58 protein-coding genes and 1 pseudogene (1 of these 59 only partly in view) are annotated in these 53,862 nt (G+C 70.6%); 26 read left to right on the forward strand and 33 right to left on the reverse strand.

What is annotated here, in order from left to right; translation table 11 throughout:
* Nucleotides 1-177: 177 nt before the first annotated feature.
* The 4 genes from gcvH (at nt 178) to ABS78_RS17335 (ending at nt 4,121) form a co-directional block, all read left to right on the forward strand.
* Nucleotides 178-543 (forward strand): glycine cleavage system protein GcvH, encoded by a 366-nt coding sequence (gene gcvH / locus ABS78_RS17320; protein ID WP_293382148.1) that lies wholly within the window; start codon nt 178-180, stop codon nt 541-543.
* 140 nt (nt 544-683) lie between these two features.
* Nucleotides 684-2,027 carry an aminomethyl-transferring glycine dehydrogenase subunit GcvPA gene (gcvPA, locus tag ABS78_RS17325; RefSeq protein ID WP_293382151.1) on the forward strand — a complete coding sequence of 448 codons (1,344 nt, stop codon included), beginning with the start codon at nt 684-686 and terminating at the stop codon, nt 2,025-2,027.
* The gene (gene gcvPB / locus ABS78_RS17330) at nt 2,024-3,604 is read left to right on the forward strand and encodes an aminomethyl-transferring glycine dehydrogenase subunit GcvPB (RefSeq protein ID WP_293382154.1); all 1,581 of its coding nucleotides are present in this window, start codon (nt 2,024-2,026) and stop codon (nt 3,602-3,604) included. The genes gcvPA and gcvPB overlap by 4 nt, the downstream gene beginning before the upstream one ends.
* 130 nt (nt 3,605-3,734) lie before the next feature.
* Complete coding sequence (locus tag ABS78_RS17335) at nt 3,735-4,121, forward strand: PGPGW domain-containing protein (RefSeq protein WP_293382157.1); 387 nt, start codon at nt 3,735-3,737, stop codon at nt 4,119-4,121.
* Between the two features lie 325 nt (nt 4,122-4,446).
* Here ABS78_RS17335 and ABS78_RS17340 read toward each other — a convergent pair whose 3' ends face one another.
* The 9 genes and pseudogenes from ABS78_RS17340 to ABS78_RS17380 all read right to left on the reverse strand — a co-directional run bounded on the left by ABS78_RS17340 (nt 4,447) and on the right by ABS78_RS17380 (nt 12,453).
* Entirely contained in the window at nt 4,447-4,950 is a 504-nt protein-coding gene (locus ABS78_RS17340; RefSeq protein ID WP_293382160.1) for a F0F1 ATP synthase subunit B, read from the reverse strand.
* The gene (locus ABS78_RS17345; RefSeq protein ID WP_293382163.1) at nt 4,950-5,525 is read right to left on the reverse strand and encodes a hypothetical protein; all 576 of its coding nucleotides are present in this window, start codon (nt 5,523-5,525) and stop codon (nt 4,950-4,952) included. The genes ABS78_RS17340 and ABS78_RS17345 overlap by 1 nt, the downstream gene beginning before the upstream one ends.
* A gap of 69 nt (nt 5,526-5,594) precedes the next feature.
* The gene (locus ABS78_RS17350) at nt 5,595-5,819 is read right to left on the reverse strand and encodes a F0F1 ATP synthase subunit C (RefSeq protein WP_293382167.1); all 225 of its coding nucleotides are present in this window, start codon (nt 5,817-5,819) and stop codon (nt 5,595-5,597) included.
* A 52-nt stretch (nt 5,820-5,871) separates the two neighbouring features.
* Nucleotides 5,872-6,657, reverse strand: a complete 786-nt coding sequence (locus ABS78_RS17355; protein ID WP_293382170.1) for a F0F1 ATP synthase subunit A — start codon at nt 6,655-6,657, stop codon at nt 5,872-5,874.
* A 15-nt stretch (nt 6,658-6,672) separates the two neighbouring features.
* Complete coding sequence (locus tag ABS78_RS17360) at nt 6,673-7,023, reverse strand: AtpZ/AtpI family protein (RefSeq protein ID WP_293382173.1); 351 nt, start codon at nt 7,021-7,023, stop codon at nt 6,673-6,675.
* Nucleotides 7,024-7,186: 163 nt separating this feature from the next.
* A pseudogene (locus tag ABS78_RS17365) lies at nt 7,187-10,526 on the reverse strand (AAA family ATPase).
* 5 nt (nt 10,527-10,531) lie between these two features.
* A complete protein-coding gene (locus tag ABS78_RS17370) occupies nt 10,532-11,164 on the reverse strand; it encodes a DsbA family protein (RefSeq protein WP_293382176.1) in 633 nt (210 codons plus the stop codon).
* 1 nt (nt 11,165) lies between these two features.
* On the reverse strand, nt 11,166-11,789 hold the full coding sequence (locus tag ABS78_RS17375; RefSeq protein ID WP_293382179.1) for a DsbA family protein: 624 nt from the start codon (nt 11,787-11,789) through the stop codon (nt 11,166-11,168).
* 115 nt (nt 11,790-11,904) lie between these two features.
* Nucleotides 11,905-12,453 carry a DciA family protein gene (locus tag ABS78_RS17380; RefSeq protein WP_293382182.1) on the reverse strand — a complete coding sequence of 183 codons (549 nt, stop codon included), beginning with the start codon at nt 12,451-12,453 and terminating at the stop codon, nt 11,905-11,907.
* Nucleotides 12,454-12,500: 47 nt separating this feature from the next.
* Here ABS78_RS17380 and mutY point away from each other — a divergent pair, with 47 nt between their 5' ends.
* Complete coding sequence (mutY, locus tag ABS78_RS17385) at nt 12,501-13,559, forward strand: A/G-specific adenine glycosylase (protein WP_293382185.1); 1,059 nt, start codon at nt 12,501-12,503, stop codon at nt 13,557-13,559.
* Between the two features lie 13 nt (nt 13,560-13,572).
* On the opposite strand, the gene ABS78_RS17390 is transcribed toward mutY, so the two are convergent.
* The 7 genes from ABS78_RS17390 to ABS78_RS17420 all read right to left on the reverse strand — a co-directional run bounded on the left by ABS78_RS17390 (nt 13,573) and on the right by ABS78_RS17420 (nt 21,530).
* Nucleotides 13,573-14,100 carry an SMI1/KNR4 family protein gene (locus tag ABS78_RS17390; protein ID WP_293382188.1) on the reverse strand — a complete coding sequence of 176 codons (528 nt, stop codon included), beginning with the start codon at nt 14,098-14,100 and terminating at the stop codon, nt 13,573-13,575.
* A complete protein-coding gene (locus ABS78_RS17395; protein WP_293382191.1) occupies nt 14,097-15,038 on the reverse strand; it encodes a DNA/RNA non-specific endonuclease in 942 nt (313 codons plus the stop codon). Before ABS78_RS17395 ends, ABS78_RS17390 begins: the two co-directional genes overlap by 4 nt.
* A 188-nt stretch (nt 15,039-15,226) precedes the next feature.
* Complete coding sequence (locus tag ABS78_RS17400) at nt 15,227-16,387, reverse strand: MFS transporter (RefSeq protein WP_293382194.1); 1,161 nt, start codon at nt 16,385-16,387, stop codon at nt 15,227-15,229.
* Nucleotides 16,388-16,512: 125 nt separating this feature from the next.
* Entirely contained in the window at nt 16,513-17,592 is a 1,080-nt protein-coding gene (locus ABS78_RS17405) for a site-specific DNA-methyltransferase (protein WP_293382197.1), read from the reverse strand.
* Between the two features lie 84 nt (nt 17,593-17,676).
* Nucleotides 17,677-19,995: an ATP-binding protein gene (locus ABS78_RS17410; protein WP_293382200.1), complete on the reverse strand. Its 2,319-nt coding sequence runs from the start codon at nt 19,993-19,995 to the stop codon at nt 17,677-17,679.
* A 173-nt stretch (nt 19,996-20,168) separates the two neighbouring features.
* On the reverse strand, nt 20,169-20,828 hold the full coding sequence (locus ABS78_RS17415; RefSeq protein WP_293382203.1) for a ribonuclease HII: 660 nt from the start codon (nt 20,826-20,828) through the stop codon (nt 20,169-20,171).
* A gap of 111 nt (nt 20,829-20,939) precedes the next feature.
* Entirely contained in the window at nt 20,940-21,530 is a 591-nt protein-coding gene (locus tag ABS78_RS17420) for a DNA-3-methyladenine glycosylase I (protein WP_293382206.1), read from the reverse strand.
* Between the two features lie 362 nt (nt 21,531-21,892).
* Here ABS78_RS17420 and ABS78_RS17425 point away from each other — a divergent pair, with 362 nt between their 5' ends.
* Nucleotides 21,893-22,357 carry a hypothetical protein gene (locus tag ABS78_RS17425; RefSeq protein ID WP_293382209.1) on the forward strand — a complete coding sequence of 155 codons (465 nt, stop codon included), beginning with the start codon at nt 21,893-21,895 and terminating at the stop codon, nt 22,355-22,357.
* Here the strand turns inward: ABS78_RS17425 and ABS78_RS17430 are convergent.
* Nucleotides 22,349-23,200, reverse strand: a complete 852-nt coding sequence (locus ABS78_RS17430) for a folate-binding protein YgfZ (RefSeq protein WP_293382212.1) — start codon at nt 23,198-23,200, stop codon at nt 22,349-22,351. The two genes, ABS78_RS17425 and ABS78_RS17430, sit on opposite strands and share 9 nt — an antisense overlap.
* A gap of 60 nt (nt 23,201-23,260) precedes the next feature.
* Here ABS78_RS17430 and ABS78_RS17435 point away from each other — a divergent pair, with 60 nt between their 5' ends.
* From ABS78_RS17435 to ABS78_RS17460, 6 genes are all read left to right on the forward strand, one after another.
* The gene (locus ABS78_RS17435; RefSeq protein ID WP_293382215.1) at nt 23,261-24,244 is read left to right on the forward strand and encodes a glycosyltransferase family 9 protein; all 984 of its coding nucleotides are present in this window, start codon (nt 23,261-23,263) and stop codon (nt 24,242-24,244) included.
* A complete protein-coding gene (locus ABS78_RS17440; RefSeq protein WP_293382218.1) occupies nt 24,234-25,580 on the forward strand; it encodes a dihydroorotase in 1,347 nt (448 codons plus the stop codon). The genes ABS78_RS17435 and ABS78_RS17440 overlap by 11 nt, the downstream gene beginning before the upstream one ends.
* A gap of 133 nt (nt 25,581-25,713) precedes the next feature.
* Nucleotides 25,714-26,064 carry a YciI family protein gene (locus ABS78_RS17445; RefSeq protein WP_293382221.1) on the forward strand — a complete coding sequence of 117 codons (351 nt, stop codon included), beginning with the start codon at nt 25,714-25,716 and terminating at the stop codon, nt 26,062-26,064.
* Nucleotides 26,065-26,076: 12 nt separating this feature from the next.
* The gene (locus ABS78_RS17450) at nt 26,077-26,445 is read left to right on the forward strand and encodes a sigma factor (protein WP_293382224.1); all 369 of its coding nucleotides are present in this window, start codon (nt 26,077-26,079) and stop codon (nt 26,443-26,445) included.
* 8 nt (nt 26,446-26,453) lie between these two features.
* Nucleotides 26,454-27,287 carry a DUF6596 domain-containing protein gene (locus ABS78_RS17455; RefSeq protein ID WP_293382227.1) on the forward strand — a complete coding sequence of 278 codons (834 nt, stop codon included), beginning with the start codon at nt 26,454-26,456 and terminating at the stop codon, nt 27,285-27,287.
* Nucleotides 27,288-27,391: 104 nt separating this feature from the next.
* Nucleotides 27,392-28,645: a DUF1254 domain-containing protein gene (locus ABS78_RS17460; protein WP_293382230.1), complete on the forward strand. Its 1,254-nt coding sequence runs from the start codon at nt 27,392-27,394 to the stop codon at nt 28,643-28,645.
* Between the two features lie 28 nt (nt 28,646-28,673).
* Here the strand turns inward: ABS78_RS17460 and ABS78_RS17465 are convergent, their stop codons facing one another.
* Nucleotides 28,674-29,237 carry a VOC family protein gene (locus ABS78_RS17465; RefSeq protein WP_293382233.1) on the reverse strand — a complete coding sequence of 188 codons (564 nt, stop codon included), beginning with the start codon at nt 29,235-29,237 and terminating at the stop codon, nt 28,674-28,676.
* A gap of 183 nt (nt 29,238-29,420) precedes the next feature.
* Here ABS78_RS17465 and ABS78_RS17470 point away from each other — a divergent pair, with 183 nt between their 5' ends.
* Entirely contained in the window at nt 29,421-29,834 is a 414-nt protein-coding gene (locus ABS78_RS17470; RefSeq protein ID WP_293382236.1) for a hypothetical protein, read from the forward strand.
* 39 nt (nt 29,835-29,873) lie between these two features.
* Here ABS78_RS17470 and argF read toward each other — a convergent pair whose 3' ends face one another.
* The 3 genes from argF to ABS78_RS17485 form a co-directional block, all read right to left on the reverse strand.
* Nucleotides 29,874-30,818 (reverse strand): ornithine carbamoyltransferase, encoded by a 945-nt coding sequence (argF, locus tag ABS78_RS17475; protein ID WP_293382239.1) that lies wholly within the window; start codon nt 30,816-30,818, stop codon nt 29,874-29,876.
* Nucleotides 30,815-32,002 carry an aspartate aminotransferase family protein gene (locus tag ABS78_RS17480; protein ID WP_293382411.1) on the reverse strand — a complete coding sequence of 396 codons (1,188 nt, stop codon included), beginning with the start codon at nt 32,000-32,002 and terminating at the stop codon, nt 30,815-30,817. The genes argF and ABS78_RS17480 overlap by 4 nt, the downstream gene beginning before the upstream one ends.
* Nucleotides 32,003-32,178: 176 nt before the next feature.
* Nucleotides 32,179-32,997, reverse strand: a complete 819-nt coding sequence (locus ABS78_RS17485; RefSeq protein WP_293382242.1) for an ABC transporter permease — start codon at nt 32,995-32,997, stop codon at nt 32,179-32,181.
* Between the two features lie 245 nt (nt 32,998-33,242).
* On the opposite strand from ABS78_RS17485, the gene ABS78_RS17490 reads away from it, so the two are divergent.
* The 4 genes from ABS78_RS17490 (at nt 33,243) to ABS78_RS17505 (ending at nt 36,640) form a co-directional block, all read left to right on the forward strand.
* The gene (locus tag ABS78_RS17490) at nt 33,243-33,749 is read left to right on the forward strand and encodes a GcrA family cell cycle regulator (protein WP_293382245.1); all 507 of its coding nucleotides are present in this window, start codon (nt 33,243-33,245) and stop codon (nt 33,747-33,749) included.
* Between the two features lie 211 nt (nt 33,750-33,960).
* Nucleotides 33,961-34,881, forward strand: a complete 921-nt coding sequence (locus tag ABS78_RS17495; RefSeq protein WP_293382248.1) for a metallophosphoesterase — start codon at nt 33,961-33,963, stop codon at nt 34,879-34,881.
* 12 nt (nt 34,882-34,893) lie between these two features.
* Nucleotides 34,894-36,366, forward strand: coding sequence for an exodeoxyribonuclease VII large subunit (gene xseA, locus ABS78_RS17500; RefSeq protein WP_293382251.1), 1,473 nt, complete (start codon nt 34,894-34,896; stop codon nt 36,364-36,366).
* 58 nt (nt 36,367-36,424) lie between these two features.
* On the forward strand, nt 36,425-36,640 hold the full coding sequence (locus ABS78_RS17505; RefSeq protein WP_293382254.1) for a DUF2093 domain-containing protein: 216 nt from the start codon (nt 36,425-36,427) through the stop codon (nt 36,638-36,640).
* A 71-nt stretch (nt 36,641-36,711) separates the two neighbouring features.
* Here ABS78_RS17505 and ABS78_RS17510 read toward each other — a convergent pair whose 3' ends face one another.
* Nucleotides 36,712-37,623, reverse strand: a complete 912-nt coding sequence (locus ABS78_RS17510) for a lysophospholipid acyltransferase family protein (RefSeq protein WP_363083505.1) — start codon at nt 37,621-37,623, stop codon at nt 36,712-36,714.
* A gap of 103 nt (nt 37,624-37,726) precedes the next feature.
* On the opposite strand from ABS78_RS17510, the gene ABS78_RS17515 reads away from it, so the two are divergent.
* Together ABS78_RS17515 and hisN are read left to right on the forward strand one after the other, a co-directional pair.
* On the forward strand, nt 37,727-38,119 hold the full coding sequence (locus ABS78_RS17515; RefSeq protein ID WP_293382257.1) for a helix-turn-helix transcriptional regulator: 393 nt from the start codon (nt 37,727-37,729) through the stop codon (nt 38,117-38,119).
* Between the two features lie 80 nt (nt 38,120-38,199).
* On the forward strand, nt 38,200-39,024 hold the full coding sequence (hisN, locus tag ABS78_RS17520; RefSeq protein ID WP_293382260.1) for a histidinol-phosphatase: 825 nt from the start codon (nt 38,200-38,202) through the stop codon (nt 39,022-39,024).
* Between the two features lie 37 nt (nt 39,025-39,061).
* Here hisN and ABS78_RS17525 read toward each other — a convergent pair whose 3' ends face one another.
* From ABS78_RS17525 to ABS78_RS17540, 4 genes are all read right to left on the reverse strand, one after another.
* Nucleotides 39,062-40,624 (reverse strand): alpha/beta hydrolase, encoded by a 1,563-nt coding sequence (locus ABS78_RS17525; protein WP_293382263.1) that lies wholly within the window; start codon nt 40,622-40,624, stop codon nt 39,062-39,064.
* A 6-nt stretch (nt 40,625-40,630) separates the two neighbouring features.
* Nucleotides 40,631-40,939, reverse strand: coding sequence for an SCP2 sterol-binding domain-containing protein (locus tag ABS78_RS17530; protein WP_293382266.1), 309 nt, complete (start codon nt 40,937-40,939; stop codon nt 40,631-40,633).
* A gap of 75 nt (nt 40,940-41,014) precedes the next feature.
* A complete protein-coding gene (locus ABS78_RS17535) occupies nt 41,015-41,863 on the reverse strand; it encodes a methyltransferase (RefSeq protein WP_293382269.1) in 849 nt (282 codons plus the stop codon).
* Between the two features lie 96 nt (nt 41,864-41,959).
* Entirely contained in the window at nt 41,960-42,811 is an 852-nt protein-coding gene (locus ABS78_RS17540; RefSeq protein WP_293382272.1) for a methyltransferase domain-containing protein, read from the reverse strand.
* Between the two features lie 237 nt (nt 42,812-43,048).
* Between ABS78_RS17540 and ABS78_RS17545 the strand changes: the two genes are divergently transcribed.
* Nucleotides 43,049-43,501, forward strand: coding sequence for an Hsp20 family protein (locus tag ABS78_RS17545; RefSeq protein ID WP_293382275.1), 453 nt, complete (start codon nt 43,049-43,051; stop codon nt 43,499-43,501).
* Between the two features lie 122 nt (nt 43,502-43,623).
* Here ABS78_RS17545 and ABS78_RS17550 read toward each other — a convergent pair whose 3' ends face one another.
* The gene (locus ABS78_RS17550) at nt 43,624-44,889 is read right to left on the reverse strand and encodes a pentapeptide repeat-containing protein (protein ID WP_293382278.1); all 1,266 of its coding nucleotides are present in this window, start codon (nt 44,887-44,889) and stop codon (nt 43,624-43,626) included.
* A 100-nt stretch (nt 44,890-44,989) separates the two neighbouring features.
* Complete coding sequence (locus tag ABS78_RS17555) at nt 44,990-45,424, reverse strand: deaminase (protein ID WP_293382281.1); 435 nt, start codon at nt 45,422-45,424, stop codon at nt 44,990-44,992.
* Nucleotides 45,425-45,536: 112 nt separating this feature from the next.
* Here ABS78_RS17555 and ABS78_RS17560 point away from each other — a divergent pair, with 112 nt between their 5' ends.
* The gene (locus ABS78_RS17560; RefSeq protein WP_293382284.1) at nt 45,537-46,817 is read left to right on the forward strand and encodes a serine hydrolase domain-containing protein; all 1,281 of its coding nucleotides are present in this window, start codon (nt 45,537-45,539) and stop codon (nt 46,815-46,817) included.
* Nucleotides 46,818-46,827: 10 nt separating this feature from the next.
* Here the strand turns inward: ABS78_RS17560 and gpmA are convergent, their stop codons facing one another.
* Complete coding sequence (gene gpmA, locus ABS78_RS17565) at nt 46,828-47,538, reverse strand: 2,3-diphosphoglycerate-dependent phosphoglycerate mutase (protein WP_293382287.1); 711 nt, start codon at nt 47,536-47,538, stop codon at nt 46,828-46,830.
* A 96-nt stretch (nt 47,539-47,634) separates the two neighbouring features.
* On the opposite strand from gpmA, the gene ABS78_RS17570 reads away from it, so the two are divergent.
* The 4 genes from ABS78_RS17570 to ABS78_RS17585 all read left to right on the forward strand — a co-directional run bounded on the left by ABS78_RS17570 (nt 47,635) and on the right by ABS78_RS17585 (nt 51,083).
* Nucleotides 47,635-47,880, forward strand: a complete 246-nt coding sequence (locus ABS78_RS17570) for a hypothetical protein (RefSeq protein WP_293382290.1) — start codon at nt 47,635-47,637, stop codon at nt 47,878-47,880.
* 28 nt (nt 47,881-47,908) lie between these two features.
* Nucleotides 47,909-48,874 (forward strand): KpsF/GutQ family sugar-phosphate isomerase, encoded by a 966-nt coding sequence (locus ABS78_RS17575; RefSeq protein ID WP_293382293.1) that lies wholly within the window; start codon nt 47,909-47,911, stop codon nt 48,872-48,874.
* 255 nt (nt 48,875-49,129) lie between these two features.
* Nucleotides 49,130-50,632 carry a phosphomannomutase/phosphoglucomutase gene (locus ABS78_RS17580; protein WP_293382296.1) on the forward strand — a complete coding sequence of 501 codons (1,503 nt, stop codon included), beginning with the start codon at nt 49,130-49,132 and terminating at the stop codon, nt 50,630-50,632.
* A gap of 121 nt (nt 50,633-50,753) precedes the next feature.
* Nucleotides 50,754-51,083, forward strand: coding sequence for a hypothetical protein (locus ABS78_RS17585; protein WP_293382299.1), 330 nt, complete (start codon nt 50,754-50,756; stop codon nt 51,081-51,083).
* Between the two features lie 64 nt (nt 51,084-51,147).
* Here ABS78_RS17585 and ABS78_RS17590 read toward each other — a convergent pair whose 3' ends face one another.
* Nucleotides 51,148-51,534 carry a type II toxin-antitoxin system VapC family toxin gene (locus ABS78_RS17590; RefSeq protein ID WP_293382302.1) on the reverse strand — a complete coding sequence of 129 codons (387 nt, stop codon included), beginning with the start codon at nt 51,532-51,534 and terminating at the stop codon, nt 51,148-51,150.
* A complete protein-coding gene (locus ABS78_RS17595; protein WP_293382305.1) occupies nt 51,531-51,788 on the reverse strand; it encodes a type II toxin-antitoxin system VapB family antitoxin in 258 nt (85 codons plus the stop codon). The genes ABS78_RS17590 and ABS78_RS17595 overlap by 4 nt, the downstream gene beginning before the upstream one ends.
* 133 nt (nt 51,789-51,921) lie before the next feature.
* Here ABS78_RS17595 and ABS78_RS17600 point away from each other — a divergent pair, with 133 nt between their 5' ends.
* Nucleotides 51,922-53,223, forward strand: coding sequence for a UDP-glucose/GDP-mannose dehydrogenase family protein (locus tag ABS78_RS17600; protein ID WP_293382308.1), 1,302 nt, complete (start codon nt 51,922-51,924; stop codon nt 53,221-53,223).
* A gap of 79 nt (nt 53,224-53,302) precedes the next feature.
* Here ABS78_RS17600 and ABS78_RS17605 read toward each other — a convergent pair whose 3' ends face one another.
* Together ABS78_RS17605 and glmM are read right to left on the reverse strand one after the other, a co-directional pair.
* Nucleotides 53,303-53,464, reverse strand: a complete 162-nt coding sequence (locus ABS78_RS17605) for a hypothetical protein (RefSeq protein ID WP_293382311.1) — start codon at nt 53,462-53,464, stop codon at nt 53,303-53,305.
* Between the two features lie 242 nt (nt 53,465-53,706).
* Nucleotides 53,707-53,862, reverse strand: the final stretch of a protein-coding gene (gene glmM / locus ABS78_RS17610; protein ID WP_293382314.1) for a phosphoglucosamine mutase. It continues 1,197 nt past the right edge of the window; the window shows 156 of its 1,353 coding nt (coding positions 1,198-1,353); its start codon lies off the right edge, out of view; it ends in the stop codon at nt 53,707-53,709.

Genomic DNA, 53,862 nt, shown 5'->3' on the forward strand with positions numbered 1-53,862 from the left:
AACGACGAGTTCATGGCCGCCGCGGGTCAGGCGCAGGGTCCCCCTCCCCCGGACGGGGGAGGAGGCGCGCATGACCTGGCCCCGCCGCAGGCGCGCCCCTTCCGTGTCTTCTGTGTTTTCCGTGGTTTCAAACGACGGCGCCTGCGGCGCCATGACCCGCCTCTAGGAGAGAACCCCATGCGCTTCACCAAGGATCACGAGTGGGTCGTCCTCGAGGGCGACACGGCCACCATCGGCATCACCGCCTACGCCGCCGAGCAGCTGGGCGACGTGGTGTTCGTGGAGACGCCCGAGGTGGGCAAGACCTTCCAGGCGGGCGACGCCTTCGCGGTGGTCGAGAGCGTCAAGGCGGCGTCCGACGTCTACGCCCCCATCGCCGGCGAGGTGGTCGAGGCCAACCCCGAGCTGACCGAGGCCCCCGAGACCGTCAACGCCTCGCCGGAATCCGGCGGCTGGTTCGCCAAGGTCCGTGTCGCCGACCCGGCCCAGTACGAGGGCCTCATGGACCGCGACGCCTACGAAGCCTTCCTGGCGACCCTCTAGGCCCCGCGCGACGCGCAGATGAATCGAACCACGGAAAACACAGAAAGCACAGAAGCCCGCCGGGCCACGGCCCCTTCCGTGTCTTCTGTGTTTTCTGTGGTTCCAGATGACAGCGCCTGCGGCGCGCACAGAGTGACCCGATGAGATACCTCCCCCTCACGCCCGACGACCGCGCCCAGATGCTCGGCGTCATCGGCGCGCCCGACATCGACGCCCTGTTCGCCGACGTGCCCCGGGCCGCGCGCCTGGCCGGGCCGGTGGACCTGCCCGCCCACGCCGGCGAGATGGAGGTCGAGCGCGCGCTGTCGGCCCTGGCGGCGCTCAATCGCCCGGCCGGCGCGGGGCCGTTCTTCTGCGGCGCGGGCGCCTATCGCCACCATGTGCCGGCGACGGTGGACCACATCATCCAGCGGTCCGAGTTCCTGACCAGCTACACGCCCTATCAGCCCGAGATCGCCCAGGGCACGCTCCAGGTGCTGTTCGAGTTCCAGACCCAGGTGGCCGCCCTGACCGGCCTCGATGTGGCCAACGCCTCGATGTACGACGGCTCCACGGCCTGCGCCGAGGCGGTGATGATGGCCAAGCGCGTCACCCGGCGCGGCAAGGCGATCCTCTCGGGCGGCCTGCATCCCCACTACGCCGCCGTCACCCGCACCCTGGCCGAGGCCGAGGGCATGCAGACGGTGCGCCAGCCGGCCGCCGTCGACGCCGAGGCCGCGGTCGTCGACGCCATCGACGACCAGACCGCCTGCGTCGTGGTCCAGACCCCCAACGTGTTCGGCGTCGTCACCGACGTGAGCCGGATCGCCGAGGCGGCCCACGCCAAGGGCGCGCTGCTGATCGTCGTGACCACCGAGGCGGTGGCGTTCGGCCTGCTGAAGTCGCCCGGCGAGATGGGCGCCGACATCGCCGTGGCCGAGGGCCAGTCGATCGGCAATGCGCTCAACTTCGGCGGCCCCTACGTCGGCCTCTTCGCCTGCCGCGAAAAGTTCGTCCGCAACATGCCCGGCCGCCTCTGCGGCGAGACCGTCGACGCCGACGGCCGGCGCGGCTACGTGCTCACCCTCTCGACGCGCGAGCAGCACATCCGCCGCGAGAAGGCCACCTCCAACATCTGCACCAACTCGGGCCTCTGCGCCCTGGCCTTCTCGATCCACATGTCGCTGCTGGGCGGAAAGGGGCTGGGCCGGCTCGCCCGGGTGAACCACGCCCGCGCCCGCGAGCTGGCCGCCGCCGTGGCCGGGGCGGGGGTCGAGGTGCTGACGCCGCGCTACTTCAACGAGATCGCCGTGCGGGTGACGGGTTCGGCCGCCGCCCTTGTGGACGCCCTGGCCGCCGACGGCATCCTGGCCGGCGTGCCCTATTCGCGCCTCGACCCGCACGCGGGCCTGGACGACGTGCTCCTGCTCGCCGCCACCGAGACCACCACCTCCGAAGACATCGCGGCGCTGACGGCCGCCCTTTCCGCGAAGGCCGCCCGATGAGCATGAACACCGTGGGCCGTCCCACCCGTCCCGAAGGCGCCGCCGGGCCCGCCGGCTTCGCCTCGCTCACCGGCGGCCGAGGCCTCCTCCAGGACGAGCCGCTGATCTTCGAGCTGGGCGGCTGGGACAAGACCGGCGTCGACCTGCCCGAGCCCGAGGCCGATGCGTCGGACCTCGCCGGCCTCGTCCGCGAAGACCTGCCGCTGCCGGGCCTCTCCGAGCCCGAGGCCGTGCGCCACTACGTGCGCCTGAGCCAGAAGAACCACGCCATCGACCTGGCGCTCTATCCGCTCGGCTCGTGCACCATGAAGCACAACCCGCGCCTCAACGAGAAGGCCGCCCGCCTGGCCGGGTTCGCCGACCTGCACCCGCTCCAGCCGGCGTCCACGATCCAGGGCGCGCTGGCGCTCATGGACCGCCTGGCCCACTGGCTGAAGACGCTGACGGGGATGCCGGCCGTCGCCCTCTCGCCCAAGGCCGGCGCCCACGGCGAGCTCTGCGGCCTGCTCTGCATCAAGGCCGCCCACGAGGCCGCCGGCCAGGGCCACCGCCGCAAGGTCCTAGTGCCCACCTCGGCCCACGGCACCAACCCGGCCACCGCCGCCTTCGTCGGCTACGCCGTCACCGAGATCGCCCAGACCGACGACGGCCGCGTCGACCTCGCCGACCTCGAGGCCAAGCTCGGCCCGGACGTCGCCGCCATCATGGTGACGAACCCCAACACCTGCGGCCTCTTCGAACGCGATGTCCTTGAAATCGCTCGCCTGACCCACGCCGCCGGCGCCTACTTCTACTGCGACGGAGCCAACTTCAACGCCATCGTCGGCCGCGTCCGCCCGGGCGACCTGGGCGTCGACGCCATGCACATCAACCTGCACAAGACCTTCTCGACGCCCCACGGCGGCGGCGGGCCGGGCGCGGGGCCCGTGGTCCTCTCCGAGGCCCTCGCCCCCTTCGCCCCGGCCCCCTGGGTCCTCTCCGCCGCCGACGGCTTCCAGCTCCTCGAGGAGCCCACCGGCGACGCCGCCCAGGCCTTCGGCCGCCTCTGCGCCTTCCACGGGCAAATGGGCATGTTCGTCCGCGCCTACGCCTACATGCTGAGCCACGGCTCGGACGGCCTGCGTCAGGTCGCCGAGGACGCGGTGCTCAACGCCAACTACGTCAAGGCCCGCCTCTCCGACGTCATGTCGCCCGCCTTCCCCGACGGCCCCTGCATGCACGAAGCCCTGTTCGACGACGCCTGGCTGGAGGGCACGGGCGTGACCACCCTCGACGTCGCCAAGGCCATGATCGACGAGGGCTTCCACCCGATGACCATGTACTTCCCGCTGGTCGTCCACGGCGCAATGCTCATCGAACCCACGGAAACCGAGTCGAAGGCCGAGCTGGACCGCTTCTGCGAAACTCTGCGCGCACTGGCCGCGGCGGCGCGGCAAGGCCAGGCCGAGCGGTTCAAGGGCGCCCCCTTCCTGGCCCCGCTTCGTCGCCTGGACGAAACCCTCGCCGCGCGCAGGCCTAAGCTCGCGTGGCGCCCGGAGCCCGCCACTGTGGCGCCGGCGCCATCTGCGGCTGAATAGACGCGCGTGAGGAAAAATTAACGGGTAGGCGTCTTTACGGGACTCTCCCACGTACGCATATGGGAGGGGCGATGGCGGGACCTCCCCGCTCCGCCACGCGCCCCCCAGGACTACCCAAGTGACTTTCGCCATGCCCCCTTTGCGCGTGTACCGCGCCGCAGACGATCTCGCGCGCGAGATCGCCGGCCGCATCAAGCGGTTCGGCATGGTGATGCTTGGCTTCGCCATCATCATCGCGGGCATCGCCATCGCGCCCCTGCCGGGCCCCGGCGGGATCCCGGTGATCGTGGTCGGGCTGATGGTCGTCCTCAAGAACTCGTTCAAGGCGCGCCGCCAGTTCGTGCGCCTGCATCGGGCGCACCCCAAGGTGCTGTCGCCCATCCGGCGGCTGCTGCGCCGCGATCCCGAGTTCCTGCTGCTGTTCTACCAGCAGACCCTGCGCGTCGAGCGGGTGATGATTCCGCGTCGCATGCGCTTCGTGAAGCCGCTCCGCCGGAAGTTCCGGCGGCGGCGGTAAGCACCGCTGCGGAGCGACGTCGTTTCGAGACGCACAGTCGCGCAGAGCGATGGGTCTCCCAGCGTCAAGCCACAGAGTGCGCGCGGTCGCCGCGCGCCTTGACCGCCGGATCTCATCGGGATGGACAGCGGGGCGTCCACGAACCCCACAACCGACGGGACAATCCGTTAGCCGGCGCTCTCCCCAGGCGGAGCGCCGCGGCCTGTGCGTGCGGTTGTGGGATTCGTGGACAGGTCGCGGGTGTCCGGCGTTCCCCAACGCCAGTCACCCGACCTCGGGCCACGGTCTCCGGGGTGCGGAGAAGCAGGCGGCCCGATCTCTTGGACTACTGCAGCTTCCCCGCCATCTGACCAATCGCCTGGTCGATCAAGGGGTCGCTCTTGGCGCCTGACAGGCGCTGGGACAGCACCTGCTCAGCCATCTGCGCGGCCAGTTCGGCGGCGGCGGCGCGGACTTCCGATTCCGCCTGGGCCTCGGCCACCTGGATGCGTTGTTCGGTCAGCTTCTGGCGCCGGGCCAGGCTTTCCTCCAGTTTCGCCTTCGCGTCGGCCTCGTAGAGACGGACCTGCTCCTGAGCGGCGGCGAGCATGTCCTTGGCCTGGCGTTCGGCAGTCTCGCGTTCAGCCTGCAATTCGGCGAGCAGCTTCTGGGCCTCTTCCCGGATGCGGGCCGCCTCGTCGAGGTCGGACTGGATCTTGGCGGCCTGGGCGTCCAGCGCCCCCGCGATCGCCCGCGGCGCCTTGGCCACGAAGATCACGATCGCCAGGAAGATCACCAGGCCGGCAGCCACCCAGAATTCGGCGTGGGCGGGATTCAGGAAGGCAGGCATCAGGCGTTCCCCTGCACAGCGCGGGCCTCGGTGGCCGTCACCGGCTTGCCGGTGAGCTTCTCCACCATGGTGCTCGCCACGTCGGCGGCGATCCCCTTCACGTTCGACATGGCGCCGTCGCGCATTGAACGGATACGGGTCTCGGCGGCCTCGATCTGCTTGGCCAGTTCGGCGTCCTGGGCGGCCTGGCTGCCGGCAAGTTGCTCGGCGGCGGCGGCCTGTGCGTCCGCCACGAGGCGGCGCGCCTCGCCACGGGCGCGATCGATCTCGACCTTCATGGCTTCGGCCTTGGCGTCGGCCTCGGCTTGCACGCGGCGAGCATCGTCCAGCGCGCCGGCGATGGTCTCAGCGCGTGCGTCCGCCACCTTCCGGAACCGCGGCACGAACACCCGCGCGAACAGGACATAGAGGATCGCGAACAGGACCAGCAGCCAGACGATCTGGCCGCCCCAGTACTGGAACTCGAACTGCGGCAGGCCGCCGCTCTCGGCGTGATGGCCGGGAACCTCGGTCGAGCCGACGGGCGCGTGGCCGTGCGCGTCGGCGCTCGGCGCGGATGTATTGTCAGGGGCCATCAGGCGCGACAGTCCTTGGCGACCGGCTCAAGGGCGGACCGGAAGGCCCGCCCGTAGCCGGCGCGGGCTTTAGCTGAAGAGGATGAGCAGGCCGAGCACGAAGGCCAGAATGCCCAGCGCTTCGGTCAGAGCCGCGCCCAGGATGAGGTTGGTGAACTGGCCGCCGGCGGCCGACGGGTTGCGCGTCGCGCCTTGCAGGAACCCGCTGAAGAGGGTGCCGACGCCGATGCCCGCACCGATCATGCCGAGGGTCGCCAGACCCGCGCCGATGAACTTAGCCGCTTCCGCTTCCATGATGATGTCGTCCCGATACGAAGTTTGAGGGTTGGGGTTGAGTGGCCGGCCGTCAGTGATGATGGCCGAGATTGACCACGTCGTTCAGATAGACGCAGGCCAGAACCGCAAAGACGAAGGCCTGGAGGAAGGCCACCAGGAACTCAAGCGCCGTCAGAGCCACGACGCCGCCCAGCGACAGCATGGCGCCGGGAATGCCCAGCAGGCCCAGACCGCCGCCGGCCGCGAGCGCGCCCAGGGAGACGACGAAGCCTGCGAACACCTTCATCGCCACGTGGCCGCCCAGCATGTTGCCGAACAGACGCAGCGCCAGGGTCACCGGCCGCAGCATGAACGAGATGAACTCGATCGGCGTGACCAAGATCAGCATGTACCAGGGCACGCCGGCCGGGACGAAGAGCTTGTACATATTCGCGCCGTTGCGGGCGAAGCCGACGATCAGCACCAGCAGGATGGTCATCGCCGCGAGCGTCGCGGTCACCGCGAGCTGGGACGTCGCCGTGAACACCAGGAACATCCCCAGGATGTTCATGGTCAGGACGAACAGGAACAGCGTGAAGATGAACGGAAAGAACTTTCGGCCCTCGTGGCCGATGATCGAGGTGGTCAGGTTGTCGATGTAGTTGAACGCCGCCTCGCCCACCATTTGGAGGCGGCCGGGCACAACCTCGCCCTTGGCGGTGGCCAGGGCGAAGAATCCGGCGATCGCGGCCGCGGCCAAGGTCATGGCCAGGGTCGAGTTGGTGAACGCCATGTCGATGACGCCCACGCCGGGGATCGTGAAGTCGGGGAGGTCCACGATCTTGCGGACCTCGAACTGTTCCATCGGACCGGCCATGCCGCCCTGAACTCCTCAATCTTCCTCGTCGTCCGGAGGCAGGTCCCGTGGCGGGCCCAACTCCCGTTCGAACTCGGCCTGCATCCGACGCGCGGACCGAACCGTCATCCAAATCGAGACCGCGAAGCCCACAAGGACCCCCACGATCATGCCCCAAGGCGCGGTTCGGGCCAGCGCGTCCACGGCGGCCCCGAAACCCAGCCCCACAAACAGCCCGCCCAGCAGGACGCCGAGCAGCCTGTAACCGTACCCCGCCGCCTTGACCCCGTAGTCCTGGGGAGTCTGGGCCGTGCGCGCTTCGAGCGCTTCCGCCCGGACGCTCAACTGGCGAAGCGCCTCCTCGCGCGTCTCTTTTCGATCCGCCATGACAGGAAGGCCTCTGGTCCGAAAGACCGCCAGGGCGGCTTTCAGGTCGCGCGGAACCTATAGAGGCGGGTGCAGTGCGTCAAGGTTCGTTGGACGCCTATTATATCGTTGTTTTGCTTGATGTTTTCAGGCGCCCTTGCGAGGGAGGCATCCTGACGCGGCGTTACTGCGCCGCCATCGCCTCGGCCTGTCGCAGGTCCACCGACACCAGCTGCGAAACGCCCCGCTCGGCCATGGTTACGCCGAAGAGCCTGTCGGTCCGCGCCATGGTCACGGGATTGTGGGTGATGACGATGAAGCGGGTCTCGGTGCGCCGGCACATCTCGTCCAGCAGGTTGCAGAAGCGGTCGACGTTGGCGTCGTCCAGCGGCGCGTCCACCTCGTCCAGAACGCAGATCGGCGCCGGATTGGCCAGGAACACGGCGAAGATCAGGGCCGCCGCGGTCAGCGCCTGCTCGCCGCCGCTCATCAGGCTCATGGTCGCCATGCGCTTGCCGGGCGGACAGGCGTAGATCTCGAGCCCCGCCTCCAGCGGATCGTCCGATTCCACCAGCCGCAGCTCGGCCTGGCCGCCCTGGAACAGGGTCTCGAACAAGGTCTTGAAGTGATCGTTGATCACGCCGAACGCCGCCGTCAGGCGCTCACGACCCTCGTGGTTCAACTCGTCGATGCCCTGGCGCAGACGCGCGATGGCGCCGGTCAGGTCGGCCCGCTCGACGTTCATCGTTTCGAGACGTCCGGCCAGTTCCTGCGCCTCCTCTTCGGCGCGCAGGTTCACCGGCCCGATTCCCTCGCGCTGGCGTTCCAGGGCGAACAGGTGCGCCTCCATCCCCTCGGCGTCGGCGGGGATGGCCACAGCCTCGTCGGCCAGCTTGCGGGCCAAGGCTTCGGGCTCCATGCGCGCGGCCTCCCGGAGGTTGGCCGCCACCTCCTCCAGTCGCTGTTTCGCCGCCTCGTCATGCGCCGTCAGGCTGGCGCGGACTTCGCGCGCTTCGGCGGCGGCGGCGTCCGCGGCGCGCAAGGACCGTTCCGCCTCGGCGCGCTCGCGCTCCGCGGCCGCCAGCGCATCGGACGTCCCGGCCCGGCGCGCCTCCGCGGCCGCCAGTTCGTCCAGCAGAGCGGCCTTACGGCTCTCCAGAGTGGACGGTGCGTCCCGGGCGGTCGCCAACGCCGCGTGTGCGCCGGCCCGCGCGTCGTCCAGGGCGCCGACCCGCTTCGCCGCGGCCTGCGACCGGCGCGTCCAATCCTCATGCTCGCGAGCGACGGACTCGCGCCGACGGGCGCGGCCGTCCCGCTCGCGAATCTCCAGCTCGTAGGCCGCCCGCGCAAAGGCGGCCGCCTCGCGCGCCGGACCGGCCGCGGCCCGGGCGGCCGCGAGAAGATCGGCGAGGTCGTCGTCCGAATCCGCGCCCCCCACCGTGGCCAGCACCTCGGCCAGCGCCGCCTCGTGCTCGGCCAGCTCCGCCTCGAACCGCCCGATCAGGTCATCCAGGGACGCCGCCCGCGCCGCCTTCATGGCGGCTTCGCGATCCAGACGCTCCAACGCCGCCCGCGCCTGCACCACACGCTGTTCCAGGGGCGGCGGCTCCCGGCGGGCGGCGCGCAGCGCCTCGTCGGCCGCGCGCACCTGCGCCAGCGCGGCCGTCGCCGCCTCCCGCGCCGCCTTCGCTTGCGGCTGCAGGGCCTCGATCCCGGTCTCGACCTCGGCGAGGCGCGTCTTCTGCTCCAGACGAATCGCCGCGGGCTTGGGCGCTTCGGCGCGCGCGACGAAGCCGTCCCAGCGCCACAGATCGCCTTCCTTCGAGACCAGCCGCCCGCCGGGCGGCAGGGCCTTCTGCAACCGGTCGCCGGCGGCGCGGTCCACAAGCGCCACGAAAGCCAGCCGCGCCGCCAGCGCCGCCGGCGCCCGCACCAGCGGACCAAGCGGCGTCGCGCCTTCGGGCCATGTCGGCGCCGTCACGTCCCGCCCGCTCCAGTGGGCAGGGGCGGCAGGGTCGAGGGCGGCGTCCAGGTCGTCGCCGAACGCCGCCGCCAGGGCGACCTCGTAGCCGCGATCGGGCGCCACGCTGTCGAGCGCCGGGGCGAAGCCGCCCCGCTTCGCCTGAGCCACCAGTCCGGCCAGCGCACGGGCCTCGGCGGTCAGGCGGCCGAGCTGTTCCTCCAGCTTGCGGGCCGCCTCGCGCGCTACGGTCTCGGCGTCGTTGGTCCGGGCGCGCTCGTCCTCGGCGGCGTCCAGGGCGCCGCGAGCGGCCGCAAGCGTCGCCTCGGCGGCGGCCAGCGCCCCGCGCGCCGCGTCGGCCTGGGGATCGGCGGCGGGTCCCAGCGCAGCGCGTTCGCCGCGAGCCTGTCTCGACCTCGGCGTCGGCCGCCGCGCGAGCGTCCTCGGCGGCCCGGGCCGCGGCCTCCAGCTCGGGACCCCGCTCGGGCGCGGCGGCGATCTCGGCCTCCAGCGCAGCCAGGTCCCCGGCCAGCCGCGCCAGCGCCTGGCCTGCGTCCTCGACGATGTGGGTCTCGCGCGCACGGTCCGCGTCGATCCGCGCGAGGTCGTCGGAGAGCCGCTTCAGTTCGGCCGCGTGGGCCTCGGCCTCGCGATCCAGGCGGTCCTTGTCGATGGCCAGCTTGTGCAGAATCGCCGCGGCCACGGTCTCGGCCTCGCGCAGGGGCTTCAGCGCCGCCTCGGCCTCGGCGGCCCGGGTGGTCGCGGTCGCGGCGACGCGGGCGGTCTCCTCCACCGCCCGATGGGCGGCGCGGGCTTCGGCGGCCAGCCGCTCGGCCGCCGCCTTCGCCTCGGTCCATTTCGCCACGAGCACGGCGCCCTGCAACGCCCGGATCTCGGCCGAGAGCCTCTTGTAGCGTTCGGCCTGCCGCGCTTCGCGCTTCAGGCGGCCCAGGCTGGCTTCGAGTTCCTGGCCCACGTCGTCCAGCCGTGTCAGATTGGCCTCAGCCGCCCGCAGGCGCAGCTCGGCCTCGTGGCGCCGCGAATGGAGGCCCGAGACGCCGGCCGCCTCCTCCAGGATCAACCGACGGTTCTGCGGCTTGGCGGCGATCAGCTCCGAGATCTGCCCCTGCCGCACCAGGGCGGGCGAGCTGGCGCCTGTCGAAGCATCGGCGAAAAGAAGCTGGACATCGCGGGCGCGGACTTCGCGGCCGTTGATCCGGTAGGTCGAGCCCGCGCCACGGTCGATGCGCCGGATCACCTCGATGACCGGGTGATCGTTGTAGGCCGGCGGCGCACGCCGGGCGGCGTTGTCGATGGTGAGCGAAACCTCGGCGTGGTTGCGCCCGGGCCGGTTGGCCGCGCCGGCGAAGATCACGTCGTCCATACCGCCGGCGCGCATCGCCTTGGCGGAATTGGCGCCCATGACCCAGCGCAGCGCCTCCAGCAGGTTCGACTTCCCGCAGCCGTTCGGCCCGACGATGCCCGTGAGTCCCGGCTCGATCCGGAACTCTGTCGGATCGACGAAGGACTTGAAGCCCGCGAGCCTGAGCCGCTGGAAGTGCACGGCCGCTAGCGCCTCCCCCCGGTCTTGCTGAGCGCCTTGGCGATGGCCGCGTCGAGCTCGGCCAGAGTGGGAGTATGTCCCACCTGGAGCATCACGCCATTGACGAAGAACGTCGGTGTTCCCGTCACCTTGTCGACACCGGTGGCGTACTCCAGGCGGCTGGAAAGGGCGTCGTTGGCCTTCGCATCGCTGAGGCAGGCTTCGAACTGCGCCTCGGTGATCCCGTTCTCCTTGGCGATCTCGAGGAAGATCGGCTTGATCTGCCCGGAACCCCAGCGGCCCTGACTGCGGAAGACCTGATCCAGGATGTCGAAGTAGCGCGTCCCGCCGTTGCAGCGGGCCAGCAGGAAGCCGGCGGCGGCGACCTGGGCCGGCGCAGTCAGCAACTCCCGCACCGTGAAATAGACCTTGCCGGTGTCGACGTACTTCGCCCGGAACGCCGGGAAGACGTCCTCGTGGAAGTGCGCGCAGTGCGAACAGCTCAGCGAGAGATATTCCACCACATGGACCGGCGCCTTGGGGTTTCCCAGGCTCATGTCGCCCGGCGCGGACTTGACCGCCGCGCGCGCCTGGGCGGCCGCCAGCATCGCGCCGGCGGCGGCGCTCACGCACACGGCGCGGCGCGAGGGCGTCCTCATCCTACTTCGAGGCCGCCGCGATCGCGGCGTCCAGCTCTTCGAGGGTCATGGCGCCTTCCTTGACCACCTTGCCGTTGACGACGAACGTCGGCGTGGAGCTGATGTTCTGGCGTCGGGCCGACTGTTCGACGCGGGCGTTCAGCGCCTCCAGGGCCTTCTCGTCCTGAATGCAGGCGTTGAACTGCTGTTCGGTCATCCCGGCCGACTGGGCCACCTTGAGCAGAACGCCGCGGGGATCGCCCGAGGTGAACATCTCCTGCTGGCTGTGGAAGATGGCGTCCACGACCCCGAAGTACTTGTCCTTCCCCGCGCAACGGGCGGTCAGGAAGCCGGCGGCCGCCACGGCGATGGGCGGCGTCGGGAATTCGTGCAGCGTGTAGCGGACCTTGCCGGTGTCGATGTACTTGGCCTTGAACGCCGGAAGGACCTCGAGCGCGAACTGGCCGCAATGGCCGCAGGTCAGGGAGGCGTATTCCTCCACATGCACCGGCGCCTTGGGGTCGCCCATCGTCATGGCGTCTGCCGAGGCGCCGCCGGCGCTCCCGGCCTGATTGCAGCTCGCAAGCGCGAGCGCGGCGCCCGCCGCGGCTGCGGCCATCACCAGGCGACGGCTGAGGTTCGACATGCACACCTTCCGGAGCTTCTGAACAAAGGATTAAAGCGCGATTCCCGCGCGGCCCAACCGCCGTCTTCACGACGCGGCCGGCGCCAACTGCCGATGCGACCGCGGCGGATGTGTGTCAACCGCCGGCGCGACGGGTCATGACCCCACGGCCGAGCTTCAGCAGGGCGTCCTTGAGCCGCCCTTCCGGCGCCCCGGACAGGCCGTCGGCCAGTTCGGCCTCGACCGCCGCATCGAGCGGAGCGGCGGCGCGGCGCGGGGCCGGCGGCGGCGCCGGGCGGCGAAGCGGCCCCTGGACGATCCGGAGCTTCTGCACGGCCTCCGGTCCCAGGAACAGGTTCACCCGCGCCAGGATCTCATGGGCCTGATGCTGGATGATGGCCGCCGCCGGCCCGGCCACCCGGATCTCCAGCGACGAGGGGCCGCCGTTCCGGCCGCGCGTCAGCTTCACCGGCTCGGTGCGCTGGGCGATCTGCGGCCCCACGACCTCTCGCCAGCGGGCCGCCAGGGCGTCGGCGCCCTGGCCGAAGCGGCCGTCCATGTCCTTCAGATAGGTCTTCAGCGCCCGGGCCGCGGGCGGCGGGGGCCGGTGCGGCGGACGTGTCCGCTTGGCGGCCAGGATGGCGCGGGCCTCTTCGAGGCTGGGAAGGGGTGGGCGGCGTCGCACGGCCCTAGTCTAGCGTCGCGACGGGGCGCGGTGCTAGGCCAGGGCGCGTGAACGTCGAAGCCCTCCGCGCCGCACTCCTCCACTGGTACGACGCCGCCGCGCGGGACCTGCCCTGGCGTGTGGGGCCGCGCGAGCACGCCGCCGGCGTCCGGGCCGATCCGTACCGGGTCTGGCTGTCCGAGGTGATGCTGCAACAGACCACCGTGCCGCACGCCACGCCCTACTTCCTGAAGTTCACCACCCGCTGGCCCACGGTCGGCGACCTGGCCGCCGCGCCAGACGCCGACGTCATGGCGGCCTGGGCCGGCCTCGGCTACTACGCCCGCGCCCGCAACCTTCTGGCCTGCGCCCGGGCCGTCGCCCGCGACCACCGCGGCGTCTTTCCCGATACGGAAGAGGGCCTGCGCGCCCTGCCCGGCCTCGGCCCCTACACGGCGGCGGCCGTGGGCGCGATCGCCTTCGACCTGCCCACGAACGTCGTGGACGGCAACGTCGAGCGGGTGATGGCCCGGCTGTTCGCGGTGGAGGCGCCCCTGCCGGACGCCAAGCCCGAACTGAAGCGCCTGGCGGGCGGGCTGATCCGCGACCACCGGCCCGGGGACTGGGCGCAGGCGCTCATGGACCTGGGCGCCACCGTCTGCCGGCCCAGGGCGCCGCTCTGCGACCGCTGCCCCGTCGCCGCCCACTGCGCCGGCCTGGCGACGGGAGCTCCCGAGAGCTATCCGCGCAAGACCGCCAAGGCCGAACGGCCCCACCGCCACGGCGCGGCCTTCATCCTGACCCACGGCTCCCGGATCGCCCTCGTCCGGAGGCCGCCCAAGGGCCTTCTGGGCGGAATGCTGGCGCTGCCCACCACGGACTGGCGCGCCACCTCATGGGGCGAGGCCGAGGCCGTGGGCGCCGCGCCCGCCCAGGCGGCCTGGCGCAGCGTGGGCGAGGTGGAGCACGGCTTCACCCACTTCACGCTCACGCTCCGCCTGCTGCGAGCCGACGTGGACGTCTCAGCCGCCAGCCGCGACCTGATCTGGACCCCCCGCCGCGACCTCGACGCGCTCCCCAGCGTCTTCCTCAAGGCCGCCCGCGCAGGGTTGTCGAACTTGCTGTAGGGGGCAGCCCGGATCAGGCGTTCCGAGGCGGACTCGGCTGGAACGGATGGTCGCAGGGCAACATGTCTTCCGGGAACGCGTCGGGCAGGAGATCGCCCGTGGCGAGGCCGGCCAGGAAGCTGGTGAGGTCGCAATCCAGGACCTCGAATGTGCTCGACCCCCGGCTCCAGACCACGACACGCCAATCCTCGGGCGCGCCGCGCGGCAGCCAGAAGAGATGGTCACCCTCGTCTGTGCCGCCGAAGGTGATCAGGCCTCCCGGTTCCGGCCACAGGGTGTACGGAAGTTCTTCGTCCTCCAGGAATATGCCCCTGACCCTATGAATGTCCGCCTCGAAGCGCGTGTAGGTGTTCTGGTTCCTCGGCACATTGATTCCGAGGAACTCCATGAAGTAACCGGATCCATAGACGCGCACGAAATCCTTGTAGTCCTGGGGCAACCTGGTCCCTAGTTCCGCCTCTATCGGCTCCCAGGGTCCTACAAACGCCTCGGACGGGATCGCCGGAGGTGGAACGGCCTTCAGCAGAGCCTCGATGGTCATTTCGGGCGCCCCGCTGGATTCGGGATGATCTTGGCGACAGGCGCACCCTCCGCTCCGTAGGCCGACAACAACACTCCCCACGGGGGCAGGGCGCCCGGACCATACAGCGGCGTTGCGAAGTACTCGACGAGTTCGCCATCGCGCACCCTCCGCTTCACGGCCTGCTCGAACCCCCGCATCTGAGGCGTATTGGCTCCGTGATGGGTGAGCGTGACCAAATTCCTCGGATCGCCTCCCGACCCTCCGAGGTCTCTCGCGACAAGATGGCCCCTGGCCTCGTTGAAATCTCGGCCATTCCCCTGCCAACCGGGAGGATGTATCCGCCGGTCGGGGCGCGTCCCTGAACCAAGCATCGACGACCATAGCGATGCGACAGAGCCTTGCGCCCGGCCGTCCTTTCGGGGCTCTCGATAGCTCGGGTTCGGGCGCGTCCAACGCGGTTCCGGGAGACGTCGCGGCGGCGGCGCGCCACGTGCTCTCGGTCCCGTCATCAAGGCGTCCGCCGCATTCCCGGCCGTGAGCGCGGCCTCCAGCTTCGTCGGCGAGGCGGTCATCAACGAAGCTAGGCCATAGGCGGCGCCGGCCAACGGACTCTTCGCCATGAGAGACGCGTTTTCGATGGCTCGCCGCCGCGCCGCCAGTTCGGCAGGCGAAATCCGAGGATCGTTGGTCGGGACGAGGACATTCGCCTGCCCGTTGTCGACCTGTCGGTAGGTCCGCCCACCGATCGTGACGACATCGTTGGAATAGGGCGCCTGCCAGATGTTGTCCGATCGCCATCCCAACGGCATTAGCGCCGACGCATGCATGGATATCGGCGACTTGGGAGGGTTCTCAGAAGCCTGTTTCCTGAACCGCTCCTCCCACATCATTTCATCGTACAACTCCCCCGCCGGATCCGGAACGGAACGCGGCGTCCCCCTCGGCATGGCCGCCATCGAGCACCCCCTTCGTTGAAAGGTCTGTTTCCGGGAACCGCCAGTCACCACAGTCCCCGATGGCTGCATCCTCACATAGATGGCGGGAGAAGTAAAGAACAAAAGAAGAACATTTTGCCTGCAGCACGGCGGGCGATACACGCGGATCGCAAGCCGCCGCTCACGCAATAGGACCGGTTCCGGGTTGGCTAAGCCACCGGCTTAGGGTCGCGCGGGAACGCGAAGGTCAGGGTGACGAGGGCGACCAGCGACATGGCCAGGGCCGCGGCCGGGATCGCCGGCACGCCGAAGGCCGCCAGGGCCGCGCCGCCCAGGGTGGCGCCCGTGGCCTGGCCCATGGCGAAGACCGAGCCGTTGAGCGCCAGCGCCACCGGCGCCCCGCCGGTCATCTGGACCAGCCGCGACTGCGTCACCGGCGAGATAGAGAACAGCGCCGTGGCCGCCAGGAAGATGGCGGCCAGCACCAGCCCCTGGGTGGCCGGACCGTCGGGCAGGACCTGGTGCGTGGCGGCGTAGTGCAGGCTCATGGCCACGCCCTGGAGCGCGATGCACTGGAGCACCCAGGCCTTGCCGGCGCCGCGGTCGGCGGCCCGGCCGCCCAGCCACAGGCCCATCGCCGCGCCGAAGCCGATCATCGACTGGAACAGCGCCACGCCCGCCCCGGTCACGCCCGCGCCGACCCGGACGATGGGGGCGATGTAGAGATTCAGCGTCATGTTGGCGGCGAAGGTCAGGAAGCTGGTCAGGTAGAGCGGCCAGATGCCGGCGAGGTCCAGCCGCCCGCCCTCACGCTTCGCCGGCGCCCGCACGCTGGGCAGGAAGACCGCCACCGCCGCCAGGGCCACGCCGGCCAGGATGGCCGCCACGACGAAGGTCGCCCGCCAGCCGAACATCGCGCCGGCCACGCTGCCAATGGGGATGCCGACCACGAAGGCCAGGGTCATGCCGCCCGTCACCATGGCCAGGGCCGAGCCCCGCCGCTCGGGCGGCGCGAGCGCGGCGGCGGCCACGCTGGCGGCCGGTCCCGACATGGCGCCCGCCACGCCCGCGAAAGCGCGGAAGACCAGCAGGGTCTCGTAGTTGGGCGCGATCGCGCAGGCGAGGTGCAGCACGAGCCCGAGCGACAGGCCCAGGATCACCACCAGCCGGCGGTCGAGCCGGCCCAGCAGCCAGGCCGCCACCGGTCCCAGCACCGCCGAGGTCAGGACGTAGGCCGTCTGGAGCTGGCCCGCCACGGCGGTGGACACGCCCAGGTCGGCGGCCATCTCTTCCAGCAGGCCCGCGAAGATGAACGCCGCCGAGCCGAACGCGAAGGTGCACAGCGTCAGGACATAGATGCGCGGGTTCAACGTCTCCGCCCGCCCATGTCACCCCCCCAAACGCTTGTTTGACTCCAGGGTGGCCGAAGATCGGGTACGTCGTCCAGCCCCCGGCTGCCCATGCGGGGGAGAATGTGCGCCGCGGGCGGTGAAGGTCAGGCCGGCGTCTGGGCCCGGACCTTGGCCCGCAGGACGTCGATGGGCGCCAGTCCGGCGTCCGTCTTGAAATGCCAGTAGGTCCAGCCGTTGCACGCGGGCGCGGACTGCACCATCGCCCCGACCTTGTGGATCGAGCCCGCGAATTCGCCCACCACCAGGCTGCCGTCGGCCCGAACGCGCGCCGCGTTCTGGCCGCGGGGGCAGTAGAGCACGTCGCCCGGCCGCACGAGACCCGCCTCGACCAACGTGCCGAACGGCACGCGCGGCTCGGCCTTCTTCGAACCCGTGACCACCATCTCCTCGGCCGTCGCCGGGATCACCCGGGCGATCCGCGCCTCGGCGATCCGCGCATACTCGGTCTCGCGCTCGATGCCGACGAACCGGCGGCCCAGCCGGCGGGCGACGGCGCCCGTGGTGCCGGTGCCGAAGAAGGGGTCCAGGATCACGTCGCCGGGCTTCGTCGAGGCCATGATGACCCGGTGCAGCAGCGCCTCGGGCTTCTGGGTCGGGTGGGCCTTGGCGCCGTTGTCGTCCTTGAGCCGCTCCTCGCCGGTGCATAGCGGCAAGGTCCAGTCCGAGCGCATCTGCAGCTCGTCGTTGGCCATCTTCATGGCGTCGTAATTGAAGGTGTAGCGCCGCCCGCCCCGGCTCTTCGCGGCCCAGATGAGGGTCTCGTGCGCGTTGGTGAAGCGCGTGCCCTTGAAGTTCGGCATCGGGTTCGACTTGCGCCAGACGATGTCGTTCAGGATCCAGAAGCCCAGGTCCTGCACCGCCACGCCGACGCGGAAGATGTTGTGGTAGCTGCCAATCACCCAGAGCCCGCCGTCGTCCTTGAGCACCCGGCGGCATTCCGCCAGCCAGGCGCGGGTGAAGGCGTCGTAGGCGGCGAAGCTCTCGAACTGGTCCCAGTGGTCGTCGACCGCGTCCACCTTGGAGTTGTCCGGCCGCAGCAGATCGCCGCCGAGCTGGAGGTTGTAGGGCGGGTCGGCGAACACGAGGTCGACCGACCGGTCGGGGAGCTTCTTCAGCTCCTCCAGGCAATCGCCATTCAGGATGGCGTCGATCGGTAGCCCCATGGCCCAGTCCTCAAAGCACAAAAGACCCTGAATCCTCGGGCGATATGGTGAACGTCCCGTCAACAGCCCCCGGTCGGGGCCGGGCTACGCGGCCTCGCGCACCGCCATGACGTGCGCTTCGAGCGCGCCGACGAGCTGGGGCACCGAGACCGGCTTGTTCAGGTGGGCGTCGGCGCCCGCGGCGATCCCCGCGTCCACATGCTCCTGCAGCCCGTTGGCCGACACGATCAGGATCGGCATGCGTTCCCGGCCGCTCGAACGCTCCCAGGCCCGGATGCGGCGGGTGGACTCGAACCCGTCCATCACCGGCATCTGGATGTCCATCAGCACGGCGTCGAAGGCCCCGGTCATCGCCGCCTCCAGGCCGGCATGGCCGTCGGCGGCGGCGGCGTGCTCGATGCCCACCGCGTCCAGCATCAGGCCGAGCACCTGGCGGTTCACCGCATTGTCGTCCACGACCAGGATGCGGACGCGTCCCGGCTCGGGCTCGGCGGCGGCGGTGTCCGATTGGACGGCCAGCCCCCGATCCTGGCCCGGATCCGGATGCGGGAGACCGTCCGAGCCGGCCACCACGCCCGGCTCGTCGACCAGTGGGGGCAATTCGAGATCGAAGACGAAGACGGCGCCCGCGCCGGGTTCGGACCGCGCGTCCAGCACGCCGCCCATCAGCGCCACATATTCCCGGCAGATCGCCAATCCCAGCCCCGCCCCGCCGTGACGGCGCGTGGAGCTGTCGTCGGCCTGCTGGAAGCGACCGAACAGGACGGCCTTCATCGCAGCGTCGAAACCCGGCCCGGTGTCGCGCACCTCGAACCGCACCTTATCGCCCGCCCGGGACAGGGCCAGCGTCACCCGGCCCGTGTCCGTGAACTTCACGGCGTTGTTCACCAGATTCCCCAGTACCTGCCGCAGCCGCAAGCCGTCGCAGGCCACGCGCCCACCCGCGTCCGGGGCGACCTCCAGGTCCAGCACGAGGCCCTTCTGTTCCGCGCGCGCCGCGTAGAGGCTGCGAACGGAGGCGGCGACGTTGGCCAGCGACACGGGCTCCGGGCGCAGCACAGCCGCGCCGGCCTCCACCCGCGCCAGATCCAGAAGATCGGTCAGCAGGGCGTTCAGCAGGGAGCCCGAATCCTGGATCACGCCCACCAGTTCCCGCTGACGCACGCTCAGCTTCGTGCCCGCCAGCACGTCGGCCACACCCAGCACGCCGTTGAGCGGCGTACGGATCTCATGGCTCATGTTGGCGAGGAACTGGCTCTTGGCGCGGTTGGCCGCCTCTGCGGCGTCGCGCGCCTCGGCGAGGACGCGGGTCGTTTCGAGTTGTTCGGTGACATCGGTCAGCACCGTCACCCCGCCGCCATCCGCCGTGGAGAACGACTCGTGGCGTAGCGTCCGGCCATCGGTCGTGACGAGATGCATCGGCGGCGAACCACCGTCGGCGGCCTCGCATCGCCGCTCCGGATCGCCGCGGTCGTCCAGATGGCGCCACCCGGCCCGTATCACGGCATCCACAATGACCTGGCGGGTCATTCCCTCGAGGACATCGACGCCCGCATCGCTCATCATCCGCGCATAGGCGTAGTTCCAGGACACGAGGCGGCTGCGCGCGTCGTAGAACGACAGCGCCGAGGGCACCACGTCCAGGGCGTCCCGCAGCCCACCCAGGGTGGTCCGCCGGCCCAGCCGCTCCATGGCGATCAGGCTGCCGCCGGCGGTGAGGATCATCGCGGCCATGACCGCCGCCGCCGTCGCCAGGACGGCGCGGCCGGCCAGTTCCGAAGGCAGCGCCATCGTGGGATCGGGAACCAGCCGCACGGCCGCCATCGCGGTGAAGTGGAGGCCCACGATCCCGAGCAGCAGAAGAACGGTCGCCATGGCCCAGCGAACATGCCCCCGCAGCATCGTACGAGCCGTGAACGCCGCCGCGCCCGCCAGGACACCGATAGCGATGGCCGCGATCACATAGCCCACATCCCATTCGAACCGCGCCTGGGCGCGCATGGCCGCCACACCCGTGAAGTGCATGGCGCCGACAGCCATGCCGGTGAGCCCGCCGCTGGCCATCGCCACCCGCCGACCGGGTTGCAGGGCGGGAAACGCGAACCCCAGGCCCATGCCGACGATAGCCATCGCCAGCGACAACGCCGTCTCGACCGGCGCGTAGCCGATGGGCAGCCAGGGCTGATACGCCAGCATGGCGATGAAGTGCGTGGCCCAGACGCCCGAGCCCGCGACCAGGCCGGTGAGTCCGATCCACGCCAGGCGATTGGTCGTCGCCCTCGCCCGAAGCGCTCTGGCGTGGAAGCCAAACGCGGCTGCGGAGGCGGACGCGCATACCAGGGCGGCCAGGACCACGAGCCGCAGGTCATGCTCGACGAGAACGCAGGTCAAAACCGAATACATGGGACGCTCGCCGGGGGGACTGGCCGCGAACCTAGACATCACACCTTAATAAGGCGCGACCCGTTTCAACCCAAAGTTGATTATATATTTCAATCACATCCAGGGTGCCGCCGACCGTCCGGGCAGGGCTGGAATCCGCCTGCCTCACCCGGCCGCCGACGGCGAAGATCCGGTCAGAACGGCAACTCTTCCTGCGCCGCCCCGACGGCCCGCGGGTCGATGCCCGCCAGCACCAGCTTCACCGGCCGCCAGGCCCGCCGGTGGATCTCGCACGGTCCCAGGGCGACCAGGGCCTCCAGGTGGCTGGGGGCGTTGTAGCCCTTGTGCCGGGCGAAGCCGTAGCCGGGGTAGCGCGCGTCCATCTCGGTCATCAGCCGGTCGCGGGCCACCTTGGCCAGGATCGAGGCCGCGGCGATGGACTTCGACTTGGCGTCGCCCCCCACCACCGTCCTCACCTCGCACGGCAGGTCGAAGCGATAGTTCCCGTCCACCAGCGCGTACGCGGGCGGCGTCGCCAGCGCCGCGACGGCCCGGCGCATCGCCAGCCCCGTGGCGTGCAGGATGTTGAGGTCGTGGATCTCCTCCACCGAGGCGAAGCCGACGCCCCAGGCCAGGGCCGTGGCCTTGATCTCGATCTCCAGACCCTCGCGGGCCTTGGCCGTCAGCTTCTTAGAGTCGTCCAGACCCTTGGGAACCTTCCGAGGATTGTCCGGCAGGATCACGGCCGCCGCCGAAACAGGTCCCGCCCACGGCCCACGGCCGGCCTCGTCCACGCCGCAGACCGGGCCGCCCACGAAGGCGCGTTCCAGCAGGAGGGTGGGACCGCGGGCCATCCTAGCGTCCCGCCGCAGCCGCGCTCGCCGGCGCGAGACGCCCGGCGTCCATCGCGCCGTACAGATGCTCGCAGCCCCCGAGCAAGAGCGCGGCAGCCAGGATCACAACCCTCATCGCGCCAGCCGCTTGACCCGCTCGTACTGCGGGCACGAGGTCATGTGATCGTTCACGATCCCCACCGCCTGCATCCAGGCGTAGACGATCACCGGCCCCACGAACTTGAAGCCCTTGGCCTTCAGCGCCTTCGAGACCTCGACCGCCAGCGGGGTCTGGGCGGGAACCTGGCCCAGGCCGGTCCAGGCGTTCTGCAGCGGCTTGCCGTCCGTGAAGCTCCAGCAGAATTCCGAGAAGTCCTCGCCGCGATCCCGCATGTCCAGGTAGATGCGGGCGCCGTTGATCGCCGCGTCGATCTTGGCGTTCGAGCGCACGATGCCGGCGTCGGCCATCAGCCGGGCGCGGTCGGCCTCGCTGTAGCGCGCCACCGTCTCGGGATCGAAGCCGTCGAAGGCCGCGCGGAAGGCGTCGCGCTTGCGCAGGATGGTGATCCAGGCCAGCCCGGCCTGGAAGCCGTCAAGCACCAGCTTCTCCCACAGCGCGCGGGAATCGTACTCCGGCACGCCCCATTCGGTGTCGTGATAGGCCTCGTACAGCGCATCGCCGGCCATGCCGCGCCATTCGCAACGAGTCGGGGTCTCGGACATGCCCCAGTCTCGCCGGTCCGGAGCGCCGGAACAAGAGGGGAACCATGCCGTTCGAAGGTTTCATGCCGTCGCAGGTCGACGCGTGCGTCACGGGGCGGCGCGCCACCGCCGCTACCGCCGCACGGACTGCCGAGACGCACATGATGCAGGTTCTTTGATCTCCTGGATTCCATGGCGGATCGATCCTGGCGAAGCCTATCGCGCCGGCCGGTCCTCGCCGCTCGACAGCACTTCGCCGGGGCGCAGGTCGCCAGCCAGCACCTCGGCTCCGGGCTCTGGGCTCCGGGCCTTGGAAAACGAACGGCGTGATTGTGCGCCGCGGACTCCTCAACTAGCGTCACCGTTGGACCGGGGGGACCAACATGCGCTGGTATGCCATCGTCGCTGGAGCACTCGGCTTCGCCGCCATTTCAGCGGCCGTCGTGATCGCCAGCCATTGGGGCCAGATGACCGGCGGCCCGCTGGGTCTCGTCGGGATTCTGTTCATCGAACTGGGTCCGATCTCCAAGCTGACTGTCCTGGCCTCCGTCGGCCTGATCATCGCGGCGATCGCCGTGGCGGCGATGCAACTCGGCGGCTCGAAATCCCCGGAAGATCTGAATCTCCTGAGGATTCTCGCGCGGGTGAGCCCACTCCCCGGACTCGCAGCCGCGGCGCTGGACGCCTACAACATCCATGCCGCCGCGCAGCGGATCGGAAATGTCAGCTTCGAGGTGATGGCGCCCAGCGTCGCCGGCGCGGTCCTGGTGGCCGGCGTCGGCCTGCTTTCCGGTGCGTTCGCCGTGGCCGCCTACGCGGTCGTCGCGGGCCGCAGCCGGTCAGTCTGAAGCCTCACCCACAGCCGTCGCCATCCAGGTCGGAACCTCGGCCCTGGCCGCGCGCCCCGCCACCGTGAGGTCCGCGCCCAGCGCGCGGTCCAGCCTCAGCAGCGCCATCGCCCGGCCCTCGCCCCCCGACAGCACCTCGCCGGCGCGCAGGTCGCCGGCCAGCACCTCGGTTCCGGGCGCCGGCGCCGGACCTTCGAATACGACCGGCAGCATGCGCGACTTGATCGTCCCGCGGCGCTTCATCCGCGACGTGGTCTCCTGGCCGACGAAGCAGCCCTTCCTGAAGTCGACGCCGTTCAACAGGTCGAAATCCGCCTCGATGGGATAGGTCCGCTCGACGCCCCAGTCCGCCGGGCCGGGCACGCCCAGCCGCAGCTTCTGGGCCTCGCGCGCGGCCTCATCCGCCTCGACCGCCCCCGCCGGCGTCGCCGCGCCGTAGCCCCGCCAGCCCAGGTCCGGCAGGCGCGGATCGGCCGCCCAGAACCCTTGCCCCGGGCGCTCGGGGACGCCGCCCGGGTCCGCCGAGAAGAGGGCCGCCACCGGCGTGTCCTCCGCCGCCAGCGTCACCTTCGCCCGTAGCCGGTACATGGTCAGCCGCTGGAGCAGCGCCTCGCGGTGCGCGGCCTCGACGTCCAGCCAGGCGCCGTCCCCGCGCCCCACCACGAACAGGTCGTAGAGCAGGCGCCCCTGAGGCGTCAGCAAGGCGCCGAACCGCGCCTCGCCCGGCGCCAGGGTGGTCACGTCCTGGGTGATGAGGTTGTTGAGGAAGCCGCGCCAGTCGTCCCCGCCCACGGCGATCAGGGCGCGGCTTTCGAGACGGGCGAAGATCGGAGCATCAGACATGACGCCAATTTGGGACGCGCCGCGGTGGAGCGCCAGCGTCCGGCGACCTATAAGCGCGCAATGGCCCCCGCCTCCGCCTTTCCCATCCTCTTCATCACCGCCACGCGCATCGGCGACGCGGTGTTGTCCTCGGGCCTGATAAAGCGTCTGGCCGACGAGATCCCGAACGCGCGCTTCACTATCGTGGCCGGGCCGGACGCCGCGCCGCTGTTCGCCCACGTTCCGGGCCTGGCCCGCACGATCGTCATGACCAAGTCGCCCTTGGGCGGCCACTGGTTCGGTCTGTGGCGGCAGGTGCGGCGCACGAAGTGGGGTCTGATCGTCGACCTGCGCGGCTCGGGGATCTCGCGCTTCCTGTCCACCCGGCGCCGCGCGATCCACCGCAAGGCCGCCCAGCCGGCGCACAAAGTGCTGGAGGCCGCGCGCACTCTGCGCATCGACGACGAGCCGGCGGCCCCGCACATCTTCACCAGCCCCGACGTCGAGGCCCTGGCCGACGAACTCACCGCCGGCGCGGGCCCGATCCTGGCGCTCGCGCCCGCCGCCAACTGGATCGGCAAGACCTGGCCCGTCGAGCGCTTCGCCCAGACGGCCATGCGCCTGCTCCGCGAACCGGGAGCGCCCCTGTACGGCGGCCGCATCATGGTGCTGGGCGGGCCGGGGGACGAGCGCCTGGCCCTGGCGCTGCGCGACGTGGCCCGAAAGGGCTTCATCGACCTGGCGGGCAAGGCCGACCTCGTCACCGCCTTCGCCTGCCTGAAGCGGGCGCGGCTCTTCATCGGCAACGACTCGGGCGCCATGCACCTGGCCGCCGCGGCCGGCTGCCCCACCCTGGGCCTGTTCGGGCCGTCCGACGAGCGCCTCTACGCGCCGTGGGGACCGGATGCCCGCGTCGTCCGCGGCCCCCGCAGCTTCGAGGAGATCCGCGCCGCCGACCCCGGGTTCGGCCAGGTGATCTGCCATATGATGGACCTGCGGATCGAAACGGTCGTATCCGCCGCCAAGGACCTGCTGAAAGCCACGGAACCCGCCGATGCCCCATGACACCAATGGCACGTATGACCTGATCGTCCGCGGCGGCGAGGTGGTGAACCACGCCGGGCGCGGGCTCGCCGACGTGGGCGTCCGCGACGGCCGGTTCGCCGCCATCGGCGACCTCTCCCAGGCCTCGGCCGGCGAGGTGTTCGACGCCACGGGGCTCACCGTCCTGCCCGGCGTCATCGACACCCAGGTCCACTTCCGCGAGCCGGGTCTGGAGTGGAAGGAAGACCTGGAGACCGGCGCCCGTGGGGCCGTCCTTGGCGGCGTCGTCGCCGTGTTCGAGATGCCGAACACCGAGCCCACCACCACCGATCCCGACACGCTGGCCGACAAGCTGGCCCGGGCGAAGGGGCGCATGCATTGCGACCACGCCTTCTACGTCGGCGGCACGCACGAGAACGCCCGGTTCCTGGGCGAGCTTGAGCGGCTGCCCGGCTGCTGCGGGATCAAGGTGTTCATGGGCGCCTCCACCGGCACGCTGCTGGTCCAGGACGACGCGGGGGTCGAAGAGGTCCTGCGCCACATCAACCGCCGCGCCGCCTTCCACTCCGAGGACGAATACCGCCTGGCCGAGCGCCGGCCCCTGGCGCGCACCGGCGACTGGACCAGCCACCCCGAGGTGCGCGACGCCCAGTCGGCCATCCAGTCCACCGAGCGGCTGGTGCGGCTCGCCCGCAAAACGGGCAAGCGCATCCACGTCCTGCACGTCACGACCCGGGAAGAGATCGCCTACCTCGCCGCCCACAAGGACGTGGCCTCGGTCGAGGTGACGCCCCAGCACCTCACCCTCGCCGCCCCGGAGGCCTACGAGCGGCTGCAGGCCTTCGCCCAGATGAACCCGCCGATCCGCACCGCCGAGCACCGCGAGGGCCTCTGGGCCGGGGTGGCCAACGGCGTCGCCGACGTGATGGGCTCGGACCACGCCCCCCACACCCGCGAGGAGAAGGCCCGGCCCTACCCCGCCTCGCCCTCGGGCATGCCGGGCGTGCAGACCCTGGTGCCGCTGATGCTGACCCACGTGGCCGAAGGGCGGCTTTCGCTGGAGCGTTTCGTGGACCTCACCAGCCACGGCGCCAACCGCGTGTTCGGGCTGGCCAACAAGGGCCGCATGGCCGTGGGCTACGACGCCGACCTCACCCTCGTGGACCTGAAGGCCCGCCGCACCATCACCCATGACTGGATGGCCACCCGCTCGGGCTGGACGCCCTTCGATGGCGTCGAGGCCAAGGGCTGGCCGATGGCCACCATCGTCCGCGGCCGCGTCGTCATGCGCGACGACGAGATCGTGGCGCCAGGCCTGGGCGAGCCGGTCCGGTTCCTGGAGACGCTGGGCGGCTAGTCCGGGGCCACGACCGCCGTCGGGAAAATCGCCCGCATTTCCTGGTCGCCTGTCGAATCGCGCCCGATGCGCGCGTCTCCCCGGTGACGCGCGCATCCGCGTCGCGCACTCTCACGCCCGAAGGGGATACGCCATGCAGTACATGATCCTGATCTACGAACCCGAGGACGGCTACGCCGGGGCGGCCGGCGAGGCCACGCTCATGGAGATCGTCGCCAGGCACACGGCCCTGGCCGAGGACCTGGAAGCGCGGGGCGTGCTGCAGGGCGGCGGCGGACTGCAGGAGACGTCCACCGCCACCACCATCGTCACGAAGGACGGCCGGCAGACGCTGCACGACGGCCCCTTCGCCGAGACCCGCGAACACCTCGGCGGATACTATCTGGTCGACGTGGCCGACCTGGACGCCGCGCTCGAGATCGCCCGCCGCGTGCCGGTGATCGACGGCGGAAAGGTCGAGGTCCGACCGCTGGCGGACTATTAGGCGGATCGCCGGATGGACCGGATCGGCGCGGCGATCGCGGCGGCGCGGCCGCGTGTGGTGGCCGCGCTGGCCGGCCGTCTCCGCGACCTGGACCAGGCCGAGGACGCCTTCTCCGACGCCACCGCGGCCGCCCTGGCCGCATGGCCCGATCAGCCGCCCCGCGATCCCGCCGCCTGGTTGTGGCGCGCGGCGCTGCGGCGGGCCATCGACGCCCAGCGACGCGCCGCCGTGCGCGGGCGGGCGCTTCCCGACGCGCCCGCCCCGACCCCCACGCCCGAGGACATCCTGGTGAGCGCCGAAGAGCCGATCCCGGACGAGCGGCTGAAGCTGATCTTCGTCTGCTGCCATCCGGCGCTGGCGCCGAGGCCCGCGCGGCGCTGACGCTGAAGGTGATCTGCGGGCTCTCCACTGCGCGCCTGGCCCGCGCCTTCTTCACCGCCGAGCCGGCCATGCTCCAGCGCATCACGCGCGCCAAGCGCAAGATCGCCGCCGCCGGCGTGGCGTTCGAGGTCCCCGGTCGCGCCGCCTGGCCCGAGCGGCTGGAGGCGGTGCTGGCGACCCTCGAGGTCGCCTACGCCCAGGCCTATGAGGACGCCGCCCTGGCCGACCGGGACGTCGCGCCCTTCGCCGGCGAGGTGCTGCGGCTGTCGGGCCTGCTGGCCGAACTCATGCCGGACGAGCCCGAGGTCCTGGGGCTGGCCGCGCTGGTCCGCTTCGCCGAGGGCCGCCGTCCGGCCCGGCTGGACGTCACGGGCGCCGCCGTTCCACCTGAGGCCCAGGACGCCACCCTCTGGCGCTCCGATCTCATCGCCGGGGCCACCCGCCTGCTGGACCGGGCCGCCGGGTTCGGCCGCAGCGGCCCCCGCCAGATCCTGGCGGCCGTCCACGGCGCCCACTGCGCCCGGCGTGAGACCGGACGCACCGACTGGGCCACGATCGCGGCGCTCTATGACGTCCTAGCGCGCATCCGCCCGCATCCGGCCGTGGCCGTGAACCGCGCCGTCGCGTGGGGCGAAGCCTACGGCGCCGAGGCGGGCCTCGCCCTTCTGGGCGCCGTGACCGGGCTGGACGCCTGGCTTCCCTACCAGGCCGCCCGCGCCCATCTCTGCGCCCGGGCCGCCCGCGCGCCCGAGGCCGCCCGCGCCTGGACCGTCGCCCTGGCGCTCGACCCGCCGCCCGCCGAACGGCTCTATCTCGAACGGCGGCTGCGCGAGCTGGCATGAGCGCCGGTTGAGCCGGCCGGCCCAAGGGGTTATCGCCCTCCCGGACGATGCGGCGGCCAGCATCTCTGCACAAAGCCGCCAAAGGAGCCACCGGAGGAGCCGCCATGCCGCAAGACCGTCTCGATACCCTGCGCGACGCCGCGCGGACGGCCTGGCTCTACGTCCTACCCCTGATCGAGATGGCGTCGCCGCGCACCCGCGCGTTCGCGGGCGGCGCCCCGCCCAACGCCTTCGCCCACGGCCGCGACCTCGTGGGTCCCGCCGACCGCGACATCACCACACCGAACAACGACACCCTCTATTCCTCGGCCCACCTCGACCTGTCGCATGGACCCGTCACGCTCACCCTGCCGGCCAGCGGAGACCGCTATCTGTCGGTGGCGCTGATGGACGCCTACACCAACAACTTCGCCGTCCTGGGAACGCGCAGCACGGGCCGGAACGGAGGCCGTTTCCGCCTGGTCAGCCCCAGCGAGGCCGCGCACGGACCCGAGGTGGTGCGCGCGCCCACCCCGTCCGTCTGGGCCCTGGGCCGGATCCTGGTGGACGGCCCGCACGACCTGGACGCCGCCCGCGCGGTCCAGTCGGGCCTGACGATCCAGGGGCCGGCGGCCGAGCCGCCGCCGCCCTGCGCCGAACGCCACGCCGACTGGCCGGCCTACTTCGACAGCGCCGCGCGCCTCCTGGCCCGCAACCCACCGCCCGTCACCGATCGCGCCCGGCTGGAGGCGATCTCGCCGCTTCGTCTGGACGACTTCCGCCCCGACCGCTTCTCGGCCGAGGAAGCGGCGGCCATCGCCGAAGGCGTCGAACAGGCCCGCGGCGACATCTGGCGCAGCGGCATCAAGGGCCAGGGCTTCGTCGACGGCTGGTCCTACCCGTACACGCGCCTGGGCGACTTCGCGCAGGAGCATCACTACCGCGCCAGCGTCGCGGTCGGCGGCCTGGCCGCCCTGCCGCCGGAAGAGGCCATGTACATGCGCGCCCGGGGCGACCTGCCGCGCGCCCTGTTCGACGGCCGCCACGACTGGCGTCTGCATTTCCCGGCCGAGGCGCCGCTGCCGGTGGACAGCTTCTGGTCCCTCAGCCTCTATGAATCGACGCCCGACGGGCAGTTCTTCTTCACCGAAAACCCGCTGGGCCGCTACGCCATCGGCGACCGCACGGCCGGGCTCGCCCACAACCCCGACGGCTCCCTCGACATCTGGATCGGCTCGCGTCCGCCGGCGGCGGGAGACTCCAACTGGCTGCCCGCGCCCGAAGGCCCGTTCGCCCTCTTCATGCGCGCCTACCTGCCCCGGCCCGAGTTGCTTCACGGCGCCTATCGCCTGCCCCCCGTCCGCCGCGTGGACGACTGACGCCGCACGTCCGGCGCGCACCGGGTCTTCAGCCCATCCCGTGCGCCTCGGGGATAGGCGACGGCGCGCCCTCGGGCCGGCGGACGAGGTCCTCGGCCTTCGCCCCCGCCTCGTAGCGGGCCAGCAGGTCGTCGGGATCGAACCCGACGCCGATCGGGTTCCCGGCGAACACCTCGCTGCGCATGAACGCCTCGGCCTCCTCCGTCGAACAGGTCTCGACCTGGAACTCCATCCGGTTGCCGTCGGGGTCGCGATAGTAGAGCGACAGCGTGAAGCCGTGATGGATCGGCCAGTAGGGCAGGATGCCCTTCGCCTTCAGCCGCCGGTAGGTGTCCAGCAGGTCGCCGGCGTCCGCATAGGTGTAGGCCACGTGGTTCACGCCCACCTCGCCCCGCGCCTCGCCGCCCCCGGGCTTCAGCACGTCGAGGTTCGCGAAGGCGAAACGGTGATGCTCGTCGTCGTACGTCATGAAGGCCAGCGCCGGCTCCTGGTGGACCACCCGCGCCTCGAACACGTCCTCGTACCAGGCGATCATCTCGTCGTAGCGCCGGGTCTGATAGACCACGTGCGCGAACTTCACCGGCTTCGCCATATCGCCCTCCCGGCGGCCCGCGCCGCCCTCGGGACAGTGAACCACGTTCTCGGACCGGAGCTCCAGCGATTGTCCCGGCCGGGATGTCGCGCGCGTCCGCCCCCAAGCGAAAAGGCTGGCGCCCGAAACAGGGACGCGCCAACGTCCCGCCGGGTCGGGGGACTTCTGGCCGGGGAGACGACTATGACCATGATCGACAGACATCGCCGCCACGCCGTGCGAGCCATAGCGGGCGTGTCCGCGTCCGTGGCCGTCTTCGGCGTCGGCCTCACGAGCATGACGGAGGCGCAGGCCCAGCCGCAGCGCAAGCCCGACCTCGCCGATGCGGTGGCGGGAACCTACGCCGGGGACGTGATCTCCGACTCGCGGGGCTCCAGCCGCAGCGACGTGACGCTGACGGTCACGCGCACCGGCCCGAACACCGTGCAGGTGACCTCGGACTATCCGCGCCTGCCCGTCATCACGGTGCCGCTGACCACGGCGATGAACACCATCCAGGCCGCCCGGGGCGACAGCGTCTTCCTCTACGACCGCGACAAGAAGCAGCTCGACGTCAGCTTCCACATGGAGGTCAGCTGGTCGGGTGTCAGGCGATAGGGCTCCGCCCGTTCGCGCGCTCCAGCCCGTTCGCGTGCTTCAGATCGCGCCGAAGCACCAGGCCAGGATCGACTTCTGGGCGTGGATGCGGTTCTCGGCCTCGTCCCAGATCAGACTGGCCGGACCGTCCATGACCTCGTCCGTCACCTCCTCGCCGCGATGGGCGGGCAGGCAATGGAGGAAGACCGCGTCCTTCGCCGCCTCGCCCATCAGGCGGGCGTCGACCTGATAGGGCTCAAGGGCTTCCAGCCGCTCGTCGTGGTCGGTGTCGCCCATCGACACCCAGGTGTCGGTGATGACGCAGTCGGCGCCGCGCACCGCCTCGCGCGGGTCCTGGGTGGTCTTCACCTGGCCCTGCTGCTCGGCCGCCCGGGCCAGGTCCATCATATCGGGGTGGAAGACGGCCGGTGTGGCGATGTTGAGCCGGAAACCCAGCTTCGGCGCGGCGTGGATGAAGCTGGAGCAGACGTTGTTGCCGTCGCCGACCCAGGCGAAGGTCTTGCCCTCCACCAACCCGCGATGCTCCTCGAAGGTCATCAGGTCGGCCAGGATCTGGCAGGGATGGCTCCTGTCGCTGAGGCCGTTGATCACCGGGATCGTCGACCACAGGGCCAGGCGCTCGACATCCTCGTGGACGTTCGAACGGATCATCACCGCATCGACCATCCGCGACAGGACCCGGGCGGTGTCCTCGATCGGCTCGCCGCGGCCGAGTTGCATGTCGACGGCGTTGGAGATGATGACGTCGCCGCCGAGCTGGCGCATGGCCGCGTCGAACGAGAACCGCGTCCGGGTGGAGTTCTTCTCGAATATCATGGCCAGCGTCCGGCCTTCGGCGGGACGGTCGGCGTCGGGGCGCCCCTTGGGCCAGCCCCTGCGGGCCGCCTTGCGGGCCTTTGCGTCCTCGAGGATGGCGCGCAGCTCGTGGCCTTCGAGCTTCCAGATGTCGAGGAAGTGCCGGGGCGCAGGGGCGGGAGCGGTCATGCCAGGACCGCCGCTTGCGACCGGGCCCGGGCGACTTCGCAGGCGCGCTCCAGCATCTCCATCGCCTCGCGCGCCTCGTCCAGCGACAGGTTGAGCGGCGGCAGGAGCCGCACGCAGTTGTCGCCGCCGCCGGCGATGAGCAGGTGCTGGTCGCGGGCGTGCTGCATGAACTCGCGGTTGGGCGTGGCCAGCTTGATACCGATCAGCAGGCCCTTGCCGCGGATGTCGAGGACCACGTCCGGGAAGCGGTCCTTCAGGCCCGAGAGCTGCTGGTTGAAATAGCCGGCGACCTCTCGGGCGTGGGCCAGCAGCTCGGGCTTGATCAGCTCCTCCACCGAGGCGACGCCCACGGCCATGGCCAGGGGATTGCCGCCGTAGGTCGAGCCGTGGCTGCCGGGCGTCATGCCGCGGGCCGCCTCGGCCGTGGCGAGGCAGGCGCCGACGGGGAAGCCGCCGCCGAGAGCCTTGGCCACCGCCATGATGTCGGGATCAGCCCCGCCGTCGGCCCACTCGTAGGCGAACAGCTTGCCGGTCCGGCCCAGGCCGCACTGGATCTCGTCGTAGATCAGCAGCGTCCCGGTCTCGTCGCAGAGCTGCCGGATGGCCTTCAGCTCGGCTTCGGACCACGAGCGCGCGCCGCCCTCGCCCTGGACGGGCTCCAGCAGGATCGCGGCGGTGGTCGGCCCGACCAGCGCCTTCAGCCCCTCCAGGTCGCCGAACTTCGCCTGCACGAAGCCGGGCAGCGCCGGGCCGAAGCCCTCGACGTAGCTGGGATTGCCGGCGGCGAAGATGGTGGCGATCGTCCGGCCGTGGAACGAGCCGTCGAAGCCGATGATGTCGATGCGCTCGGGATGTCCCTTGACCCAGTGATACTTGCGCGCCGCCTTGATGGCGCACTCGATCGCCTCGGCGCCCGAGTTGGTGAAGAAGGCCACGTCCGCGAAGGTGTTGTCCGTGAGCAGCTTCGCCAGCTTCTCCTGGTTGGGGATGCGGAAGATGTTCGAGGTGTGCCAGAGCTTTTCGGCCTGGTCCTTCACCGCCTGCACCAGCCGCGGATGGCTGTGGCCCAGGGCGTTGACCGCTATGCCGGCCATGCAGTCCAGGTAGGCCTCGCCCTCGGCGGTGAAGAGTCGCGAGCCCTCGCCTCGCTCGAACGCCAGCGGGGCGCGCGCGTAGACGCCCATGATGTGATCGCTGGGAACGGGCGCGGCGGTCGTCTCGGCCACTTCGAAAGCCCTCCTGAAAAGGAAGCGTCCCCGCGGCATGGGCGGCGGGGACCGGAAGGCTTGGCGTTTTCGTCTCGAAGCCCTGGCGTGTCAATGATTTGCGAGCGGCGTCCGGCCCGCGGGCCGGCGGACCGTCAGGTCTTGATCTTGTAGCCCACGCGGAACATCCACAGGCACGCCCATCCGAGCGCCAGGGTGAGGATCGCCGTCATGGCCGCGCCGACGGCCAGGTTGCTCTCGGCGTGGCCCAGGAAGCCGTACCGGAAGCCGTCGATGAGATAGAAGAACGGGTTGTAGTGGCTGAACGTCCGGAAAGGTTCGGGCAGCCGCTCCACGAGGTAGAAGGTGCCCGACAGGAACGTCATCGGCATGATGACGAAGTTGGTCACGGCGGCCATGTGGTCGAACTTCTCGGCCCAGAGACCGGCCATGATCCCGATGAAGCCCATGATGAGCGCCGCCCCCAGGCCGAAGTAGACGATGGCCCAGGGCTGGGCGACCGGCAGCCGCGCGAACGGCAGGATCGCCGCCAGGCTGACCACGCCCACGAGGATGCCACGCGTCGCGGCCCCGGCGCCAAAGCCGACCACGTGCTCGCCGGGGGTCAGGGGCGGGGTGAGGAAATCGCCCATCAGGCCGTTGAACTTCGCCTGCAGCAGCGACGATGAGGCGTTGGCGAAGGCGTTGGACAGGATTTGCATCATGATCAGGCCGGGCGCCACGAAGGTCCCGTAGGCCACGCCGTGCACCTCGCGCGCGCCGCCGACCGCCACTACGAACACGAGCATGTAGAGCAGCGCCGTGACGACCGGCGCGGCCAGGGTCTGCATGCCCACCTTCAGGAAGCGACGGACCTCGCGCACGTAGAGGGTCCTGAGGCCCGGCCAGTTCACGCCCGGATAGGCGCGGGGCTGGGGCGGCAGGACGGTCTCGACGTCGGGCATGTCTCGCATGGCCGAGATGTGCGCCCACGGACGCGGGAGCGCAAGGCGGCGCGCCGTCCGTAGCGCGACGCACCCGCGCCCAATTCCGACTCAACATCTAGTTCCTGTGGATGATCGCGATGGCGCCTATTGTGGCCATTAGCGAGTTGTTTACTACTGATAGTGGTTGGTGGGCGGCGAGATTGCTGATCGCCACAAGATATTGACGCCGGCGCCGCCTCAGGCGCGCCGGGCCCTCTGGTGGGAGGCCGATCATGGGCTGGACCGACGAACGCGTCGAACTTCTGAAGAAACTCTGGCAGGACGGCCTTTCGGCCAGTCAGATCGCCAAGCAACTGGGCGGGGTCACCCGCAACGCCGTCATCGGCAAGGTCCACAGGTTGGGGCTGTCGGGCCGCGCGGCGCCGTCGAAGCCGCAACGGACGACCTTCAAGGCCCCGCGCCCGGCTCGCCCGGCGCAGGCGGCCCCGGCCGCTCCGCGCCGCATCGCCGAACCGGTGGCGGCGCAACAGGCCGCGCCGGCCCCTGTGCGATATGTCGACGAAACCCCGGGCACGGCGACCGTGCTGACCCTGGGCGCCCATATGTGCAAGTGGCCGATCGGCGATCCGTCGCTGGACAGCTTCACCTTCTGCGGCCGCCGGTCGGAGGAGACCGGACCCTACTGCCACGAGCACGCGCAGGTGGCCTACCAGCCCGCCCAGACCAAGAAGAAGTCCAGCGCCGCCGAACTTGCCCGCAGCCTGCGCCGCTACATCTGAGATCCGCTGGGAAGCGGCCCGACATCCGTTGGGGATGGGAGGCGCGCCGGGAGCCGAAGGTCGCGAAAGCATCCTTGAGGTTCCGGGCGCGCTTCTTTCGTTTCGAGACCTTGATCCTCAGGCGGGCCGCAGGGTCTGCGCACCACCTGCATAGCGGCTGGACGCGAGCCGGCTACGCGTGGGTCTGGACTTGCGCCCGTCGAGGTAGGTCATGATCGCCTTCGCCTGCATCCTCGCAGCGACCGGGCCGCTCGCCGCCTGGTGGCTCTGGCGTCGGGGGGCCGCGATCACGCGGGCCGTCGTGGGACTGCTGGCCCTGGCCTACCTGCTGGGCGTGTGGGCCGTGCTGATCGAGCCGCAGACCCTGAGCGTCCGGGAGGTGGCGGTGGAGAGTCCCGCCTGGCGCGGCGCGCCTGTGCGGATCGGTGTGTTGTCGGACGTGCATGTCGGGCCCGACCACATGCCGCCTGACCGCGTCCGCCGGATCGTCACGCGCCTGAACCGCGAGCGACCGGACGTGATCGTATTTCTCGGCGACTATGTGGGCGGCCACGCGCCCGCGGCGCAGCGCAGCGAGCCGGATCGCGCCGAGGTGATGAAAGGCGTCGCCGCCCTGGGCGAGGCGCGGGCGCCGCTCGGCCGATACGCAGTGCTGGGCAACCACGACTGGTGGTTCGGCGGCCTCCTCGTGGAGGCAGCCCTGACCCGGGCCGGCGCGCCCGTGCTGGAGAACCGCGCCGTGCGGATCGATCGCCCGGGCGGGAGCTTCTGGATCGCCGGCCTCGCGGACATGGAGTCCGCCCGAGCCTCGCCCTCGGCGGCTGCGGCGCTGCGCGAGATTCCCGACGGTGAACCGGCGATCGTCCTGACGCACTGGCCCGACACCTTTCCCGGCATCCCCGACCGGATCGCGCTGACCCTGGCCGGACACAGCCATTGCGGCCAGGTGAACCTGCCGTTCGTGGGACGGCCAGTCCTGCCGTCGCCAGGCTCGGCGCGGTGGCCCTGCGGCGTCTACCGTGAGGGCGAGCGGCAGCTCTACGTCACCGGCGGCGTCGGGACATCGATCCTGCCGGTCCGTTTCCGCGCCCCGCCAGAGATCGTGATTGTGACCCTGAGCGCAGCCCCCTAGCCTGCGCCCGGCATGACGGATTCCGCCGCTCCCGACTCCGCCGCCGAGAGCGGCAACGCCAAGGCCTATTCGGTCTCGGAACTCGCGTTCGCGCTGAAGCGCACCCTGGAGGACTCCTACGGCTTCGTGCGCCTCCGCGCCGAACTGTCGAAGGTCACCCACCACTCCAACGGCCACGTCTACCTGACGCTGAAGGACGAGCGCGCGGCCATCGACGGCGTGGTGTGGAAGGGCAGTGTCCGCAATCTCTCCATCCGGCCCGAACAGGGCATGGAGGTGGTGGTCACCGGCAAGATCACCACCTATCCGCAGGGCTCGCGCTACCAGATCGTCATCGAGACGATGGAGGCGGCCGGTATCGGCGCGCTTCTGGCCCAGCTCGAGCGCCTGAAGCAGAAGCTGGCCGCCGAGGGTCTGTTCGACGCCGCCCGCAAGCAGCCCCTGCCGTCCATGCCGGCGGTGGTGGGCGTGGTCACGAGCCCCACGGGCGCCGTGATCCGCGACATCCTGCACCGCATCCGCGACCGCTGGCCCTGCCGGGTGATCGTCTGGCCGGTCGTGGTCCAGGGCGACGCGGCGGCGGCTCAGGTCTCGGCGGCGATCCGAGGCTTCTGCGCGCTTCCGCCCGAGGGTTCGGTTCCGCGGCCCGACGTCCTGATCGTCGCCCGCGGCGGCGGGTCGGTGGAGGACCTGTGGCCGTTCAACGACGAGGGCCTGGCGCGCACCGTCGCCGACTGTCCCATTCCGCTGATCAGCGCCGTGGGACACGAGACCGACACCACGCTGATCGATTTCGTCTCGGACCGCCGCGCGCCCACGCCCACCGCCGCCGCCGAGATGGCCACACCGGTGCTGGCCGAGTTGAAGGCCCTGGTCTCGGATCTGGGCGCGCGGATGCACCGCTGCGGCGGTTGCGTGGTCCAGGACCGGCGCGCAAGGATCGACGCGGCCGAGCGGGCGCTGCGCCGCGTGCCCGACCTCGTCCGACTGGCCGAGCAGCGGTTCGATATCGTCTCGGGCCGACTGGGAGCGGGCCTCGCCCGGAACGCGGCGATCCACGAGCGCGAGCTGGTGCGGGTGGCCACGCGGCTCTCGCCCCTGCTGCTGCAACGCCCGCAGGCGGTGCAGAAGGACCGGCTGGATCGCCTCGCGGAGCGGCTCGAACCCGCGGCCCTTCGGCGACTGGAACGGGCTTCCGAACGCCTCGACGGTCTCGGCAAGCTGCTGATCTCGGCCGACCCCGACCGGCCGCTCCAGCGGGGCTTTGCACGGGTCTCTCGCGCCGACGGCCGCCTGGCGCGTGCGGGCGCCGAACTCATCGCGGGCGAAACCGTGGCCATCACCTTCGGCGACCGTGTGACCCGGCAGGCGGTGATCGACGGCGCCTCCGGCGACACCGCACCCCTCTCCGCGCCGGAAACGCCTCCGAGGACTGCGCGGCCCAGGCCGAAGGCCGCCCCACCGGAGCAGGGCGACCTGTTCTGAGGCGCACCCCGCCCGCGAACACCTGTCAAGCGACGGTCGGACACGCTAAATAGCGGATATGAACGCCCACGACCGATCCCTCGGCGCCAACGATCTCGCAAAGCTGCACTACGGCGACGGCGACTACGCTGTGCTGCGGCCCGGCCGGCACGTGCTCTGCGCCGTGACCGGCCAGAAGATCCCGCTGGAGCAGCTCCGCTACTGGAGCGCCGAGTTGCAGGAAGCCTACGCCGGCCCAGCCGAATCCCTGAAACGCTGGCGCGAGACGCGCTGAGCCTTCCCGTTCGGCGCAACACCAGCAGGCCCGCCTCCGAAGGGGGGCCCGGGCCGCGGCGTCGCCGACGCCTACCTGCGATACACCTCGTTCGGCCAGCGCTTATGGACCCAGAACCATTCCGCGGGACGGGCGCGAATGCGTTCCTCCACGAAGGCGTTGATTCGCCGCACGCCGGCCTCGACGTCGGCGGCCCGATCGCCGGTGTCCTCGAGATGGATCGGCTCGTGCGCGATCACCTTGAATCGCGCCCCTGGGCCCGTGCGCTGGACGCTCATGGGCTGAAGGGGGACACCGAACCGAAGCGCGAAGGTGGAAGGGCCGGGGGCCGTATGCGCCATCACGCCGAAGAAGGGCGCCGCCACGCCGCCGTTGAACTTCTGATCGTTCATGAGCGCGACGGATTCACCCCGCTCCAGCCCCCGCATCAGCTCGCGCGCGCCGTCCAGCCCCTTGGGCGCGAACAGCCGGACCCCATAGCGGAAGCGGTTGCGCCGCACGCGGGCGTCCACGTACGGGTTGTTCATGGCCCGATAGGTGATCTGGCACCGGACCCCGGCCTTGATGATCATGGCCGGCATCACCTCGAAGCTGGAGAAGTGGCCCGAGACGAACACCACCGGCCCGCCGCCGGCCGCGATCCCGGCCAGGCGTTCGGCCCCCTCCACTTCCACCCGGCCTGTGTCGGCAACGATACGGTCGAGGATGAGGAACTCGGCTAGGGTGCGTCCCAGTTCAGTCCATTGCGCCCGGAGGAGTTGGTTAATCTCGGCCTCGGCCGCCTCGGGGAAGGCGATGCGGAGATTGCGCTCCGCGACCCGGTGGGCGCTGGTCACGGGTCCCAGCGCGCGAAAAATTCGCGCGCCGAAATTTGAAACAGAATCAATTGGAAAGAGGCGTGCGAGGGCGCAGACTGCGTCGAACAGCGCCGCCTCTAGCATCCAAATCGAAACTGCCACGTATGAGTGCTTAGGTGCGGCCATTAACCTTCCTAGGCCAGGCTGCACGGGGTCGGCAATGGAGGCGGCTGGCGTGAGAGTTGCGATGTCTCAACCACGGAGTCCCGAAGCGGGACTAAGGGAAATCATGGTCGGGGATTCCATGGACGAGATCGACATCCACCTGGGTCGGCGTCTCCGCCGCCGGCGTCGCCTCCTCGGGCTCACCCAGCAGGAGCTGGCGCATGCCTGCGGCGTGCGGTTCCAGCAGATCCAGAAGTACGAGTGCGCGGCCAACCGCATGTCGGCGGCCCGCCTGTGGCAACTGGCGGAAGTGCTGGAAGTTCCCATCAGCTACTTCTACGAGGGCCTGACCCGCGACCAGCGCGAGAGCATGGAGCGCGAGACCACCAGCGCCAACGAGACCCTGGCCAGCAAGGAAACCCAGGATCTCATCCACGCCTACTACCAGCTCGGCGAGCGTCCCCGCCGCCGCCTGCTGGACCTCGCCAAGGCGATGAACGGCGAGATCGAGGCCTGACCCCGATCCGCCGGACGGCCTGTCGCGCGCGTCCCAGATTCGCCTGACGCAACGGCCGCGAGACAGGCTAAACGGGGGTCATGAGCCCCCCCGTATCCTCCCTCTCTTCCTCCCGGTTGGCCGAGCTGGACAGCTTCATCCTGGAGCTGAACCGCGCGGCGGCCGACGTGATCCTGCCCCTCTTCCGCGGCGCGCACGGGGTGGTGAACAAGCAGGCCGCGGGCTTCGACCCCGTCACCGAAGCCGACAAGGGCGCAGAGCGCGCCATCCGGTCTCTGATCGCCGCACGCTATCCGGAGCACGGCGTCATCGGCGAGGAGTATGGCGAAGACCGTCCGGACGCCGAGTTCGTCTGGGTGCTGGACCCGGTGGACGGGACCCGCGCGTTCATCGCCGGCCTGCCCCTGTGGTGCACCCTGATCGGCCTGCGCCATGCCGGCGCGCCGGTGCTCGGCTCGATCGCTCAGTCATACCTGGGAGAGATCTACCTGGGCCACGCCGGCGGCTCGCGGCTGGTGAGCCCCGCAGGCGAACGACCTCTGAAGGCGCGCGCCTGTCCCAGGCTGACCGACGCCCTGATCGCCACCACCGACCCAGAGGCCTGTTTCACGGGTTCGGAACTGGGCGCCTGGCGCCAGGTGCGGGCGGCCGCGCGGCTGGCGCGCCTGGGGTGCGACGCCTACGCCTACGCCATGGTGGCGGCGGGCACGATGGACCTCGTGGTCGAGGCCGGGCTGAAGAGCTGGGACATCGAAGCCGCGATCCCGGTGATCGCGGGTGCGGGCGGAATCACCACCGACTGGCGCGGCCAGCCGGTGGGGCGCGACGGGGGACAGATCGCCATCGCCGGAGATCGCGCCTGCCTCGACGAGGCGCTCATCTCGCTTCGCCGCGCCGCCGCCTGACGCGGCGCGGCTGGAGCCCGTCCAGCCTTGGGGACGGTCAGGCCTTGGCTGGCGGCTTCTTCGCGGTCTTGGGAGCGGCCTTCGCCTTGGGCGCCGACTTCGCCGTCGCAGGCTTCGCGGCCTTGGGGGCGGCGGCCTTCGCAGGCGGGGCCTTGGCTGCGGTCGCCTTGGCCGGAGTCGCCTTGGCCGGAGTCGCCTGGGCCTTGGCCTTCGGGGCGGCCTTCGGGGCGGCCTTGGCCGGCTCAGCCTTGGGTTTGGCGGCGGGCTTGGGCTGTGCGGGTTGGGCGGCCTTCGCCTTGGGCGCCGACTTTGCGGGCGCCGGCTTTGCGGCCGGAGCCTTCGCGGCCGGCTTCGTCGTCTTTGCCGCGGGGGCCTTCACCGCGGCAGCCTTCGCCTTGGCCTTTGCAGGCGCCTTCGCGGGAGCCTTGGGCGCCGCAGGCGTCTTCGCAGCCTTGGGCTTTGCCGTCTTCGCCTTGACCGCGGGCGGCTTGGGCGCTGGGGAAGCGGCCTCGACGACGGCGGCCGGCGCGGGTTCGGACGCCGCCGGAACGGGCGCGGGTTCCGGGACCGGCGCGGGCGCGGGCTTCGGCGCTTCCGCGACAGGCGCCGGCTTGGACGCCTCGGGGGCGGGCTTCGGGGCTTCGGCGGGCTTCGGCGCCGCCTTGCCGGTGAGCGCGTCGAACACTCGCAGGAAGATGTTACGCATGTCGTCCGTCTCCATGAGGATTTCGTGGTATGCGCCGGGGACGGCGACGAGCCGGCCCTGGGGAAGGTTTCGGGCCGCCGCGGCCTGGGCGGCGTTGTCGACCAGACGCTCCTCGCCCGCCGAGACGATCTCGACAGGGAGGGTCACGCCGCGCAGCCGTTCGGGCTGCGACAGCCATGCCGTGGCCTTCAGCGCGAAGTCGAGCCAACCCCACGTCGGGCTGCCGAGCGCGAGTTCGGGACAGGCCGCAAGCTGGGCGCGATAGCGGGCGTAGCGCGCCGGATCATGGGTCAGCACATTGCCTTCGAACGCCTCGGCGAACGGGTCGCTCGCGCCGCCCACCGTATAGCGTCCGGCCCGGCCCAGAGTGACGTTCAGCCACGTCAGCGCCCCGGCGACGCGCGGCGACACCTTCCCGAACTGCAATCCCAGCATCGGCGCCGACAGGCAGGCGCCCGCGAAGCGCGCCTCGCCATAGGCCAGGGCCAGCAGGGTGAGGCATCCGCCCATGGAATGGCCCACCGCGATCCAAGGTTTGGGCAGGCGCGGCTCGTAGGCGTCGAGCAGCCGACGGTAGTCCTCCAGGAAGCCTCGGTATCCGCGGGCGTGTCCCTTCAGCCTGTCCGGCAGATCGCGCGCCGACAGTCCCTGGCCGCGCCAGTCATGGGCGAGGACGACGAAGCCGCGCGCCATGAAGTCGGAGATGGTCTCGAAATACTTCTCGATGGGCTCGGTGCGCCCGCCCGAGAGCACCACCGAACCGCGGTGCGGACCCGGGGGCGTGAACAGCGCCGCGCGCAGCTTCGCCCCGCCGGCGCCGACGAACCAGGCCGCTTCGGCGCCCTGCGGCACGGGCGCCTCGGGGACGCCGACGAGGGGTGCGGTGTCGCTCATGGCCGACTAGGCCGCCCTCTCGAACAGCGCCTGGATCTGCCGCTGGAGGCTGAAGGCGAGGCTCATGTCGGACAGCTTCATGCGGCCGGTCATGACCGCGCGCATCGGATCGAGTTCGCCCTTGCCGAGACGGACGAGGTCGGCGCGGCTGACGGAAACCACGAGGTCGGCCGGGCGGTCGTCGTTGGTCACGACCGGGCCGTCCAGATGGATCACGCCCTCGCCCTTCAGGTCGAGCTTGACCTTAAGCGACAGACCCTCGCCGGACGCCGCAGCCTGGCGGATCCGGTCGGTCAATTCCTCGAGACTGGCCATGCCCCGTCGCGACGCTCCTGAGTCGGTGGCGAGCTTCGCTTCGCGCGGCGGCCATGTAAACCTTCGCCGCCGCCGCTATGCGGGTTTGACGAACTTCAGCGTCATCCGGTCGCTCTCGCCGATGGCGTCGTAGGCGGTGCGGTCGAAGTTCGGATCGTCGGGTTGGCCGCGGGGCGACGAACGCCCCACCGGGGCCAGGGTCCAGACTCCGAAGGGATGGTCGCGGGTGTCGCTGGGGTTGGCGTTGATCTCGCTGGTCGCGGCCAGGCGAAAGCCCGCCTCCTGGCCCAGGCGGATGGCGTAGGCCTGGTCCACATATCCGCTTTCGGCCAGGACATCCGGCACGCCGCCCGGCGCCGCCCGATGCTCCTCCACGCCCAGGACGCCGCCGGGCTTAAGGGCCAGGAAGGCGTCGCGGAACGCCTTCTCGGCGATGCCGGCCGCCATCCAGTTGTGGAGGTTGCGCAGGAAGAGGGCGAGGTCGGCCGACCCCGCGGGGGCCACAGGGCCGCTGGTGGCGCCGAACCCGGTGATCTCGACATCGCCATAGACGCCGCGGCCGTTCGCGAACCGCCGGCGAAAGGCCTCGACCACCTCACGGGCCGCGGGATCGGGCGGATCGCCCAGTTGCAGATGCGCGGCGTAGAGGCGCCCGCGCGTGCCGGCCAGGAACGGCGCCAGGATCTCGGTGTACCAGCCGGCTCCCGGCCAGAACTCCACGACCCTGTCGCCGGGCTTCAGGCCCCAGAAGGCGAGGCTCTCGGCGGGGTGACGCCAGCGGTCTCGCGCGCGGTCGGCCGGCGTGCGCCAGGGACCGGCCACCGCTTCGGCCACAGTGCGCGGCAGGCGCTGGCCCGGCTGGCCGCCACAGCCCGCGAGGGCCGCGGCGCCCGTCAGCACCAGGCGTCGGGAGGGATGGATCATGGGCGGGGCGCCCCTTGCGTTCGAGCGCCCCCGCGGCCGACCGTCCCGCGTGTGCTAGCCGCTGAGGCGGCGTGGGTCAAAGGCCCCATCCGGCCTCTACGAGGCGGCCTTGACGAACCGCAGGGTCATCCGATCGCTCTCGCCGATGGCGTCGTACTTGGTCCGGTCGAAGTTCGGATCGTCAGGCTGGCCGAACGCGGCGGTGCGGCGCACGGGCGGCAGGGTCCAGACGCCGAACGGATGGTCCTTGGTGTCCTTGGCGTTGGCGTTCACCTCGGATTTGGCCTGCAGCTTGAAGCCCGCCTTCTCGATGGCGGCGATGACCGTGGCCTCGGACATGTAGCCCGTGGCGAACTTGGGATCCTCGGGCTTGGGATCGGACCGGTGCTCCTCGACCGCCAGGACGCCGCCGGGCTTGAGGACGGCATGGATGTCCTTCAGCACCTTTTCCAGCATGGCCGGCTGGGTCGCCCAGTTGTGGATGTTGCGGGCGGTGATGACCATGTCGGCCGAACCGGGCGCGCCCAGCGCACCCGAGGTGGGGCCAAAATTGGCGTAGCGCACCTTGCCGAATTTCGCCTCGTCGGCATAGCGCGCCTCGAAGGCCGCCCGCCCCTTCTTCGCGGCGTCCGACAGGCTGGGATTGTCCAGGTCCGCGGCGGTGGCGACATAGGTTCCCCCCGTGGCCTTGGCGTACGGCGCGAGGATTTCGGTCCAATAGCCGCTGCCGGGCGACAGCTCGATCACCGTCTGATTGGGCTTGAGGCCCCAGAAGGTGAGGGTCTCGACGGGATTGCGCGCGCCGTCGCGAGCCTTGTGGGCGGCGCTGCGCTGATCGCCGGCGACGGCGGCGGCAAGCTGGGCGTCGGCGGCCCGGGCCACGGCGGGGGCCACGGCGGGAACGGTGAGTGCGAACACGGCGGCGGCGGCCATGGCGGCGCGGAGCATTGGGGGATTCCTCCTGGTTCCGATGGCGCGACCGTAGGGCGTGACGCGGTGTTGGCAACCCCTCGAAGCCGCCAATCCCTTGAAGCCCCCGCCCCCTTGAAACCCTGTAGGGCGCGCCTAACTCATGGCGTGGAGGCGCTGGATGTCCGGGCCTCCTGGGCTGCAGGCGCCGCCATTCCGGGGCGCCACAGGTCCAATCAGAACGCAACCTTGCTTTGAAAGAAGGATGTGACCTCAATGCGTACGATCGACTTCTCCCCCCTCTATCGCTCCGTCGTGGGCTTCGACCGCCTGGCGAACCTGCTGGAGACCGCGGCCGCCGACGCCGCCACGGGCTATCCGCCCTACAACATCGAGCGCACCGATGAGAACGCCTACCGCATCGACATCGCGGTGGCCGGGTTCCGTCCCGAAGAGCTGAACGTCGAGGTCAAGGAAAACCTCCTGACCGTCACCGGCAAGAAAGCCGCGAACGACGACACCCGCCGCTACCTGCACCGCGGCCTTGCCGAGCGGAACTTCGAGCGCCGCTTCCAGCTCGCCGACTATGTGATCGTGACCGACGCCAACCTGGCCGACGGCCTGCTGTCGATCTCGCTGAAGCGCGAGCTGCCGGAAGCCCTCAAGCCGCGGAGCGTGCAGATCACCACCGGCCCCTCCACCCTGATCGAGGGCGAAAAGGCCGCCTGAGGCGGCCCGGAGGTCCGATGACCACGAAGGCGGCGCTCGCAAGGGCGCCGCCTTTCTTCGTCGCGGCGCTGGCCCGATCGCAGATCGCCCCCGCTCAGATCGCCCCGATCAGATCGCCCCGATCAGATCGCCTCGTCGAGGCCGCGCGCGCCCTGCCGGAAGGCGCCCGTGAAATTGGCCTGTTTGAGCAGAGCGCCGCTGAAGTTGGCCCGGCTGACGTCGGCGTCCTGAAAGACCGCGTGCCGGACGTCGGCGCCGGTCAGGTCGGCGCCTTTGAGCTGCGCCCCCGCGAGGTTGCACGGCAACACACGGTCGGCCCCCAGTAGCAGAGGTCCCAACTGGGCCTCCCGGAGGTCCGCGCCCGACAGCTTGACCCCGACAAGGCGCGCGCCCCGCAGGTCGGCTCGGCGCAGGACGGTGTTGCGCAGGTCGGCGCCTTCGAGGTGGGCGCCCTGGAGTTGCACGCCCTCCATGTCGAGGCCGTAGAACGTCGCGTGCTTGGCGGACAACGCGGTGAGATTGTAGCCGCGGATCGAATTCAGCGCCCGCAGGTCGGCGTTATCGAAGGACGAAGGCTTGCCCTCGGCGCCGCCCGTCTCGCACCAGCGGGCGTGGTCCCGGATCATCTCGGCATAGGGCAGATCGCTGAGCGCGCGTCCCGCCGGCTCGTCGGTGAGCGCCCCGGCCATATTGGCCTGCGACACATTCCAGGCGACCGTACGGGCGCCGACCAGGATCGCGTCGCGCAGGTCGGCCCCGGCGAGATCCGCGCCCGAAAGGTCCGCGCCCGACAGGTTGGCTCCGGCCAGATTGGCCTGCTTCAGGTTGGCGCGGATGAGCTTGGCGTCCTTCATCACCGCGTCGGTGAAGTCGGCGCGGACAGCCATGGCGCCCGAAAGCCGCGAGCGCTCCAGGTTGGCGCCGGCCAGGATCGCCCCCTGCAGTTCGCCCGAATTCGGCCGCCCGATCTCGAGCTTTCGGAAGCCGAAACGCCGGTCGCCGGCGGCCAGGGCCCCTTCCCGCAGGTCGGCCTCGAAAAGGTCGGCGCCGGTCAGATCGACACTGCGCATGCACGAGCCGCGCAGGTCGGCGCGTCGCAGCGAGGCCTCCCGAAGATCCGAGCCGGTGAGGTCGGCGCAGAACAGGTTGGCGTTGTCGAGCCGCGCGCCGCGGAGATCGCAGTCGTTGACGATGGCGCCGGTGAAGTCGGCGTCGCAAAGGTTGCGGCCGCTGAGCTTCGTTCCCGACAGGTCCTTGAACGCGAATACGGCGCGCGCCCCACCGGGCTTGGAACTCCAGAGACGGTCGTGCTTGGCGCAGATGGCGTCGACCTCCGCCTGGGTCAGGCGGTCCTGGACGAGCGTTCTGGCGTTTTCGGCGGGCAGCATGCTTCCGGCAAGCGCAGTAACAGACAGTGAACCATGCTAGGCGCCCGGGATTAACGGCGACTTTCCAGACTCTGGCCGAGCACCGGGCGCGTTGGGCCCCTCAGCGCGCCGCCGGACGGTAGTCCGCGTAGAGCTTCGCCGCCTCGTCCGCCAGGAGCCCCACCTCGACGGCCAAGCCGTGTTCGCGCAGGCGACGCACACCGGCGCCGTCGGCGAAGACCGACGCGTCGGCGCAGGCCACGACCACCCGGGCCACGCCCGCCGCCGCCAGCCGCTCGCTGCACGACAGCCCCCCGGACGAGCGCTTGGCGCAGGGCTCCAGCGTCACATAGGCCGTGGCGCGGACGGCCGCGGCGCCGGCCGCGTCGAGAGCCTGCTCCTCGGCGTGCGGCCGCCCGCCCCGCGCGGTGACGCCCTCGCCGACGATGGCGCCGGCGGCGACGATCACACAGCCCACCGATGGGTTGTCGGCCGTCCGGCCCACGTTCTCCGCCGCGAGCGCAATCGCCCGGCGCATGAAATCCTCGTCGCGCATCGTCTCCATCCCGATCCCGCCGCCGGCTCGCCTACTTGTAGATTCCACGCGCAGCCGACAACATCCGATCGCCGCGCGTGGCGTTTCCCTGCGGCCGCTTCGGAGGCCCTCGATGCGCCGTCTGATCCTCACCGCTCTGGTCACGGTCTGCGCCCTCGCCGTCTGGGCTGCTGTGTTCCTCGCCGGAACGTTGGAGGGGTGGTGGCGCCGGCCGCTGGCCCCGCCCGGGGACGCCGCCGCCTTCATGGCGGCCGCCACGCGGCTGGCCGACGCCGAGGGACCGGGCGCACTGTCCCTGCTGCTGATCGAACGCGGCCGGCCTATGGGTGAGCACCACCTCTCGCGCGGCGCGCCGGTGGACCGGGACACGCTGTTCCAGGTGGCGTCTCTGAGCAAGTGGGTGACCGCGCTGGGCGTCATGACGCTGGTCGAGGGCGGGCGGATCGACCTGGATGCGCCGGTCGACACCTACCTGAATCGCTGGCGCCTTCCGCCCGGCGACTTCGACAACCGCGGCGTCACCGCCCGACGGTTGCTGAGCCATACTGCGGGCCTCACCGACGGACTGGGCTACGCGGGCTTCGCGCCGGGCCGGCCTCTCCAGTCGTTGCCCGAATCGCTCACCCGCGCCGCCGACGCCTCGCCCGGCCGGGACGGGGTTGTGCGCGTCGGGCAGCCGCCCGGCGAAGCCTGGCGATACTCGGGCGGCGGCTACACCCTGCTGCAACTCCTGATCGAAGACGTCACCGGCGAGACGTTCGAGGCCTATATGCAGCGCGCGGTCCTGCAACCGCTCGGCATGGCGCGCTCCACCTTCGTGACTCCCCCGGAAGGCGCGCCGAACCTGGCCGGCTTCTACGACGAGGACGGCGGCCTCGCGACGCACTACCGTTTCACGGCGGCGGCGGCGGCGGCGCTCTACACCAGCGCGGCCGACATGGCCCGGCTGATCCAGGCCCACCTGCCCGGCCCCGACGGCGCCCTGCCCGGCCGGGGCGTGCTGAGCCCGGCGACGCTGGAGGAGATGCGCCGGCCCCACGCGCGGCAGATGGGGGCCGACATCTGGGGCCTGGGCGTCGTCCTGTACGCGCCCAACGGCGCCGGCGGCCACATCGTGGGACACGACGGGAACAACGAGCCGGCGATCAACACCGCCGCGCGCTTCGATCCGGCCAGCGGCGACGGCATCGTCCTGCTCGAGAGCGGCGCGCCGCTGCTCGCCACCCGGCTGGCCGGCGAATGGGTCTTCTGGCGCACCGGCAAGGTCGATGCGTTCATGGTCCTGATGGAGGCGCGGAAGACCCTGACCGGTCTCGTCGCCGGCGCAGTCCTGATCCTCGTCGCGGGGATCGTGGTCGGGTGGCGGGTGCGACCCCGCAAGGCCGCCGCCTGACCACGCGCGATCAGACCGGCGGGATGGCCGTGGCCCGCTCGGCGTCCAGGTAGCGGGCGGCCGTGGGTTTCAATCCGGCGTCCAGTTCGATCACCAGCGGGTTCGAGGTGGGGATCTCCACGCCGACGATGGCGTCGTCCGACACGGCGAACAGCAGCTTCACGATGGCCCGCAGCGAATTGCCGTGGGCGGCGACCAGCAGGGTCTCGCCCGCCTTGAGGCACGGCGCGATCTCGGCGTCCCAGTAGGGCTGCACACGATCCAGCGTGGTCTTCAGGCTCTCGGTCACGGGCAGGTCGAGGCCGGCGTACCGACGGTCCTTCGAGAAATCGAACTCGCCGCCCGGCGCCAGGTTCGGCGGCGGGATGTCGTAGCTGCGGCGCCAGATCTTCACCTGGTCGTCACCGTGCTTCGCAGCGGTCTCGGTCTTGTTCAGGCCGGTCAGGCCGCCGTAATGGCGCTCGTTCAGCCGCCAGTCCTTGATCTCGGGCGCGTAGGCTTGGCCGGCGGCGTGCAGCGCCAGCCACGAGGTGCGGATGGCGCGGGTCAGCACCGAGGTGAAGACCCGGTCGATGGCGATGCCCGCCGCCTTGATGAGTTCCCCGCCCTTCGTCGCCTCGGCCTCCCCCCGGGGCGTCAGGTCCACGTCCACCCAGCCGGTGAAGCGGTCCTCCAGGTTCCACTGGCTCTGGCCGTGACGCAGCAGGATCAGGGTGGGCAAGGGCGGGCTCCTTCGGGCGTGCGAGGCGGTTCGGCTAGGCAATCGAACCCGAGGCGTCAAGTTTCCCAGTTCGCCAGGACCCGCTATAGCGGGCCGATGCTGGACCGCTTCTACCTGCCGATCCTCGCACTTGCGGCCGCGGCCGCGATCGCGCTGGCGATGGTCTGGCCGCAGGGCCTGGGCGACCGCTCGCCTGCGCCGTTCGGGCGCGAGCCCGTGCAGCGCACCGCCGAAATGCAGGCGCAGATGCAGCGCCAGCACGAAGCCGCCCAGCGCCGCGCCGAACAGGCGCGCCAGGCGGTCCGCAACATCCAGAACCAGGCGATCGCGCCCTCTCAATGACGCATCCGCCAAGGACGAAGCCGGCCCAATGACCCGCCAGGACACCATCGCCGTCGGCCGCCGGGTGCTGGAGACGGAATCCGAGGCCCTCGGCCGGATGGCCGCCGGCCTGGGCGACTCCTTCGCCGAGGCGGTGGAGATGCTCTTCGAGGCACGCGGACGGATCGTCTGCACCGGCATCGGCAAGTCGGGCCATGTGGCGCGCAAGATCGCCGCCACCCTGGCCTCGACGGGCTCGGCGGCGATCTTCGTGCACGCCAGCGAGGCCAGCCACGGCGACCTGGGCATGATCGGGGCCGACGACGTGATCCTGGCGCTCAGCAAGACCGGCGAGACGCGCGAACTGGCCGACGTGATCGCCTACGCCGCCCGCTTCCACATCCCGCTGATCGGGATGACGGCCGCCCCGGACAGCGCCCTGGGCCTGGCCTCGGACATCCTGCTCCAGCTTCCCGACGCGCCCGAGGCCGCCGCCGCGGTGAACGCGCCCACCACCTCGACCACCCTGCAGATCGCCCTGGGCGACGCCCTGGCCGTGGCGCTGCTGGAGCGGCGCGGATTCCGGCCCGAGCAGTTCCGCGACTTCCACCCCGGCGGCAAGCTGGGCGCCATGCTGCGGACCGCCGCCGATCTGATGCACGGCCGCGAGGAGTTGCCGCTGGTGGCGCCCGAGACGCCGATGCGCGACGCCCTGCTGGTGATGAGCGAGAAGCGCTGGGGCGTCGTGGGCGTCGTGGACCCGAAGGGCCGCCTGCTGGGCGCGATCACCGACGGCGACCTGCGCCGCCATATCGACGGTCTCCTGGATCACAACGCCGGCGACGTGATGACGCCCGGACCGCGGAAGACCGCTCCGCCGGGGATGCTGGCGGCCGAGGCCCTGGCGCTGATGAGCGACCCACCGCCCGCGGTGACGGTCCTGTTCGTGGTCGAAGACGGCAAGCCCCTGGGCATCCTCCACGTCCACGACCTGCTGCGCGCCGGCGTAATGTGATCGCTCCTCCCCTGTCGCGAAGACGACGGGGGAGGTGGCTCGGCGCGGAACGCGACGAGACGGAGGGGGCGCAAGCTGGAGGTCGGCGCGCGCCGCTTCGCGCCCCCTCCGACGCCCCGGATCGAATCCGGGGCGCCACCTCCCCCGAAGTGTTCCCTTCAGGGGGAGGAACGTCTTCCCGTTAAGGCTTCCTCAGTGGCCTCGCCCCTATCGGCGGGCTAGACACGGCCCCCTAGCTGACCGCCTGGAGTCCCCATGCTGACCGCCCCCCGCGCCGACCTGAAGCCCAACACCTTCGAGTACGAGAACGCGCCGCTGGTGAAGGCGACGGGGTTCCGGGAGTACGACGCGCGCTGGCTGTTCGGGCCCGAGATCAACCTGCTGGGCGTGCAGGCCCTGGGCCTGGGCCTGGGAACCCTGATCCAGGAGATGGGCCAGACGCGGATCGTCGTGGGCCACGACTTCCGCAGCTATTCGCTCTCGATCAAGCAGGCGCTGACCATCGGCCTGGTGGCGGCCGGCTGCGAGGTGCTGGACATCGGCCTCAGCGTCTCGCCGATGGCCTACTTCGCCCAGTTCGACCTGGACGCTCCTTGCGTGGCCATGGTGACGGCCAGCCACAACGAGAACGGCTGGACCGGCGTGAAGATGGGGGCCCAGCGGCCGCTCACCTTCGGTCCCGACGAGATGGGCCGGCTGAAGGAGATCGTCCTCGCCGCCAAGTGGGCCCAGCGGCCGGGCGGCTCGCTCGCCCACATCGCCGGGGTGGCCGAGCGCTACATCGCGGACGCCGCCGGGAGGGTCAGCCTCACGCGGCCGCTGACCGTGATCGCCGCCTGCGGCAACGGCACCGCAGGCGCCTTCGCGCCCCAGGCGCTGCGGAAGATGGGCGTCGCCAACCTGATCGAGATGGACTGCGACCTCGACTGGACCTTCCCGAAATACAATCCGAACCCCGAGGACAGCGTGATGCTGCACGCCATGGCGGCGGCCGTGAAGGAGCACGGCGCGGACATGGCCCTGGGCTTCGACGGCGACGGCGACCGCTGCGGCGTGGTGGATGACGAAGGCGAGGAGATCTTCGCCGACAAGATCGGCCTGATGCTGGCCCGCGACCTCTCGATCCTGCACAAGGACGCCACCTTCGTCGTGGACGTGAAGTCCACGGGCCTGTTCGCCACCGACGAGGTGCTGAAGGCCAACGGCGCCAAGACCGTCTACTGGAAGACCGGTCACAGCTACATCAAGCGCAAGACCGCCGAACTGGGCGCGCTGGCCGGCTTCGAGAAGAGCGGCCACTTCTTCATGAACCCGCCGATCGGGCGCGGCTACGACGACGGGCTGGTGGCGGCCGCGGCGATCCTGGCCATGCTGGAGCGCAATCCGGGCCAGAAGCTCTCCGACCTCAAGAAGGCCCTGCCGGTGGCGTGGACCTCACTGACCATGAGCCCGCACTGCGCCGACGAGGAGAAGTACGGCGTCGTCGACGACGTGGTGGCCGAATACACCGCCCTGCGCGACGCGGGCGGAACCATCCTGGGCCGGAGGATCGTGGACCTGGTGACGGTGAACGGCGTGCGCGCGGCGCTGGAGGACGGCTCGTGGGTGCTGGTGCGCGCCTCGTCCAACAAGCCCGAGATCGTGGTGGTGGTGGAGAGCACGCAGTCCGAGGACGACATGCGCGCCCTGTTCCGCGACGAGGTGAAGCCGCGGCTGGCCAAGCGTCCACAGGTAGGCAGGTACAACCAGGAGATCTGAGCGGTTGCTGGCGCGGCAGACCTCAGGCTGTCGAGGCTCGCGCACGTCTCGTTGGAGGCGCTCCGCCAACGCCTACAGTCGACCCGTTGCGGACATTGTATTCCGCCTCCAAGCTTGGTCGATGAACTCGGAGATGCCGCCGGAAATGGATTTGCCGCCAGCCTTTTCTCAGAAGTTCTCGGGACCAGTGAACGACTACGAGCTTCACTATGATCCAACAGTTGCCGACAGAGGCGGCATATCCGTGAGTGGCCTGGGGGAGACTGCCGACGGCGAGTGGGCCGTTTATGTCTGTGAGCGAAACGCCCATGGCTGGGAGCTGTGCGGCATCACCCAGGGCACACAACATGTCTGGGGCGACACGTACTGGTTCGAGTTGCGCCTGGGTCCCGCAGTGCGGCTAAACTTCTGGGGAAACCAAGTCCTGATCCGCTCCGATAAGCCCTGCTGATCATCCGACCAGAGTCTGTAGTCCACCCTTCGCCGAACCTTGTCAGTCGTGGCCACGGACCCTCTCAGACCGCGGGCTTCACGTCCGTCTTCGGGAAGTCGTCGCCCTTGAACAGCAGGCCGTCGCCCTCGACCTGCGCCAACGCATAGGCGAAGCAGTCGCCGAGGTTCAGCGGGCCGCCGGCGCCCTTGCCGAAGCGGCGAAAGGCCTCGAAGGCCAGATCGCCCGCCGCGGCCGGCATGTCCGCCCCATCGACCTGAAGCGCCTCCATCAAGGCGCGGGCGTCGGCGACGCCAGGATCGCCCCCCTCACGATATGCGGCGACAAGGACTTCCCACCGATTGACCGGCGAAATGACCCCGCCGCGGGCGATCAGAATGTCCGAGTAGGTTCCGGCGTCCGGCTCGTCGAACAGAATGGCGAGCACGGCCGACGCATCGACCGCGATCACTTCGGCAGGCCGTAGTCGTCGTAGAGGTCGTCGTCGGTCAGCCTATGCCCGGTCTTGGGAAGCGCCGCGAACGAGGCCACAAGCTCGCGCACACGCCTGCGCCTGTCGGCCAGTCCGCGATCCGACTCGATCCGGTCCAGCTTCTCGCGGACCGCTTCGGCGACGGCGTCCGTGATGGACTCACCCGTAAGGGTAGCCAACCTGCGGATATCGCTGGCGACGTCTTCCTTCCTGATCTGGATCGGCTTTGTCATGACGGCGAAAAATGTATCATGATCGCGATCTGCACGCCACCCGGCCCACAAATTGCTGCACCGCGATAGAGGTGTGCCGTTGCGACCGATTGCGGCGCATGGTGAAAGGCGCTGCCTTCCAGGGAGTTCTTGAATGCGCGTGGCGATGATCGGGACGGGCTATGTGGGCCTCGTCAGCGGGGCCTGTTTCGCCGACTTCGGCCATACCGTGACCTGCATCGACAAGGACGCGTCCAAGATCGAGCAGCTCAAGGCGGGCGGCATCCCGATCTACGAACCGGGGCTGGACCAGCTCGTCGCCAGCAACGTCAAGGCCGGGCGCCTGTTCTTCGACACCGACGCCACCCAGGCGATCCGGGAGGCGGACGCGGTGTTCATCGGCGTAGGCACCCCGTCGCGTCGCGGCGACGGCTACGCCGACCTGTCGTACGTCTATGCGGCGGCCGAGGAGATCGCCGGCCTGGTCCAGGGCTTCACCGTGGTGGTCACCAAGTCGACCGTCCCGGTCGGCACCGGCGACGAGATCGAGGCGATCTTCAAGCGCGTGGCGCCGGACGCCGACGTGGCGGTGGTGTCGAACCCGGAGTTCCTGCGCGAGGGCGCGGCCATCGAGGACTTCAAGCGGCCCGACCGCGTGGTGGTGGGCACGACGGACGAGCGCGCCCAGGCGGTGATGCGCGAACTGTACCGCCCGCTCTACCTGAACGAGACCCCGATCCTGTTCACCAGCCGCCGCACCAGCGAGCTGATCAAGTACGCCGCCAACGCCTTCCTGGCGCTGAAGATCACCTACATCAACGAGATGGCCGACCTCTGCGAGGCGGTGGGCGCCGACGTGCAGCAGGTGGCCAAGGGCATCGGCCTGGACGGCCGGATCGGCGGCAAGTTCCTGAACGCCGGCCCGGGCTATGGCGGCTCGTGCTTCCCCAAGGACACCATCGCCTTGGTGCGCACCGCCCGCGACGCCGGGTCTCCGGTCGAGCTGGTGGAGACCACCATCAAGGTCAACGACGAGCGCAAGCGCGCCATGGCCCGCAAGGTGGTCAAGGCGCTCGACGGCGACCTGAAGGGCAAGACCGTCGGCGTCCTGGGTCTGACCTTCAAGCCCAACACCGACGACATGCGCGACGCCCCGTCGCTGGCCATCGTGCCGTCGCTTCAGGACAAGGGCGCCCGGGTCCAGGCCTACGACCCCGAGGGCCATGAAGCCCGCGGCCTGCTGTCGGGCGTCGACTTCAAGGACGATCCCTATGCGGTCGCCGAGGGCGCCGACGCCCTGGTGATCATCACGGAATGGGACCAGTTCCGCGCCCTGGATCTCGACCGCATCAAGCTCCTGATGAAGAAGCCGGTGCTCGTCGACCTGCGCAACATCTACAAGCCCGCGGACATGCGCGCCCGCGGCTTCCAGTACCTCAGCGTCGGACGAACCTGAGTCGGGCCTGAGTTCGGGCCTGAGTTCGGGCCTGAGTTCGAACCTGAGCCCGCGCCCCGGGCGCGGGCGGAGCCGCTCGTCAGAAGCCCAGGCCGGGCGTCTGGAGAACGCGCTCCACGATGAACGCCGCGCCGGCCCAGAAGGCCGCGCCGAGAAGTCCTACGAAAGCCAGACACGCGATCGAGCGGGCCGGCCGCTCGATCTGCCGCGCAGCGCCGCCAAGGGCGAGATCACGCCGCATGAAATCCTCCCAAGTTCCGTCGTGCTCGCCCATGTCGAGCCGGGCGATTGTGTCCACGATGACACAAGGATTCAGGAATGGCTAGGGTTACGCTCGCCGACCGGCGGGCGGACGCGCGCTTCGGCGCCGCGGCGTGACGGGCCGTCGACGACAGGTTCGCAGGACGGCTATGCGCCTTTGCAGCACCTCGGGGGTCAAATCGGGAACGCCGCCAGGGCCGCCCTCGGACCGACGTCAGGGTCTCAGGCGGCGGCCTTCTTCACGGCGCCGGCGATGTCCTTGACCACCTGGTTCACCAGCGTCTCGTCGTCGCCCTCGGCCATGATGCGGATCAGGGGTTCGGTGCCCGAGGCCCGCACCACGAGGCGGCCCGAACCGTTCAGCCGCTGCTCGGCGGC

Source organism: Phenylobacterium sp. SCN 70-31 (assembly GCF_001724605.1).
Classification (GTDB): domain Bacteria; phylum Pseudomonadota; class Alphaproteobacteria; order Caulobacterales; family Caulobacteraceae; genus Phenylobacterium.

Excerpts from the sequence above, each read along its gene's own strand:
- ABS78_RS17335 (WP_293382157.1), top strand. The coding sequence starts at position 3,735 with ATGCCCCCTTTGCGCGTGTACCGCGCCGCAGACGATCTCGCGCGCGAG.
- gcvPB (WP_293382154.1), top strand. The coding sequence starts at position 2,024 with ATGAGCATGAACACCGTGGGCCGTCCCACCCGTCCCGAAGGCGCCGCC.
- ABS78_RS17410 (WP_293382200.1), bottom strand. The coding sequence starts at position 19,995 with ATGTATTCGGTTTTGACCTGCGTTCTCGTCGAGCATGACCTGCGGCTC.
- ABS78_RS17435 (WP_293382215.1), top strand. The coding sequence starts at position 23,261 with ATGGCCCCCGCCTCCGCCTTTCCCATCCTCTTCATCACCGCCACGCGC.
- ABS78_RS17395 (WP_293382191.1), bottom strand. The coding sequence starts at position 15,038 with ATGGCGGCCATGCCGAGGGGGACGCCGCGTTCCGTTCCGGATCCGGCG.
- ABS78_RS17550 (WP_293382278.1), bottom strand. The coding sequence starts at position 44,889 with ATGCTGCCCGCCGAAAACGCCAGAACGCTCGTCCAGGACCGCCTGACC.
- ABS78_RS17420 (WP_293382206.1), bottom strand. The coding sequence starts at position 21,530 with ATGTCCGAGACCCCGACTCGTTGCGAATGGCGCGGCATGGCCGGCGAT.
- ABS78_RS17430 (WP_293382212.1), bottom strand. The coding sequence starts at position 23,200 with ATGTCTGATGCTCCGATCTTCGCCCGTCTCGAAAGCCGCGCCCTGATC.
- ABS78_RS17600 (WP_293382308.1), top strand. The coding sequence starts at position 51,922 with ATGCGCGTGGCGATGATCGGGACGGGCTATGTGGGCCTCGTCAGCGGG.
- ABS78_RS17540 (WP_293382272.1), bottom strand. The coding sequence starts at position 42,811 with ATGCTCCGCGCCGCCATGGCCGCCGCCGCCGTGTTCGCACTCACCGTT.
- ABS78_RS17505 (WP_293382254.1), top strand. The coding sequence starts at position 36,425 with ATGAACGCCCACGACCGATCCCTCGGCGCCAACGATCTCGCAAAGCTG.
- ABS78_RS17425 (WP_293382209.1), top strand. The coding sequence starts at position 21,893 with ATGCGCTGGTATGCCATCGTCGCTGGAGCACTCGGCTTCGCCGCCATT.
- ABS78_RS17465 (WP_293382233.1), bottom strand. The coding sequence starts at position 29,237 with ATGGCGAAGCCGGTGAAGTTCGCGCACGTGGTCTATCAGACCCGGCGC.
- ABS78_RS17345 (WP_293382163.1), bottom strand. The coding sequence starts at position 5,525 with ATGGCCCCTGACAATACATCCGCGCCGAGCGCCGACGCGCACGGCCAC.
- ABS78_RS17510 (WP_363083505.1), bottom strand. The coding sequence starts at position 37,623 with ATGGCCGCACCTAAGCACTCATACGTGGCAGTTTCGATTTGGATGCTA.
- ABS78_RS17515 (WP_293382257.1), top strand. The coding sequence starts at position 37,727 with ATGGTCGGGGATTCCATGGACGAGATCGACATCCACCTGGGTCGGCGT.
- ABS78_RS17370 (WP_293382176.1), bottom strand. The coding sequence starts at position 11,164 with ATGAGGACGCCCTCGCGCCGCGCCGTGTGCGTGAGCGCCGCCGCCGGC.
- ABS78_RS17440 (WP_293382218.1), top strand. The coding sequence starts at position 24,234 with ATGCCCCATGACACCAATGGCACGTATGACCTGATCGTCCGCGGCGGC.
- ABS78_RS17360 (WP_293382173.1), bottom strand. The coding sequence starts at position 7,023 with ATGGCGGATCGAAAAGAGACGCGCGAGGAGGCGCTTCGCCAGTTGAGC.
- gcvH (WP_293382148.1), top strand. The coding sequence starts at position 178 with ATGCGCTTCACCAAGGATCACGAGTGGGTCGTCCTCGAGGGCGACACG.
- ABS78_RS17495 (WP_293382248.1), top strand. The coding sequence starts at position 33,961 with ATGATCGCCTTCGCCTGCATCCTCGCAGCGACCGGGCCGCTCGCCGCC.
- ABS78_RS17575 (WP_293382293.1), top strand. The coding sequence starts at position 47,909 with ATGACCCGCCAGGACACCATCGCCGTCGGCCGCCGGGTGCTGGAGACG.
- ABS78_RS17535 (WP_293382269.1), bottom strand. The coding sequence starts at position 41,863 with ATGATCCATCCCTCCCGACGCCTGGTGCTGACGGGCGCCGCGGCCCTC.
- ABS78_RS17560 (WP_293382284.1), top strand. The coding sequence starts at position 45,537 with ATGCGCCGTCTGATCCTCACCGCTCTGGTCACGGTCTGCGCCCTCGCC.
- ABS78_RS17415 (WP_293382203.1), bottom strand. The coding sequence starts at position 20,828 with ATGGCCCGCGGTCCCACCCTCCTGCTGGAACGCGCCTTCGTGGGCGGC.
- ABS78_RS17555 (WP_293382281.1), bottom strand. The coding sequence starts at position 45,424 with ATGCGCGACGAGGATTTCATGCGCCGGGCGATTGCGCTCGCGGCGGAG.
- hisN (WP_293382260.1), top strand. The coding sequence starts at position 38,200 with ATGAGCCCCCCCGTATCCTCCCTCTCTTCCTCCCGGTTGGCCGAGCTG.
- ABS78_RS17485 (WP_293382242.1), bottom strand. The coding sequence starts at position 32,997 with ATGCGAGACATGCCCGACGTCGAGACCGTCCTGCCGCCCCAGCCCCGC.
- ABS78_RS17450 (WP_293382224.1), top strand. The coding sequence starts at position 26,077 with ATGGACCGGATCGGCGCGGCGATCGCGGCGGCGCGGCCGCGTGTGGTG.
- ABS78_RS17530 (WP_293382266.1), bottom strand. The coding sequence starts at position 40,939 with ATGGCCAGTCTCGAGGAATTGACCGACCGGATCCGCCAGGCTGCGGCG.
- ABS78_RS17570 (WP_293382290.1), top strand. The coding sequence starts at position 47,635 with ATGCTGGACCGCTTCTACCTGCCGATCCTCGCACTTGCGGCCGCGGCC.
- ABS78_RS17355 (WP_293382170.1), bottom strand. The coding sequence starts at position 6,657 with ATGGCCGGTCCGATGGAACAGTTCGAGGTCCGCAAGATCGTGGACCTC.
- gcvPA (WP_293382151.1), top strand. The coding sequence starts at position 684 with ATGAGATACCTCCCCCTCACGCCCGACGACCGCGCCCAGATGCTCGGC.
- ABS78_RS17340 (WP_293382160.1), bottom strand. The coding sequence starts at position 4,950 with ATGCCTGCCTTCCTGAATCCCGCCCACGCCGAATTCTGGGTGGCTGCC.
- ABS78_RS17445 (WP_293382221.1), top strand. The coding sequence starts at position 25,714 with ATGCAGTACATGATCCTGATCTACGAACCCGAGGACGGCTACGCCGGG.
- ABS78_RS17375 (WP_293382179.1), bottom strand. The coding sequence starts at position 11,789 with ATGTCGAACCTCAGCCGTCGCCTGGTGATGGCCGCAGCCGCGGCGGGC.
- ABS78_RS17525 (WP_293382263.1), bottom strand. The coding sequence starts at position 40,624 with ATGAGCGACACCGCACCCCTCGTCGGCGTCCCCGAGGCGCCCGTGCCG.
- ABS78_RS17585 (WP_293382299.1), top strand. The coding sequence starts at position 50,754 with ATGAACTCGGAGATGCCGCCGGAAATGGATTTGCCGCCAGCCTTTTCT.
- ABS78_RS17470 (WP_293382236.1), top strand. The coding sequence starts at position 29,421 with ATGACCATGATCGACAGACATCGCCGCCACGCCGTGCGAGCCATAGCG.
- ABS78_RS17405 (WP_293382197.1), bottom strand. The coding sequence starts at position 17,592 with ATGGGGCTACCGATCGACGCCATCCTGAATGGCGATTGCCTGGAGGAG.
- ABS78_RS17390 (WP_293382188.1), bottom strand. The coding sequence starts at position 14,100 with ATGACCATCGAGGCTCTGCTGAAGGCCGTTCCACCTCCGGCGATCCCG.
- ABS78_RS17605 (WP_293382311.1), bottom strand. The coding sequence starts at position 53,464 with ATGCGGCGTGATCTCGCCCTTGGCGGCGCTGCGCGGCAGATCGAGCGG.
- ABS78_RS17580 (WP_293382296.1), top strand. The coding sequence starts at position 49,130 with ATGCTGACCGCCCCCCGCGCCGACCTGAAGCCCAACACCTTCGAGTAC.
- ABS78_RS17460 (WP_293382230.1), top strand. The coding sequence starts at position 27,392 with ATGCCGCAAGACCGTCTCGATACCCTGCGCGACGCCGCGCGGACGGCC.
- xseA (WP_293382251.1), top strand. The coding sequence starts at position 34,894 with ATGACGGATTCCGCCGCTCCCGACTCCGCCGCCGAGAGCGGCAACGCC.
- ABS78_RS17595 (WP_293382305.1), bottom strand. The coding sequence starts at position 51,788 with ATGACAAAGCCGATCCAGATCAGGAAGGAAGACGTCGCCAGCGATATC.
- ABS78_RS17490 (WP_293382245.1), top strand. The coding sequence starts at position 33,243 with ATGGGCTGGACCGACGAACGCGTCGAACTTCTGAAGAAACTCTGGCAG.
- ABS78_RS17480 (WP_293382411.1), bottom strand. The coding sequence starts at position 32,002 with ATGGGCGTCTACGCGCGCGCCCCGCTGGCGTTCGAGCGAGGCGAGGGC.
- argF (WP_293382239.1), bottom strand. The coding sequence starts at position 30,818 with ATGACCGCTCCCGCCCCTGCGCCCCGGCACTTCCTCGACATCTGGAAG.
- ABS78_RS17350 (WP_293382167.1), bottom strand. The coding sequence starts at position 5,819 with ATGGAAGCGGAAGCGGCTAAGTTCATCGGCGCGGGTCTGGCGACCCTC.
- ABS78_RS17545 (WP_293382275.1), top strand. The coding sequence starts at position 43,049 with ATGCGTACGATCGACTTCTCCCCCCTCTATCGCTCCGTCGTGGGCTTC.